This window comes from Natronomonas sp. (assembly GCF_028274965.1).
GTDB lineage: Archaea > Halobacteriota > Halobacteria > Halobacteriales > Haloarculaceae > Natronomonas.
On sequence record NZ_JAQCNO010000048.1, the window covers coordinates 107506 to 162594 of the forward strand.

Genomic DNA, 55089 nt, shown 5'->3' on the forward strand with positions numbered 1-55089 from the left:
GACGATCGTGTCGCTGTCGGTGCTCGGGGTCGTCGTCGGGGCGTTGATGTCGCTCGTTCAGCGGCCGTTCCCGCCCCAGCCGATCTGTATGACCGGCGACGACGCGGCGGTCACCAGTTCCTTTCCCTCCGGGCACGCGGCCGCGGTCACGGTGTACGCGACGGTCGCGCGGTCCTCGGAGCGCCTGCCGTTTGCGGTCGTGAGCGTCCTCGCGGCGGCGATCGCCTTCTCGCGGGTCTATCTCGGGACGCACTACCTCTCCGACACCGTTTTCGGAATCGGGATCGGGATCGCCGCGGCGCTTTTCGCCGAGTGGGCGGTGGGCCGGACCGACGTCGACGCGCTCCTCGCACGAGTGCCGTTCGAGGTGGACCTCTGAGCCGGCTCAGGCCCGGCCGCTCTTGTACACCAGCCCACTGGCGCTCGGCCCGTAGCGGTCCTCGGCGGCGAACGTCCGGCACTCGCGGGTCTCGGTCAGTTCGTCCCAGAGCCGCGGCACCCCCGTCCCGCCGGTCTCGACGTCGTGGAGGCCGATGAGACCGTCGTCGGCGACGAGCGGTTCGTACGCCTCGAAGTCGGCCCGAACGCCCTCGTAGGAGTGGTCGCCGTCGATGTAGAGGAAGTCGATCGCGTCCCCGGAGAGCGCCTCCCGGACCGCTCGTCGGGTCGTTTCGCTCTGGGAGTCGCCCTCGATGCAGCGCAGCGACACGCCCGATCGGCCGGCGACGTACTCCAGGAAGTCCCGCCGCCCCCGGTAGTCGAGGTCGGTGCTGAGCATCGTCCGCACGCCGTCGAGGGCGCGCGCCCAGACGTACAGCGTGCCGCCGTTGGCGCTGCCGATCTCCACGACCGTCTCGGGGTCGTGCCGCCGGACCGCGCGCGCCAGGTCGGTTATCTCGCCGCGGTGCTGGAGCGCCCGAAGCGACCGGTAGGGGCCGTACCCCCGGTAGGCCCCGCGGGGTTCGTAGTACGTGCCGGTCGTATCGAGGACGTCCTCGAGGGTCCGCTCGGAGGCCATCCGGGCGTCTATCTCCCGCTTTGAGTAGACGAAGGCGAGATCGCGGGCGAGCGGGGCCGAGAGAGCGGCGCGTTCGACGTCCCGCGAGACGCTGCTCACCGCCCGTTCGAGGAGGTTCGTGTAGTCCCGGTCCTTCCTGATCCGTCTCGCCCGTTCGAGCATGCCGGGGGTTCGACCCGCGGTCACAAAGCCGTTTTCGAGGGGAGTTAGCGGTAGTGCGAGCAGACCCGCTCGATGCCCTCGGAGAACTCGACCGCGGGCGTCCAGCCGGTCGCCTCGCGCAGCTTCGAGGGGTCCGCGCAGGTGTCGTGGACGTAGACCGCCTCGGGGATCGGGTTCTCAACGTACTCGGGGTCGACGCGCGTGCCCAACTCCTCGTTGATCGCCGCGACGACGGCGTTGAACGAGCGCCGTTCGCCGGTTCCGACGTTGTAGATCCCGTGGAGGCCGGCGTCGGCCGCGAGGACGCTCGCCCGGGCGGCGTCCGAGACGTGCGTGAAGTCCCGCGTCTGTGTCCCGTCGCCGTACAGCACCGGCGACTCGCCGGCGGCGACGGCGTCGGCGAACTGCGCGATCACGTTCGCGTACGCTTCTTTGTGTCGCTCCGCCCCGCCGTAGCCCTGATAGACCGAAAAGAACCGCAGTCCGGCCAGCGAGACGTCGTGGTGGGATCGGAAGTACTCCGCGTACCGCTCGCGGGCCAGTTTCGACGCCTCGTACCCGGTGTGTGCCGTTACCGGCGTCCCCTCCGGGGTGGGCTCCGTCCGGTCGCCGTAGACGGAGGACGTCGAGGCGTAGACGACGGTGTCGCAGCCGTCGGCGCGCGCCTGCTCGACGACGTTGACGAACCCCTCGACGTTGACGCGAGCCCCAGACTGTGGGTCCTCTTCGTGCATCGCGTACGACGAGCGCGCGGCGAAGTGAAACACCGCGTCCACGTCGGTCGGGAGGTCCTCCTCGAGGACGCTCCGCTCGCGGAAGTCGACGGCCTCCTCGAGGTGCGCCGGCGTGCCGAGCGAGCGGTCGTCGAGTGCGATCACGTCGTTTTCGGCGGCGAGGCGGTTGGCGACGTTCGAGCCGATAAACCCCGCGCCGCCGGTGACGAGCACGCGCTCGTTGTCCATACCGGCTTTTGACGCTCGTCCGGGTTGAAAACGTCGATCGCGGACGGATCCGGACCGGGGGCGAACACTGATACCGACCGCCGGCGTAGCGACGCGCATGACGCGTGTCGTCGCCGTCAGGCACGGCGAGACGGACTGGAACCGGAACGGGCGGATGCAGGGGTGGGCGCCCGTTCCCCTGAACGGGACCGGCCGCGAGCAGGCGACCGCCCTCGGCGAGTCGCTGGCCGAGGAGTACGCCTTCGATCGGGTCGTCTCCTCTGACCTGTTGCGGGCCGAGGAGACGACAGAACGGGTGCTCGAGTCGGTCGGTTCGGTCCCCGTCTCCGCCGAGGCCGCCTGGCGCGAGCGGGACCTCGGCGTGTACCAGGGGCTGACCCGCGAGGACGTCGAGGCCCGGTTCCCCGCGTTCGGGCTGGGCGAGACGGCCTACGAGGCGACCGAGGCCGTCCCCGAGGGCGGCGAGTCCTTCCGGGACGTCGAGCGCCGCGTCGTCGGTCGCTTCGAGGAACTCGCGGCGGCGACGGGGACCGTGCTGCTCGTCACGCACGGCGGGCCGCTGTGCATCCTCGCGGGCCACGCGAAGGGACAGGGGCTGACCGACGCGCTGTCGACGCATCACTTCGGGAACTGCTCGGTGACGGAGTTCGACGTCGGCGGCGCCCCCCGCGTCCTCAGGGAGGACGCCTCGGCGTGGCGCGAAACGTAGCCGGCGGCGAGGACGAACGCGAAAAGACGGTTCCGTCGAGCTGCTGAGTACAGAGGGCGTGCGCAGCACGGGCGCGGCGTTCACAGAGAACCGTGAACACCCTGATGTTGTCCCCAACCGTTATTACATTCTATTACATTCTATTAGACGTGCCAATCAGCATCGATCGGTTCGAAGACGGCCCGGACGACGCCCTCGATATACAGGAGGGGACACAGCCTCACCGCATCCTTCGGTTCCTCGCAGAGCACAGCGATGAGGCCTTCACGCAGACGGAACTCCACGAGGCGACCGGGATCAAGCGGGGGAGTGTCGGCGCCGTCCTCTCGCGACTCGAACAGCGACACCTCGTGCGTCATCGTGGACGGTACTGGGCCATCGCGGAGGACGATCGCCTCGCCTCCTACGCCGCGCAGTACGCGGCGAGTTCCGCCTCGACGACGGACGATTACTACGGCGAGGAATGAGTGTCGTCTACACCCGCGGGACGGTGGTGAAGGGACCTGATCTACTCGCCGAGCACAGCCACCGTCCGTACGTGTGTCTGAGCGACGATTCGCACCCGTTTTCCGAAGAGGAAGCGCTGTACGCAGCGGTCACGACGACGCGGAGAGCCGTCGCGATCCTGCTCGGGGACGACGATTTCGTTTCTGGTGGACTCCCGCGTGAAAGCTACGTAAACCCGTGGACGGTCGTGTCGATCCGTCACAGCGACATTCAACGGGAGGAAGGCCGGCTTGACGAGGAAACGGTCAGCAACATCGCAGAGGACGCTGCTGGGTATCTCGGTGTCGAGTAATGGACCCGGGTCGTTAGACATCCGGGGCTGGCAGGGTTCCGAGGGTGACCGATTCGTGCCCTCCATTCAGCATGGCTCCAAACACAGACCATCGATTGAGGATCTCAACAGAGTCAAAAAACGGAAACCAGGTCGCCGACGGGAGGAGATTTACTCCTCGCCCACGCAGGTGGGGTATGCCCGACGAGTCGCCAGACACGCGTCGCCTGGAGGAACAGCGCGACGACGTCCGCCTGCTCAATCAGGTCATGCGACACGACATCCGGAACGACCTCCAGTTGATCGGCGCGTACGCGGAACTCCTCGAGGACCACGTCGACGAGGAGGGCCAAGAGTATCTCGACGTCATCAAAGAGAGCACCGAGAGCGCGGTCGGGTTGACGACGACCGTCCGCGACCTCGCAGAGGTCATGCTCAACGACGGGGGCGAAACCGGGTCGGTCCCGCTGGCGGGGGCGCTCAACCGGCGGATCGAGGAGACCCGAAGCGGGTATCCGCGGGCCGTCGTCGCCGTCGAGGGGACGATCCCGGAGGTCGACGTCGTCGCGAACGACATGCTCGGGTCGGTGTTCCGGAACCTCCTGCAGAACGCGATCCAGCACAACGACAAGACGCCGGCGGAGGTCACCGTGTGGGCCGCCGAGACCGACGCCGGCGTCGAGGTGTACGTCGCCGACAACGGCCCGGGGATCCCGGACGCGCGCAAAGAGGAGATATTCGGCAAGGCCGAGAAGGGCCTCGAGAGCCCCGGGGCCGGCGTCGGGCTGTATCTGGTGCGGTCGCTCGTCGAGAGCTACGGCGGCGCGGTGTGGGTCGAAGACAGAGCCGACCGGACCGTCCCCGGCGCGTCGCAGGGCGACGACGGGGACGACGGGGCGGAGGGGTCCGTGTTCGTCGTTCGGTTGCCGCCGGCCGAGTGAGCGGGCGGCGGCGGGGCCGTGTCAGTCCTCCGTGGTCGGGTACTCCGTCGCGAACACGTCCGCGTCGGTGTCGGCGCCGGCGTCGGCGTCGTCCGGCGAGACGCTCCCCGTCCGGTACCCCGCCAGATCCAGCGTCACGTGGTCGAAGCCGACGTCGCTCAGGCGCGTTCGGGCCGCCTCGGCGAAGGCCGGATCGAGCGCGCGTTCGAGCTCCTCGGCGCCGACCTCGATCCGCGCGAGGCCGTCGTGGTCCCGGACGCGGAACTGGTCGAACCCCCACGTGCGGAGCAGCGCCTCGGCGCGTTCGATCCGCGTCAGCCGGTCCTCGGTGACCTCGAGGCCGGTCGGGATGCGCGAGGAGAGACACGCCATCGAGGGCTTTTCGGCCACCGAGAGGTCGTACTCCCGGGCGAGTTCGCGGACGCCGGACTTGTCGATCCCGTGTTCGAGAAGCGGCGAGTAGGCGTTCAGTTCCTCGACCGCCCGGAGTCCGGGGCGGTGGTCGGCCCCGGCGTCCGAGGCGTTGGTGCCGTCACAGACCGTGTCGATGCCGAGTTCGCGGGCCGTCTCGAACATCTTCCCGAGCCGCATCGACCGGCAGTGATAACAGCGGTCGTCGTCGTTCTCGGCGAAGGCCTCGCTGTCCAGTTCCGAAAACGAGACCGTCTCGTGGCGGATGCCGATCTCGTCTGCGACCCGCGTCGCGTCGCGCAACTCGGCGGCGGGCAGCGTCTCGCTTTTGGCGGTGCAGGCGACGGCGTCCTCGCCGAGGGCCTCGGCCGCGAGCGCGGCGACGACAGAGGAGTCGACGCCGCCCGAAAAGGCGACGAGAGCGCCGTCGAGGTCCGCGAGGTCCTCGAGGGCCGCGTCGCGTTTCGACGTGAGCGTATCCATACCCGCCCGTCGGTCCCGAGGCTCAAAAGACCGGCGGGCGACCGCGGCGGCCTCAGCGATCGAGGTCGTAGAGTTCGCCGAACTTCTCGTCGGCGTACGCGAGGAAGGGGTCGGCGCTGAGGGGGGACCCCGTCGCGCGCTCGATCAGTTCGTCCGTCGGGTACCGACACCCGTGTCGGTGGATCGAGTCGGCGAGGAACGTCCGGAGCGGCTCGAACTCCCCGGAGCGCACCGCCGCCTCGAGGCCGTCTATCTCCTCGTCGGCGGCGGCGTACACCTGCGCCGCGAGCGCGCTGCCGAGCGAGTACGTCGGGAAGTACCCGAAGGCGCCGTGGCTCCAGTGGATGTCCTGCAGGCAGCCCTCGCTGTCCGTGTCGGGGCGGACCCCGAGATACGACTCCATGCGGTCGTTCCAGACGGCCGGGACCTCCGGGACGTCGAGGTCACCGGCCAGCAGGTCCCGCTCGATCTCGAATCTGAGGACGATGTGGAGGTGGTAGGTGAGTTCGTCCGCGTCGACGCGGATCGGGTTGTCCGGGGCGACCCGGTTTGCGGCCTCGTACGCCGCACGCGGGGTGAGGTCGGTGCCGTGCCGGTCGTTGAACGCCGGGGTGAAACCCTCCCAGAAGGCCCGCGAGCGGCCGACGTGGTTCTCGAAGAGCCGCGATTGTGACTCGTGGACCGTCAGGCCGCGGTGCTCGCCGAGCGGCGAGCCGTACGCCTCCCGGGAGAGCCCCTGGGTGTACGTCGCGTGGCCGAACTCGTGGATCGTCGAGCCGAGCGAGTCGAGCGGCGCCGAGGGCTCGAAGCGCGTCGTCACCCGGGCGTCGAACTGCGTTCCCGACGAGAAGGGGTGCGGCGCGGTGTCGAGCCGCCCGCGATCGAAGTCGTACCCGAGCGTCTCGAGGGCCGTCCGGGCGAGCGCCGCTTGGTCCGCCTCGGGGAAGGTCCCCTCGACGTCGTGGAGGTCGACCCCGGAGTCGCGGATCGCGTCGATGAGCGGGACGAGCCCCTCGCGGAGGCGTTCGAGGACCCGTTCGGCGGTCTCGAGGTCGATGTACGGCTCGTAGTCCGCAAAGAGCACGGCGTAGGGGTCGGCGTCGGGGTCGATGTGGGCCGCGTACTCGCGTTTGAGATCGAGGAGTCGCTCGAGCGTCGGCGCGAAGGTCCCGAAGTCGTCGTCCGCCTTGGCCTCCCGCCAGACGGGGTGGGCGTCGGCGGTCGCCTCGCTGATCTCCTCGACGAGGTCCGTCGGGACGTTCGCTTTCCGCTCGTGTTGGCGGCGGATCTCGCGGACGACGGCCGAGCGATCGGCCGACAGCGACCGGTCCTCGAGCGTCGAGAGCCATTCGCCGACGTCGTCCTCGACGAGCAACTCGTGGGCGACCGCGGAGACGGCCCCGCGCTGCTTGGAGCGCGCCGGCGTGCCGCCCTCCGGCATCATCACCTCCTGATCCCAGTTCAACACCCCGTTCGCGTCCGCGAGATACGTCGCTCGCTCGTACTGCGATAGCAACTCGTCGTACGCCGCCGGGGCGGCCTCGCGTTCGCTCGCCATACCCCCCGTCGGCGTTGGCGGAACAAGAACCCTCTGACGGTCGCGGGGGCGAGAGCGAGACCCCCGAAACCGGGGGCACAGAGTGAGCGCGCCGCGGCGTGCGAGCGCCGCGGACCGGGGCTATCACCGTATTTATACCGTTTCGGACCCGACGCTCCGTATGGATGTTCTGCCGGACACGAGCGCGGTCATCGACGGCCGCGTGTCGGAGCGCGTCGACGCCGGCGGCGTGGACGTGGTGTACGTCCCGGAGGCGGTCGTCGGCGAGTTGGAGGCCCAGGCCAACGACGGCCGCGACAGCGGCTGGGACGGGCTGGCCGAGCTACAGCGGCTCGCCGGACTCGCCGACGAGGGCGGGATCGACGTGGAGTACGTCGGCCGCCGTCCGGACGCGATCGAGAAGCGCGACGCCGGCGAGGGCGAGATCGACGCGCTGATCCGGGAGCTCGCGGACGGACACGACGCGACGCTTCTGACGAGCGACGTCGTCCAAAGCGAGGTCGCGAAGGCAAAGGGGATCGCGGTCGAGTACGTCGAGCCGAAGACCGACGACGCGAGCGAGCTCACCCTCGAGCGGTACCTCGACGAGGAGACGATGTCGGTACACCTCAAGACCGGGGTCGAGCCGATGGCCAAACGCGGGACGATCGGCGAGATGCGCTACGAGCGCGTCGGGGACGACCCCCTCTCGGAGGCGGAGATGCGCTCGGTGGCCGACAACGTGCTCAACGTCGCCCGGGCGGCCAGCGACGGGTTCGTCGAGCTCTCGCACCCGGGCATGACGATCGTCCAGATCCGGGACATGCGGATCGCCGTCGCGGAGCCGCCCTTCGCCGACGGGATCGAGGTCACGGCCGTCCGCCCGATCGTCAAGACGGACCTCGACGACTACGAGAAGGCCGACGCGCTCCGGGGTCGCTTCACCGAGCGACAGCGCGGCGTGCTCATCTCCGGCGCGCCGGGGGCCGGGAAGTCGACGTTCGCACAGGCCGTCGCGGAGTTCCTCGACGGGGAGGGGTACGCGGTCAAGACGATGGAAAAGCCCCGGGACCTCCAGGTCGGCCCCGAGATCACGCAGTACACCGAACTCGGCGGCTCGATGGAAAACACCGCCGACTCGCTTCTGATGGTCCGGCCGGACTACACGATCTACGACGAGGTCCGCAAGACGTCAGACTTCGAGACGTTCGCGGACATGCGGCTCGCCGGGGTCGGGATGATCGGCGTCGTCCACGCGACGCGGGCCATCGACGCCCTCCAGCGGCTCGTCGGCCGCGTCGAGTTGGGCATGATCCCCCAGGTCGTCGACACCGTCGTCTACATCGAGGCCGGCGAGGTCCACACCGTCTACGACGTGACGACGGAGGTGAAGGTGCCCCACGGTCTCGTCGAGGAGGACTTGGCGCGGCCTGTCATCGTCATCGAGGACTTCGAGACCGGCGAAGCGGCCTACGAGATATACACGTTCAACCGCCAGGTCGTCACCGTCCCGCTCGAGGGGGCCGCCGACGGGAGCGCCGAGACGGGCGTCGAACGCGTCGCCAAACAGGAGATCGAACGGGAGATCCGCTCGGTCGCCCACGGCCACGTCGACGTCGAGCTCCAGGGCGCGAACACGGCCGTCGTCTGGGTCGACGACGACGACATCTCCTACGTGATCGGCAAGGGCGGCGGCCGGATCAGCGAGATCGAAAACCGCCTCGGGATCGACATCGACGTCCGCTCGCTCTCGGATCGACCCGACGGCGCGGGCGGGGGCGCCGGTGCCGGCGCTGGTGGCGGCACCGACGCCGCGGCGGCCGGCGAGCGGGTCACGCCGGAGGTGACGAACCGCCACGTCGTCATCCCGGTCGGCGCACACGGCGGCGAGACCGTCGAGATCAGGGCCGACGGGGAGTACCTCTTCACAGCGACCGTCTCGCGCGGCGGCGAGATCCAGGTCTCGCGGGGGTCGGCGATCGCGGAGGAACTCGAGGGCGCGATCGACAGAGGGCGGTCGATCACCGTCGTGCCGCAGTAGCGTTCCTCGATCCGTCGCGGCCCGGGCGGGCGATCGGCAACACTATTAATCATGATAGTGTTGCCGACACGTAAGGACACAGATCATGAGACTATCGAACGCCAGAGACCGCTTCGTCGGCGAGTTCACGTTTCCGGTCGAGTGCGAGCGCGTCGTCGACACGCTCGGAGACGTCGAGATAGAGGGCCTGACGAACGACCCCGAAACGGTCGGCGACGTATTGGATCGGACGGACGCCGAGGCGTTTCACTCCGCCGACGACCTCTACGATACGATCATCGGATCGATAAGCAGCGAGTACGTCGGCCGCCGGTTCTACGACGACCGGGGCTCGAACGCCGGGATGGACATCGACGAGGTGTCGTTCTGATGGCGCGAAACGTCGTCGTGAGCGGCGTCCCGGGCGTTGGGGCCTCGGAGGTCTGCGAGGGCGCCCGGCGCGAGCTCGGCGACGAGTACACGCTCGTCAACGTCGGGGACGTCATGCTCCAGGAGGCGCTCGAACACGGCCTCGCCGACGGGCGCGAGGAGCTCGCACAGCTTCGGTTCCGCGACCAGCGGGCGCTCCAGCGGCGCGCGAGCGAGCACATCGCCCGCGAGTCCGATTCAGGGCCGCTGTTGATCAACACCCACCTCGTCGTCGAGACGCCGCTCGGGTACGTCCCCGGGCTGAGCGAGGCGATGCTCGCCGATATCGACCCCGCGGCGCTCGTCGTCGTCGATGCGGACACCGAGACCGTCCGGGAGCGCCGCGAGACGAGCGAGCGGTCCTACGAGCAGTTCAGCCGGTCGGTCGCGTTCCACAGACAGCTACAGAGCTCGGCCGCCTTCGCGTACTCGCTACAGAGCAACGCGTCGGTGTATCACCTCCGCAACGACGACGACGTCGAGGCGGCCGTCGGGCGACTCGCCGCCATCGCCGAGACGTTCTCCGAGCTCTCGGGATAACGGGCCGGTCGGACCGGGGGCGCGGGGCTACCGCAGCGCCGCGTGGAGCTTCTCGATCGGGTGCGGCGGTTTGCCCTCCGTCCGGTCGGTGTCGGCCAGCTGTGACCGACAGGAGGTGCCGGGCGCGGTGACCTCCTCGGCGGGCGAGTCCTCGACGGCGTCGAACAGCATCCGACCGATCGCCTGGCTCATCGAGTAGTGTTCGGCCTCGTAGCCGAACGACCCCGCCATCCCACAGCAGGTCGTATCGAGCACGTCGACGTCGTAGCCCGCCCGCCGGAGCACGCCGACGGCGTGGTGATCCCGGCTCGCCGCGGTCTGGTGGCAGTGGCCGTGGTACGAGACCGTCCCGTCGGCGTCGGTCGGGAGCCGCTCGTCGAGCCGGAAGGTGTCGATGTACTCCATCACGCTGTAGGTGTTCGCCGCGACGCGCTCGACGTCGTCGCCCGCGAGCAGGTCCAGGTAGTCCTCCTGATACATCACCGAGTCGGAGGGCTCGACGCTGACGACGTCCCAGCCCGCCTCGATCCGGGGGGCCAGGGCGTCGACGTTCTCGCGGGCGGTCGCCCGGGAGTGATCGAGGAGGCTCTTCGAGTGCGCCGGTCGGCCGCTGTCGGTCACGTCGTCGGGGACCTCGACGTGAACGCCGGCGGCCTCGAGCGTCCGGACGGCGGCCTTACCGACCTCGGGTTGGGTGTAGTCCGTGTAGGGATCCGCGAGGACGAGCGCCTTGCGGTCGGCGTCGCGTTCGGCGACGGCCGGCGTCCGCGAGGCGGCCCACTCACGGAAGGTGTGTCGCTCGAACGTCGGCAACTCCCGTTCGCGGGCGATCCCGAGGGCCTTCTCCATGAAAAGCCCCGTCCCGGGCAGTTTCATCGCCGCGTTCGACAGCGGCGCAAAGGTGCTGCCGAGGCGGTAGAGCGTCTCGACGTTCGCAAACAGCCGGTCGCGGAGCGGGATCCCCTCGCGCTCGTGGTGTTCGTGTTTGAGTTCGGTCTTGAGCTTCGCCATGTCGACGCCGCTCGGGCAGTCGCGCTTGCAGCCCTTACAGCCGACACAGAGATCCATCACCTCCCCGAGGAACTCCTCGGAGAGGGCGTCCTCGGAGAGTTCGCCGCTCATCGCTTGCCGCAGCATGTTCGCCCGGCCCCGCGTCGAGGTGATCTCCTCGTTTTGGGTCGCCCGGTACGTCGGACACATCACCGACCCGGTCGTGTCCTGGTGGCCGGTACAGCCCGCACAGCCGTGACAGAGCTCGGTCATGCCCTGGAAGCCGTTCTCGTTGTCCCAGTTCAGTTCGGGCTCGAAGCCGGCGTCGAACTCGTATTCGGCGTCGTACCGGAGGTTCTCCGTCGGGTCGAAGTCGCCGCTGACGTTGCCGGGGTTCAACAGCCCCTGGGGGTCGAAGGCGGCCTTCAGCCGCTCGAAGGACGCCCAGATCTCGTCGCCGTAGAGCTTCCGGTTCCAGGTCGTCCGCGCCCGCCCGTCGCCGTGTTCGCCAGAGACCGAGCCGCCGTACTCGATGACCAGGTCCGTGATCGCGTCGGAGATCTCGAACATCCGCTCGACGCCGTCGTCGTCCTTGAGGTTCAACAGCGGGCGGATGTGCAACACCCCGGGACCGGCGTGGGCGTAGTAGGAGGCGAACGTGTCGTACTCGTCGAAAAGCGCCTGGATGTCGGCGACGTACTCCGGGAGGTTCTCGGCGGGGACGGCGGTGTCCTCGACGAACGGCCAGTGCTTCTCGTCGCTGGTCCGCGACAGGAGGATCGGGAGCCCCGCCTTCCGCATCTTCCAGAACTTCGCCTGTCGGTCGTCGTCGTAGGCTTCGAGGGCGTCTGTCGCCTGGATCGCGTCGTCGGTTCGGACCCGGTCCTCGGAGGGGTCGACCGCGGCCTCGTGGTCGGGGAGCCGATCGGCCAGCAGGTCGGCGGCCTTCCGTTTGCCCTCCGCGGTCGAGTCGGCGTAGAACTCGACGAGAAGCGTCGAATCGGTCCCCTCGGGAAGCGTCCCGACCAGCTCCGAGAACTCGGCCGTCTCGCGGGCGAGATCGAGGAACACGTCGTCCATCGCCTCGACGGCCGCGGGGTCGTGTTCGAGGATCGGGGCCACGTCCCGCATCGCCGCGATGACGTCGTCGTACGTGAGCAGGACGACGGACGTCTCCGCCGGGACCGGTTCGAGCGATACCGTCGCCTCGGTGACGATGCCGAGGGTGCCCTCGCTGCCGGCCATCAGCCGCCCGACGTTGACCGCGCCGCGGGCCTCGACGTCCTGTACCAGCCGATCGAGGTTGTACCCCGAGACGTTGCGGGTCAGGTCCGGGTACCGCTCTTTGATCCGCTCGGTGTCGTGTTCGAGGATGTCGGAGACGACGGCGTAGACGCGCTCCTCGATGTCCGCGTCCGCCCCGGCCGCCTCGGCCGCCGCGGCGCGTTCGTGGAGCTCCTCGACGTCCATCCAGCCGAACCGCGTGACGGTCCCGTCGGCGAGGACGACCTCGACCTCCTCGAGGTAGCCGTCGGCCTTCTCGTATTTCAGCGAGTGCGCGCCGGTCGAGTTGTTGCCGATACAGCCGCCGAGAACGCTCTTGTCGCCCCACGCCGGGTCGGGGGCGTACTTGAGGCCGTGCTCCTCGAGGCGGTCGTTCAGCCGCGCCAGGGTGATCCCCGGCTCGGCGGTGACCGTCTCGGCGTCGGGGTCGACGTCCACGACGCCGTCGAGTTCCTTTTTGAAATCGAGGACGACTGCCTCGTTGACCGTCTGGCCCGCAAGCGAGGTGCCGCCGCCGCGGGGGAGCACCGGGATCGAGCGCTCGGCGCAGTACTCCATCACCGCTTGGACGTCGGCCGTCGACGTCGGGACGACGACGCCGATCGGCAGTTGGTGGTACGCGCTCGCGTCCGTCGCATAGAGGCTCCGGCTGTAGCTGTCGAAGCGGACCTCGCCGTCGACGATCGCCTCGAGATCGTCGACCAGCTCCGGTTCGGCGACCTCGGAACTCCGGTAGTCGTAGTCGCTCCGCGGATCCGTGGCCGGGTCGACCGGCGGTTCCGGGCCCGATCGCGTGGTCTTGCTCATGTGTTCGAGGTAAAGGTCGTACGCACCCGACCCAATTAACGCTGCTGGCGCGCCGGCGTCGGCCGCGGCCGGCCGGATCGCCCGCTCACAGGAACTCCCGGACCTCGGAGTACCACATGTCGTGGTGATCGACCGCGTCGATCCGGCGGGCGATCTTCGTCGCGATGACGTGCCAACAGAGCTGCGTCGGGTCCGACGGATCGAGGTTGTACCGGCTGTCCTCACAGTCGCAGCCGCCCTCGATGACGTACTCCTCGGAGTGGCCGACGACGACGGTGAAATCGCGGTACTGCTTGACGCGCTTCTCGCCGACGGCCTCGATCGCGTCGGCCCCGCGGTCGCCGTGGGTGGCGATGACGCTGTCGACGGCCTCGCTCGTGAGTTCGCCGGAGGCCTCGAGCAGCCGTTCCCACTCCTCGACCGGGGTCACAGCACGGTGTTTCGGAGCCGTCGGCAAAACAGGTTCGGTCGGATCGGCCGCCGCGGCGGTGCGGCGGGGGGTCCGGTCGCCGCCCGAACGCGCCGCTCAGTCCTCCTCGCGGAGCAGTCGGGAGACGATCTCGTCGGGGTCGAACCGGACGAGGTCGTCGTAGCCCTGCCCGGTCCCGAGAAACAGGATCGGCTTGCCGGTCACGTGGGCGATCGAGATCGCCGCCCCGCCCTGGGAGTCGGCGTCGGCTTTCGTCAGCACCGCGCCGTCGATCTCGGCGGCGTCGTTGAACTCCACGGCGCGGTTCGTCGCGTCCTGTCCGGCGACGGCCTCGTCGACGAAAAGCGTCATGTCGGGGTCGACGACGCGGTCGATCTTTTCGAGTTGCGCCATCAGGTCGTTCGAGGTGTGCAGCCGACCGGCCGTATCGCCCAAGACGACGTCGACGCCGTTGGCGTCGGCGTACTCGACGGCGTCGTAGATGACCGCCGCGGGGTCGCCGCCCTGTTCGTGGGTGATGATCTTCCGGTCGAGCGTGTCGGCGTGCTCCTCGATCTGCTCGTTCGCGCCGGCGCGGTACGTGTCGCCGTTCGCCAGCACCGAGGAGTAGCCGCGGTCGGCGAGCCACCGCGAGAGCTTGGCGATCGAGGTCGTCTTCCCGACGCCGTTGACGCCGGTGAACACGAGGACGACCGGCTTGTCGGCCTCGGCGATCCGGGCCTCGAAGTCGAACTGGCCGACGCTTATGACGTCTCGGAGCGCGTCGCCGATGGCGCGCTCGACGACCTGCTCGCCGGACTCGACCTGCTTTCGCGTGTCGCCGACGAGCCGCTCGCGGATGCGGTCGGTGATCTCGCGTGCGACCCCCATCTCGACGTCGCCGCCGAGGAGTTCGAGCTCGAGCTGTTCGAGCGGTTCCTCGAGTTCCTCCTCGGTGATGACGGTCCGGCCGGTCGCCGCGAGGGCGGCCTTCTTCGCCAAGCCGGGGCCGTCGTCGTCCCCGTCTCCGCCTTCGTCCCCCGCTGTCGTCTCGGGAGCGGGATCTGGATCAGCCTCGGGGTCGGCGTCAGCCTCGGGGTCAGGGTCGGCGTTCGGGTCCTGTTCCGACTCGACGTCGTCCTTGAACCGGCCGAGTTTGTCCTTCAGTCCGTCGAACATCCCCTACTCGTCGTCCTGCTGTTGCATCTGCTGCATCTGCTGCATCTGCTGTTGTTGTGCCTGCTTGGCCTTGGCCTCAAGATCCTCGGTCTGTTCCTCGACGGTCTCGATCTCGGCTTCGAGCTCCTCGATCCGGTCGTCGAGGGTGTCCTTTTTGTGCTTGAGCGAGTCGATCGCCCCGTCGCTGTCGCGTTCGGCCGCGTAGCCGCCGCCGAGCGTGACGACGACCTCGTCGATGTCCTGGATCTCAGCGCGGACGTAGGCGTCCCCGCCGAGGGGGACCTGCACCGTCGACCCGGTTTCGAGCGTCTCGATGGCCTCGATGGCCTCGTCGATCTCGCTCTGTTCGGTGCGGAGCTCCTGGATCTCGTTTTGGATGGCCTGTTTCTCCTGTTCTAAGGCCTGCATCTGTTCTTGGATCTGCTGCATCGCGCCGCCGCCACCGCCGCCGCCGAGGCTCATGCGTCCACCCCGTCGATGTCGATCTGGGTGCGTTTCAGCCCGTGTTGGGAGCCGAAGTTCGCGTACACGTGTTCGACGGCCACGTCCGCGTTGGGGGCCTCGATCGACTTCTCGAACGCCTGCTCGCCGTAGCGAGCGGGGAAACGACCCCGGACCGTAAACTCACTCATGGGCGAAATACGTCGCGCGAGCGGGAAGTATCTTCCCTTCCGGTGGGAGGCGGCGCGGCGACGCGACGTCCCGCTCAGAGCCGCCGCGCGACCGCCTCGCCGGCGAGGGGGGCCGAGACGACGCCGCAGAGGACGACGAACGCGCCGATAAAGGAGACGTAAGGGGCCACCTCGAGGGCGTAGACGCCGACGAACAGCGCGCCGAAGGCCGCGCCGACGACGGTCGAAACGCCGCCGCCGATCCGGGTCGTCGCCTCGTGGACCACCGCCTCGCCGGCGATGCCCCACGCCATCCGGCCGCCGAGCGCGCCGCCGAGCGCGAACATGGTGTCGGGGCTGTACTCGATCGCCGCCCCGATCAGGGCGGCAAGGAGGGCGAAAAACAGGACCCGACCGGGGTTCGACCCGCGGCCGCAGAGCCGGTAGGAGGCGGCGAGAAACGCCGCGCCGACGGCCGCGCCGGCAGCGATGTCGACGAGGTAGTGCACGCCGAGGACGATCCGGGACAGCGGGATCGACACGCAGAGCGCGGCGGCCGCGTAGTAGCTCCGTCTGGTCCCGATCGAGAGCCCGAGGCCGCCGTAGACGACGAGGGCGGCGATGGCGTGTCCGCTGGGGAAGCCGAACCCGTCGGAGGCGCCGATTTCGGCGTACAGCGGCACGAGCGTCTCGGGGACGAACCCGACCCCGACCGGGACCGACGCGCCGGGGGGCCGCGGCAGCCGGAACAGCTCCTTGAGCGCCGTCGTGATCCCGAACCCGCCGAGCGCGAGCCCGATCACGAAGACCGCCCGCCGTCGGGGAAGCGAGACGGGGCCGGGGAGCGTCGGGCCGAACCAATAGAGGAGACCGAGCAGAAAAAAAATGAACCAGATGTCGCCGACGGCGGTCACAAGCGCGGCGAGAAACGCGACCGACTCGGGGAGACCGGCGACGAACTCGATCTCGCCGATCCCGCGGCTCATCGGCTCTCGAAGCGGTCTCTGAGCCGACCGGGCAGTGTCGCGGCGGTGACCGTCGTCCCGACGACGAGCATCAGCGCGTACAGCCCGAGCGTCGAGAGCCAGACGACGATCATCGCCACCACCGCCCACCCGCCGGGCAGGAGGTAGAACGCGCCGAGCGTCATCGCGGTGCCGTACAGCAAGACGAGATACGGGCCCCAGCCGCGTGCCTTCCCGCGGCGGAGCCGCGCCCGGACGTACCGCTTGAGGTCGTCCTCGATCTCCTCGCGGTGGACCGTCCGCTCGTCGATGCGGTCCTCGAAGCGGTCGAGTTCGTCGTAGAGCTGTTCGATCTCCTCGCGGAGCTCCTCGGCCGATGCATCGTCGTCTGGTCGGTCATGTGTCATGGTTCGTTCGGGTACAGCGGTCGGTTCGGATGTCGGTTCGTCCGGTCGGGTGGGGCCGGCCCCGGACTCGGGGCGGCCGGCGAGGACGGCGTTGAAGACGGCCCCCAAGAGCAACACGAGTCCCCCGAAGTACAGGAAGGTCACGAGGAGCAACAGGCCGCCGAGGACGCCGTATGCCTCGTAGCTGCCGGCGATCGAGGCGTACACGCGAAACCCGGTCTGAAGCGCCGTCCACCCGGCGGCCGCGAGGACCGCCCCGGGCACCGCCTTGCGGACCGACATGTCTGTCCCCGGCAGCACGTAGTACAGGGGCAGAAAGGCGACGGTGAGCGTACAGACGAGCGCGGCGGTCCCGACGAGACCGGCCGCGTCCCGCCCGGCGATCGTCGTGGCGACGCCGAGGCCGGCGATGGCGGCGCCCGCGGCGACGGTCGTGGCGACGCCGATCGCGACGGCCCCGAGCGTGACGGTCGCGTTCCTGAGTTGCGCGAGGACCGAGGCCGGTCCCGGGGTCCCGTAGACGTCGGAGAAGGCGATGTCGAGCCCGCGGAACAGTTTCAGCCCGGACCAAAGCAGGACGCCGAGGCCGAACGCCGTCGCGCCGCCGCGGCCCGCGGCCCCGGTGAGCGCGTCGGCGAGGAGGCCCCCGATGTCCGGGCCGAGCGTGTCGGAGGCCTCGGCGACGATGGTCTCGACGAGCGCGGTGTCGCCGACGACAGACGTCACGGCGAGCGTGAGCAAGAGCAAGGGAACGAGCGAGATGAGCGCGTAGTACGCCAACCCGGCGGCGATAAAGGTGATGCGGTCGGACTGCGCGCCGGCGGCGACGCCGCGGGCCACCGTCACGGTCCGGTCGACGTACCCCTTCACGCCCCGGCATATGAGTGACCGGTACATATAATCGGTGGACCGAAGCGCCCGAACCGTCGGGGGCGCTCCGGGCGTCCGGAGCGTCTCGCCGCCGTCTCGGGCGTCGAACGCTGGCGGTCAGTGGACGGCCGCGTGGATCTCGGCGACGGTCGCGTCGGTTTTGAACGTCGTGCCGCCGTAGTGGGTGCGGGAGGCGTCGTGGCCGGCCGCCCGCAGCGATCCGAGAAACTCGTCCATCGCGGCGTTCGGTTCGCCCCACCGCTTGTACAGGCGGTGTTGGTCGTAGTGCGTCGGCCGGTGGAGTTCACCGGCGATCCGTTCGAGCAGATCCCGGGCGCGCCCGACGGTCCCGGCGTCGTCGGGGATCGAGTCCGCCACCTCGGTGACGAACGCCGCATCGTGGGCGGGGCCGAGCCACAGCGGCCCGGCGGTCCACGTCGATTGGCCGCACTCCGGGCACGTCGCGGTCGGGTCGGCGACGAGCGTCCGCTCGTGGTCGCGCCACAGACACCGCTGGCAGTGATCGACGTACCCCAGCTCCTCGAGGCGGCGGTCGGCGGCGCGCGCGCCGCCCTCAACGCGGAGGTACGTCCGGACGTAGTGGCTCGAAACGTGGCTCAACACGGGCGTCGCGGCGACGTCGTAGCGCGCGGCCGTCCGGACGAGCGCCGAGAGCAACACCCGGAGGCCCATCTCGGGGTGGAACTCGGTGTTGCGCGGGACGGCGCCGTAGCTCCGGACGCCGCTCTCGAAGTGCGCGCCACAGAGCGGCGCGGTGTCGGTCGCCGTCACGCAGACGTACCGCCGCGCGCTCCGGAACGCCGCGTCGGCGAAGGGGATCGGGGTGCCGAAGGGGTCGAGATCGACCACGTCGTGGCGGTGTTCGTGCATGTGCGCGTTTGCGTCGCGGCGGTGGATCTCGCCGTCGAGGCCGTTCTTGTCGAGGTTCCGACGCGCGAGGTCGACGGCGTCGGGGTCGAGGTCACAGCCGGCGGCTTCGTAGCCCGTTCGGGCGGCTCTGACGGCGCGGATCCCGCTCGCCGTCATCGCGTCGAGGTAGGATCCGCACTCGTCGGCGACGGTCCGGAGGACGCCGACGGTCACGTCGCGGTTCAGCTCCTGGACCGGGTTGTAGAACACCCCGTCGCCGGAGCCCTCGCTCGCGCCGTGTCGCTTCTCGGGCACCTCGATCGTGACGGCTCCCTCGCGGACGTCCATACCGCCCGTTCAGCGGCGGGCGCGAAAAGCGACACGCTCGGCGGGCGACTCGCCGAGGCGGCGTCGGGGCGACACCCGTCCGATCGCGGTCGTTCCGGCCCGGAGGCGCGATCAGAAGAACTTAAAAAGGTCGTCGCGCCGCTGTTCGTGGAGGTGGTGTCGGACGGCGTCGTTGAGCGGCCCGATGGAGCCTCGCTTGGCCGAGATCGGCGCGAAGGTCTCGTCGAACTGCTGCCACGGCGGGTAGTACCCGAGCCGTTCGGCGAGGGCGTCGAGGCGGTCGTCGCGGTCGTCGACCTTGTCGATCTTGTTGACCGCGACGACGATCGGGACGTCGAGTTCCTGGAGGAAGCCGAACATCTCGACGTCGTGGGGGATCTCCTCGGGCCCGGAGTGGCGGTCGATGATGTCGACGACGGCGTTGCCGTCGACGACGAGGATCCCGACGAGGATCGTTTCCGCGTTCGCCTCGACGTACCGGACCACGTCGGTTTTGATCCGCTCGCGGACGTCGTCGGGGACGCCGGCCATGAACCCGAACCCCGGGAGGTCGGTGATGAGGAAGTCCTCGGAGGCCCAGTCGTAGTGGTTCGGCTCCGTCGTGACGCCCGGAGCGCCGCCCGTCTCGAAGTTGTGGCCCGTCAGCTCCCGCATGAGCGTCGATTTCCCGACGTTGGAGCGCCCGAGCAGGACCACCTCCGCGTCGCGGTCGGGCCGGCTCTCGAACATACGAACTGTTCGCCGCTGTGACGGATAAGCCGAGCGATCGGACCGTGGCGGTCGGGTCGAGGAAAACGGCCCGACCGAGTGACCCGTCACTCGCCGTTGTGGAGAGCCGTTCGGAACCCCTCGGCGGACCGGGCGACGGCGGCCGCGCAGACGGGGTGTTCGAAGGGCCGATCGTAGAGGTCGGCCGCCATCGCCGCGGGCTCGTCGGCCGCGAGTTCGGTCGGTTCGGGGGCGTCGGCCTCGTAGGTGGCGACGAGCGTCGGTTCCGCGACGGCCTCGACGAGAAGGGCGTCCCGGCGGACGGTCGCGATGTAGCTCTCGTCTCCGACGACGCCGGCGATCCGCGGCGTGTCGTAGTCGTCCTTCTCGTAGTCGAGCGCGAGAAGCGACTCCGCGAGCGCGTCCCGCGGTGGGTACCCGAGTTCGAGTTTCTCGGCGATCGGGTCGACGTGCGTGCCGTTGCCGATGACGGCGCTTTCGCCGTCGTCGGTCGTTCGCAGGCAGTTGTACGAGATGTACGGGTTGTCCGTCTCCGGGGCCGTCGCCGTCGGGACGACCGTGAGCGCGCCGTCGCGTTCGATCACCTTCCGGTTCGGGAACGATCGCGAGGAGACGCGGTAGGCGGCCCGATCCGGCGCGACGACGATGAACCGTCCGACGTACATGCGAGGACGTGCTCCGGCGATCGGTATGTCGGTGTCGGTTCGGACCGGCGGATCGCCCCGAGAGCGGTCCCGCCGCGGCGGAACGAGCCGTCGCCCGCGACGCGGCGGCGGGCGGCGAGGGTCGGGAAACCGACAGCGTTTAGTCCGGCAGCCGTATACGTCGGATCGCAGTCCATTGGGGTAGTGGCCAATCCTGTCAGCTTCTGGGGCTGACGACCCTGGTTCGAATCCAGGATGGACTATCCTCCGTCGGTTCGGACGCCGGGAGCCGAAAGCGGCGGATTTTACCCGCCCACGGCCGAACCGGGGGTATGTCGGATACCGAGCGGCCGGTCGGAGCGATCAATACGGACCTGTTCATCACCGTCTCCGGACCGCCGGGGTGCGGCGTGACGACGCTTTGTGAGTCGCTCGCGGAGCGTCTTGACTGCGGGTACGCCTCCGGGGGGGAGGTGTTCCGGGAGATCGCCGCGGACCGCGGGATGAGCCTCTCACAGCTCACCGCCGAGGCCAGCAGCAGCGACGAACTCGACCGCGAACTCGACCGCCGGCTCCAGCGGATCGCCGAGAAGTGGGGCGAGGCCGACAAGCCGTTCGTCCTCGAATCGCGGCTGGCCGGCTACCTGGCCGCCGGGCACGCCGACCTCCGGATCCGGCTCGACGCCCCCGAGGAGATCCGGATCGCGAGGACCGACGACCGCGAGGAGGTGTCGGCCGAGATGCGGGTCCGCGAGGTGATCGAAAGGAAGCGCTACGCCTCGTACTACGGCGTCGACATCGAGGACCGGTCCTTCTACGATCTCGTCGTCAACACCGCGCGTTGGAGCCCCGAGGCGACCCGCTCGGTCGTGCTCGCCGCGGTGGAGAGCTACGACCCCGAGTCCGACGAGGGAGCCTTCGAGACGCCCGGGTTAGAGCCCTGATCGGGGCGGCGACGGCGGCCACAGCCGTTATGTCCGATAACGACATAACAGGCCGTATGGACCCGCTCGGGGGCGAACGCGTCACCGAACCGACGTCGCGGCACAACCTCCACGTGACGAGCGAGGCGGACCTGATCGACGTCGGCCCGTGGTCGCGCAAGCGGCTGTACGCGGCGCTCGAACGGGCCGACGAGGACGGCGACGTCGTCGTGCTCGACTACGGCCGCGAGCGGCTGTATCTGGCCGGCGAGGCCGACCTCGAGTACATTCCGCCGACCGCGTTCGGACTCGCCGACGCGCCGGGGCTGCGGGTGGAGGAGCCGCGGGTGTACGACTCGGACGGGACCGTCCACCGATCGCGGGTCGGCTCGGTCCTGGTGTCGCCCGAGTTCGACATCCTCGTGGCGGCGTTCGATCGGACCGAACCCGACGACATGTGGGAGCCGCCGGAACCGGAGTACCGCGAGCGGGCGAGCGAGACCGGATCGGGGATCGGAGGGTAGGGCCGCACTCACAGACCGACCGCGGAGCAACGCGGAGCGACCGGGACACATATGCGGGCGGCGGCCCTCGGGCCGGGTGATGTCGGACAGTTCCGATCGATCGGCGGTCACCCGGCGGCGGCTCCTCGGCGGGGTCGCGGCCGCCTCCGTCGGCGGGATCGGGTGGACGAGGCTCCGCGGCGAGTACGACCGGACGCAGGCCGGGTTCGATCCGGCGCTGCGGCCGTACGACGAGACGTACCCCGACGGGGCGGACGCGACGATGTTCAGACGCGGGCTCCGGCGGCTTGGGTACTACCCCGACGCCGTCGTCCCCGACCGCGTCGAAACCGAGTGGTCGATGCCGGTCAACGGGATCGGTCACACGGCCGCGAAATCGAGCCCGCTACCGACGCCGGAGGGCGATCGGGTGTTGATCCCGAGCGACACCGGACGGCTCCACGCGGTGAGGCCGGACGGCGAGCGGCTGTGGAGCGTCGAGACCGGCGCGGCGAGGAGCCTCGGGTTCCACGGAACGCCGCTCGTCATCGACGGGACGGCGTACATCGGGGGCTACGACGGCTCGATGTACGCCTTCGACGTCGAGACGGGACGGCGGGTCTGGAAGACCTCGAACCTGCGGCTCCGCGGCGCGATCGCGATCGGGTCGAGCCCCGCCTACTGGGACGGCGTGATCTACGTCGTCGCCGAGTACAACTACCCCTGGCAGGAGCCCTCGGGGACGGTGTGGGCCCTCGACGCGGCGACCGGACAGCCGCTTTGGCACGACGCCCGCCCGTGGGGGATGCCCCACCCCTCGACGTCGATCGACCCCGCGAGCGAGCGGCTGTTGACGGGGTCCAACGACGGGGTCTGTTACGCCTGGGAGTTCCCCTCCCTGGAGTTCGCGTGGTCGTTTCAGACCGGCGCGCAGATCAAGGGGACGATCCCGACGTACGACGGCGGCGCCTTCGTCGGGTCGTGGGACGGGCACCTCTACCGGCTCGGCCTGGCCGACGGGACCGAGGAGTGGTCCTTCGAGACCGGCGAGGTCGTCATGTCGAACCCCGGGATCGACCCCGAGGCCGGCGTCGTGTACGTCGGCAGCGACGACGACCACGTCCACGCGCTGGATACCGACACCGGCGAGCCGCTGTGGTCGACGGACGTCGGGGGGAACGTCATCGGCTCGCTCTCGGTGACCGCCGAGACGGTGTTGGTCGGCTCCTACGACACCCACCTGTACGCGCTGGACAAGACGACCGGGGAGACGCGCTGGCGGGTCGAGGGGGTCGGCCACGTGACGAGCGAGGCGATCCCGCACGAGGGCCGGATCTTCTTCGCCGAGCGGGGCGACATATCGGGGTACTGGGGCGAGGGCCCCGAGCGGCTGCACGAACGGGGCCGCGCGTACAGTCTCGTGCCGGCGTGACAGGGGTCGTCGTGGCGGCGTGCTCAGGATCGGGCGGTCGATCCGTGAGTGTGTCGAATTTGTCGCCCGAACGGAGGATGCGCGGCGTGTTCTGGCCGGTTTTTGAGGAAGATCACGAACGGCTTTTTATTATCGCAGATTTCTCGTAAAATCCACGCACAGACGTCGGAGCGACCGATCGCGGCCACCTGTACCATCGATAATTATAAATACCGAGTACGTGATGAAATGTTCCATGACAGCGACCAGTTGGCCTGTCATGGATGCACCGACACCGACACCGAACGACGCGTTCGTCCGCTCCGGTGGAGGTGGTCTCCATGGTTAGCGCGGTGGAGTTGGTCCTCGCAGCGGCACCGCTTTTGATCGCCGGCGTGCTCCTCGTCGGGTTCCTCTGGCCCGCGACGCGGGCGATGCCCATCGCGTGGATCGCCGCCGTCGTGATCGGGTTCGCCGTATGGGGGATGCCGGCGGAATGGGTCGTCGCCGCCTCGATAAACGGGGTAATGACGGCGCTGACGATCCTCTGGATCGTCTTCGGGGCGCTGTTGCTCCTCTATACGCTACAGGAGGCCGGGGCCTTCGATCGGATCAACGAGGGGTTCGCGGCGGTCTCGGACGACCGGCGCGTCCAGATCGTTCTCGTCGGCTTTTTCCTTGCGGTGTTCATCGAGGGCGCGGCCGGGTTCGGAACGCCCGCGGCCGTCGTTGCGCCGCTGTTGCTCGCGCTCGGGTTCCCGGCGCTTGCGGCCGTCATCGCGGCGATCATCGGCCACGTCATCGCGGTCACCTACGGCGCGGTCGGCACGCCGATCGTCGTCGGGATCAGGAACCCGCTCTCGTTGGACATCTACCAGCAGGCGATCACAGAAGGCGGCTACGCGAACGTCGCCGAGTTCTCGAATGAGGTCGCCGCCTGGGCGGCGACGTACCACGCCCTCATCGGGTTCGTGATGCCGCTTTTCGCCGTCGGGATGGTCGTCCACTTCTTCGGCGGCGAGGACAGCTCGCTCAGCGACGCCTTCGAGGTCGCGCCGCTTTGTCTGTTCGCCGGGATCTCCTTTGCCGTCCCCTACTGGATCTCGGCGTGGTTCTTCACCGCGGAGTTCCCGTCGCTCATCGGCGCGATGGTCGGCGGCGCGATCACCGTCAGCGTGCTTCGGGCGGGGTACCTTCTACCCGACACCCACTGGGAGTTCCCGGATCGCTCCGAGTGGGAGGACCACTGGGTCGGGACGATAGAGCCCGGTTCGAACAGCTCCGGTAGGGTCGCGACCGACGGCGGCCAGCAGATGTCCCTGGCGAAGGCGTGGGTCCCCTACGTCCTCGTCGTCGTGCTGTTGGTCATCACGCGGGCGGTCGGCCCGATCAGCAACGCGATCTCGAACCCCGACATCGGGGTCCAGATCGGCAGCATCACGCTCGGGATCGTGATCGGCTGGGACAACATCCTCGGGACCGGGATCACCAACGAGATCGCGTGGATGAGCGTCCCCGGCTTCTGGCTCATCGTGCCGGCGCTGCTTTCGGTCCCGATCTTCGGGATGTCCGGCAGCGAGTTCGGCTCGGCGCTCGGCGAGACGGCCCGGAAGCTCGCCTCTCCGTTCGTCGCGCTGATATTCGTCATCGCGATGGTGCAGGTGATGCTGCAGTCCGCGTCGGCGCCGACGAGCATCGATCTCGGGATGATCCAGGCGCTCGCACAGGCGACCGCTGACCTCCTCGGGCCGGTGTACCCGTTCGTCGCCGCGCTCATCGGCGCGCTCGGCGCGGCGATGGCCGGGTCGAACACCGTCTCGAACATCACGTTCAGCGGCTTCCAGTTCGAGGCGGCCCAACAGCTCGGGCTCCCGACGCAGATCATCGTCGGAGCCCAGGCCGTCGGCGGGGCGATCGGAAACCTCATCGCCATCCACAACCTCGTCGCCGCCCTCGCGACCGTGGGGCTCGTCGGCCAAGAGGGCCGCGTCATGCGGCTCAACCTCATTCCGCTCGTCTACTACGCCCTCGGCGTGGGCGTCTTGGCGATGCTGTTCAGCTACGTCCTCTTCCCGACGCTGTTCTGAGGCGCGGAGCGCGGCGCGGTTCGGCGTTTTTTGCTCGGAAACCGTCCGCCGGGAGCGACCCACACGTTTCAAAACCCTCCCGCTCACAGGAGAAGACATGTCCGCCTCGGACCTCGTGACGGAGATCGAAGCGACGCTGGATGTCGACACCGAGGCGTTCGAATCGCGGGTCCGAGCGGAGGCCGAGACGCTGCGCGGGGAGATCGCCGACGGGACGTTCGACAACCCCCAGGCGATCGTCGGCCTGGAGTACGAGTTCTACGCCGTCGACGACGAGACGGACGCGTTGATGCGCGTCCCGCGGCGGCTGCTCGAACACATCGGGTTCGAGAAGGAACTCGGCCTGCACAACGCCGAGCTCTCGACGACGCCGCAGCCGCTGTCGCAGTACGGGCTCAAGGCCCAACAGACGGAGGTGCAGGCGAAACTCGACGCGGCGCGGCGGGAGGTCTCCAGGGAGGGGATGGCGCTCATAAGCGACGGGATGTGGACGGTGCCGCCGATCGGGGAGACGGTCTCAGAGTATCTCACCGACAGCATCGAGCAGGGCGGGGTCCGGATGGCGACGAACATGTCGCGTGCGGTCCGGTACCACGCGATGGCGAACACCGACTACGCCGCCGACCTCCAACTGGAGGCGCCGCACGTCTCGCTCGCGGCCGACACCGTGATGCCCGAGAGCCTCATCACGTCGATCCAGCCGCACTACCAGGTCGCCCACGCCCACGACCTGCCCGACAACTTCCGGTACGCGCTCCGGATCGCCGGGCCGCTGTTGGCGCTCGCCGTCAACTCGCCGTTCTTCCCGCCGGATCTGTACGACGCGGACGGCGAGACGGTGGTGGCCGAGTGCTGGATGGAGAACCGCGTGCCGGTCTTCGAGTCGGTGCTCAACCCCGAGGGCGAAAAGAAGGTCACGTTCCCGGCCGATATCGGGAGCACCGACGAGGCGATCGACCGGATCGCCGGGGACGCGACGGTCGTCCCCGCCGAGATCGATCCACAGGGGCGGTTCGACGACGCCTTTGCCCACTTCAGGCACAAACACGGGAGCTTCTGGCGGTGGGTGCGGCCCGTCTTCGACGGACCGACGAGAAAGAGCGCGAACGCCCGCATCGAGTTCCGGCCGCTGCCGGGGCAGCCGACGGTCCGGGGAACCATCGCGCTGTTGGCCGTCTTCGCCGGGCTCTTAGAGAGCCTGCCGCGCCGGGAGCACCCGATCGGCACGCAGCCCTGGGAGACGGCGCGGGAGAACTTCTATCGGGCGGTCAGGGACGGCATCGAGGCCGACCTGCGGTGGGTCACCGCCGACGGGACGGAGACGGAGGACACCGACGAGTTGTACGCCGAACTGTTCGAGTTGGCCCGCGACGGCCTCGAGTTGCGCGGGTTCGACGCGGCGGCGGCGAACGGGTACATCCAGCCGCTTCGAGAGCGCGTCGACCGCCGGATGACGCCGGCGCGGTGGAAGCGAAACCGCGTCGAGACGCGGATGGCAGCCGGCGAACCGTTCGGACAGGCCATCTGGGGGATGCAGTCGGACTACATCGACCGGCAGTCCGAGACGCTCGTCGAGGGGACGTTCGTCGAGTGGCTGGAGTGATCTTCTCGTCGCGGCGGGGCGACCCCGATCGTCGGGTCTGACGGCGGGGTCGGGCCGTCGGCTCGGGCGGGGGGATCAGACCATCACGTCGACCTCGTATCCGGCCGCATCGAGGGCCTCAAGAAGCGTTGCGACGTGGTCGTGGCCGCGCGTTTCGAGGTCCAGTTCCACCTCGGCGGCGTTCATCGCGATGTCCTTCGAGGCCCGGTCGTGCTCGATGGCGTAGATGTTCGTCCGGTGTTCGGTGAGCAGGCCGACGAGCTCCTCGAGCGCCCCCGGCCGGTCTTTCAGCACGGTCTTGATGCGCAGAAAGCGGCCGCGCTCGACGAGGCCCCGCGTGATCACCGTCGTGAGGACGTTCAGGTCGATGTTGCCGCCGCAGAGGGCGGGGACGATCGTCTCGCCGTCGTCGTACGCGAAGCGCTCTTCGGAGACCGCCGCGAGCGCGACCGCGCCGGCGCCCTCGACGAGCGTCTTCGAGCGCTCCAGAAGCGACGTCAGCGCGTTCGCGATCTCGGGGTCCGACACCGTGACGACCTCGTCGACGCGCTCGCGCAGCACCTCGAAGGTCGACTCGCCGATCTTTCTGGTCGCGATCCCGTCGGCGATGGTGTCGACCGAGTCGCGCTCGACGACCTCGCCCCGCTCGAGCGACGCGGCGGCGCTCGCCGCGCCCGCCGCCTGGACGCCGACGACCCGGGCGTCGGTCAGTTCGGTGATCGCCGTTGCGACCCCGGCGATCAGCCCGCCGCCGCCGATCGGCACGACGACGGTCTCGACCGCGGGGCACTGCTCGGCGATCTCGAGGCCGATCGTCCCCTGGCCCGCCATCACAGCCGGGTCGTCGAAGGCGTGGACGTACGTCCGGCCCTCGTCGCGTTCGATCTCGCGGGCCCGCTCGGCCGCCGCGTCGTAATCGACGCCGTGGAGGACGACCTCGGCCCCGTACGAGCGGGTCGCGTCGATCTTCGAGATCGGGGCGTGTTGGGGCATGACGATCGTCGAGTCGACGCCCGCCTGCGTCGCCGCCAGGGCGACGCCCTGGGCGTGGTTGCCCGCGCTCGCCGCGACGACGCCGGCGTCGCGTTCGGCCTCGCTCAGCAGGGCGATCCGGTTCGTCGCGCCGCGGATCTTGAACGACCCGGTTCGCTGGAGGTGTTCCAGTTTGAGCCGGACGTCGGCGCCGGTCCGCTCGGAGAACGTCCTCGATCGTTCCAAGGGGGTCTGACGCGCCGTCTCGGCGACGCGTTCGCGGGCCGCCGTCACGTCGGCGAACTCAATCATACCCGGGGTACCGGCCGGGCGGTGGTATGCCTTCCGGCGCGCCGCTTTCGGGATCGAAACGGCAGAAGGGAAAGAGCGTGTGCACCCGAAACGAACGCCGGATGGAACATAAAACCAGCGCATGCGGGGCGGAAGTGAAATCGCAGGACGAAAGCGGGGTGAAACCGGTGTCGGACGGTCGTTAGACGGGCGACAGACGACCGCTTCGGATGCAGTCGGACCGGGGGCCGGAAGCGCTCACAGGTCGACGGCCTCGAAACGGAGGTAGCCGACGGCGAGCGGGACGGCGATCCAGACGGCCAGTATCACGAACCCGAACCAGTCCTGGAGGTAAAACGCCGCGTCGGCGGCCGATTGGGCCTCCTCGCTGTCGGCGATGCGGCGAACGACCCAGACGGTCGCCTGGCTGTAGGCGGACGTGGGATCGAGAATCGAGAGGAACTGGAACAGCTGAAACAGGACGTCGCCCTCCTCGATCCCCTCGAAGGAGAACCCGTTGAGCACGTACACGAGCCCCCGAGCGAGGAGCGACCAGAGGAACTGAAAGACGGCGAAGAGCCCGAAGGCGGCGTATGCCGCCCGCGACGTCGAGGCGGTGAACGCCGAGATGCCGACGGTGATGGCGACGAAGACGAACGCGAACAGCAGCGAGATGAACACGAACGTGAGATACTCGAGCGGCGAGAACGCGTCGGCGAGGGCGGCGGTGACGACAAGCCCGATCGAAAAGCCGACCAACAGCGCGGCCGCGACGACGCCGGAGCGGCCGAGGAACTTCCCGAAGACGATGTCGCGCCGGCTGTTCGGCAGCGAGAGGAGCAGTTTCAGGCTCCCGCTCTCGCGCTCGCCGGCGAGCGCCCGGTATGCGACCGCGATGGCGACGATCGGGATGAAGACGGCGGTCGCCTGCACCAGCCCGACGATGAGGAGGACGGTGGTCACCTCGCCGGTGAACTGCGCCTGTTGGGGCGGGTCGATCTCGGTGACGACGTAGGCCGCCCCCGCCGCGAACAGCGCGAACAGCGCGGTCAGCACGACGAGCAGCCGCGAGCGGATCGCGTCCCGGAAGTCCTTTTCTGCGACCGCCTGCCAGCTCATCGCTCGCCCTCCGTGTAGGCGGCAAAGAGGTCCTCGAGCGGCGCCTCCTCGGTCGTGAAATCCGAGACGTCGGCGCCGGCCGACTCCAGCTCCTGGACGGCGTCCATCTTGACGTCGTCCTCACAGGAGATCCGAAGCGTCGTTCCGTCGCCCTCGGTGGCGACCTCCGAGACGCCCTCGAGGCGCTGTAGGCGCTCGACGGCGCCCTCGGGGACCGCGTCGACCTCGACAACGAGCGTCGACCCGCCGGCGACGTTCGATCTGAGCCCCTCGATCGTGTCGACGGCGACGAGTTCCCCCTCGCGGATGATCCCGACGCGGTCGCAGACGGACTCGACCTGTCCGAGGATGTGACTCGAAAAAAAGACCGTCGTCCCCTCGGCGGCCTCCTGTGTGACGATCTCCCGGAGTTCGCGCGCGCCGTTTGGGTCCAGCCCCGAGGAGGGCTCGTCGAGGACGAGCAGGTCCGGATCGCCGACGAGCGCCATCGCCAGCGCGAGGCGCTGTCGCATCCCCGTCGAGAAGCCCCCGGCCTTCCGCCCGGCGTCGTCGGCGAGCCCGACGCGTTCGAGCACCGGGTAGGGGTCGCCGCCGGTCCCCTTCGAGTCGATGGCGAAGGCGACGTGTTCGCGCGCCGTCAGGCGGTCGTACACGTCGAACCCCTCGGGGAGGACGCCGGTCCGCTTCCGGACGGCGACGCTGTCTCCGGCGGCGTCGTGACCGAGGACGCGGACCGAGCCGGCGTCGGGGCGGACGAAATCGAGGAGGATGTTGATCGTCGTCGACTTCCCGGCCCCGTTCGGTCCGAGAAAGCCGAAGACCTCGCCCTCGGGGACGGTGAGATCGACGCCGCGGAGCGCGCGCACGTCGCCGAAGGACTTCTCGACGCTGTCGAGTTCGATGGCGGCCATATCGAGTACGGCTTCCGCCCGACGGATTATAGGCCTTGAGTCTCGGAGCGCGATCAGACCGGATCGTCGGGGTCGTGCGTCTCTCTGAGGCGGTCGACCTCCGCGGCGTACTCCCGGCGGAGCGCCTCGGAGCCGACCGGTTCGGCCGCCTCGGGGTCGGCGTCGATGGCGGCGGTGACCGTCGTGGATCGGAGCAGGTGGGCGCTGAGGTTCTTTATCAGGCGGCGGGACCCGTCGGGGGAGGCGTACACGAGTTCGACGAGCGACTCGTCGCCGTACTCGCGGCGCGCGAGCCAGAGCCGTTCGGTGTCGGGCATCGCACCGAGATCGACCGGGACGGACATACCTCTTGTCCCGGACCCGGCATCGGCCGGACGCGTCACGCTGATACTTTCCCGGAGCGAACAGCTGGTATGGACGCCGCGGCGATCGCCGAGCGGGCCACGGAGCTCCCGACGGAGCCGGGGGTCTACCAGTTCGAGGCCGGCGATCGGGTGCTGTACGTCGGGAAGGCGGTCGACGTCCGCGATCGGGTGCGGTCCTACACCGAGCCGCGCAGCGAGCGGATCCGTCGGATGACCGAGCGCGCCGAGCGCATCGACGCCGCCGTCACCGAGACGGAGACGCAGGCGCTTTTGTTGGAGGCGAACCTGATAAAGCGCCACCAGCCGCGGTACAACGTCCGGCTGAAGGACGACAAGTCCTACCCGCTCGTCGCGATCACCGACCACGACGCCCCGCGGTTGGAGGTGACGCGGGACCCCGACGACGGCGCGGTCGTCTTCGGCCCCTTCACCGACAAGGGGCGGGTCGAGACCGTCCGCAAGGCCCTCCGGTCGGTCTACGGGCTCCGGGGCTGTTCGGACCACAAGTACGAGGGGCGCGACCGGCCGTGTCTCGATCACGAGATGGGGCTGTGCAGCGCCCCCTGTACCGGCGAGGTGTCACTCGAGGAGTACGCCGAGGACGTCGAGTCCGCAGTCCGGTTTCTCGAGGGCGAAACGGGCGCTCTCGCGGAGCCGCTGCGCCGGGAGATGGAGGCGGCGGCGGAGGCGCAGTCCTTCGAGCGGGCGGCCGCGCTCCGGGACAGACTCGAGGCCGTCGAGTCGTTCCACGGCGGCGGCGGCGAGGCCGTCTCCGGGCGGCGCGAGGACGTCGTCGACGTGCTCGGCGTGTCCGTCGAGGGCGGCGACGCGACCGTCGCCAGGCTCCACAGCGAGGGCGGAAAGCTCGTCGACCGCGAGCGCCACCGCGTCGACGCCCCCGAGGGCGAAGACCGGATCGCCGCGGTGCTCGCCGCCTTCGTGCCGCAGTTCTACGCCGACAGGTCCCTGCCGGACGCGCTGTTGGTCCCCGAGCGGTACGACGACCCCGAGTTGGATCGCTGGCTCGAAAGCGAGGGCGTTTCCGTCCGGGTTCCGGGGGCCGGACGGGAGGCGACGCTCGTCGATCTCGCTTTGAAGAACGCGCGGCGGACGGGCGGCGAGGGCGACGCGGCGAGGGTCCTCGGCCGCCGGTTGGGGATCGACGCCCCCGAGCGGATCGAGGGCTTCGACGTGAGCCACACCGGCGGGACGGCGGTCGTCGGCAGCGACGTCGTCTTCGTCGGGGGATCGCCCGAAAAGTCGGGCTACCGGCGGAAGAAACTCGCGGAGACGAACGACGACTACGCGAACATGCGGGCGCTCCTCCGGTGGCGGGCCGAGCGGGCAATCGAGGACCGCGACGACCGCCCCGACCCCGACCTGCTGTTGATCGACGGCGGCGAGGGGCAGTTGGGCGCGGCGCGGGACGCCCTCGCGGAGACCGGGTGGTCGGTGCCAGCCGTCGCGCTCGCAAAGGCCGAGGAGCTGGTCGTCACCGCCGAGGGCGTCCGCGAGTGGGACGACGACGATCCGGCGCTGCATCTCCTCCAGCGCGTCCGCGACGAGGCCCACCGCTTCGCCGTTCAGTACCACCAGACCGTCCGGGACGCGGTCTCGACGCCGCTGGATTCCGTCGACGGCGTCGGGCCCGAACTCCGGGGACGGCTCCTCCGGCGGTTCGGCAGCGTCGAGGGGATACGGGCCGCCTCCAGGGCGGAACTGCGAAGCGTCGACGGCGTCGGAAGCGAGACCGCGTCGGCGATCGACGGGGCGCTGTGACCGACCGCGGCGGCGGGGCGCGACCGAAAACGGCGGTCGGTATCGACGCTCGAATCCGGTCCGGGGTATATACGTCGTTCGGCCGGAACGATTGATAATGCAGCCCCAGTCTCGCGGGGAGCGCTCGTCGGGCGATCGACGGGCCGGTCGGCTCCTGTCCGTCGCACTGGAAGACGACATCGAAGACGCCTTGCGAGATCGGTATCGGGTCGAGACGGCCGACTCGTCCGCCGAACTCGGGACGATCGATCCGGACGCCGACTGTCTCGTCGTCGACGCCGAAACGTTTCGCGCCCTCTGTGCCGACGACGCGGTCCCCTCAGCGCCGGTGGTCGTGTTCAGCGACACCGCCGACCCGGCGCTGATGCGGGCGATCGCAAGACGCGAAGGGTGCGACATCGTGTACCGGGACGGCCTCGCGGGAGCGCCGAGGGAAGCGCCCGAACTCGAGCGACTCGGCGAGCGCATCGAGGCCGCCCGCGGCGGCCAACGCGCCGGTGCGGACCGAGACGGCACCGACGACCCCTCGCCCGACCTGCGCGATACCGTCCTCGAGACCGCAAGAAACCTCATGGGCGCGGCCCCCGACGAGGTCGACACGAAGATCGAGTGGGGCCTGGGCTCGGTCGCCGAGGCGCTCGGGGGGACCCGCGGCGTCGTCTACGCGTACGACGACGACCGGCTCCGCGTGACCCACGAGTGGCACGCAGCGGGACGCGACCCGGTCGGCCACGAGGCGGTCCGGGCCGAGGAGTTTCCGGGCTTCGCCGCGGCGCTCTCGCAGTTCGAGACGTTCCGGACGGCCGCGGGCGAGGAGGACAGAGAGGAGGGGTCCGCTGCGGCGTCCCTCGAGCGGTTCGGGTACGGTTCCGAGGGCGTCTTCGTCGCGGTGCCGGTCGTCATCGACTGGGCGCTCAGCCGCGTGCTCGTCGTCGACGGCGCTCCGGCCGGCCGGCTCTCGGAGCGGACGGAGACCAGACTCCGGACCGCCGGCGAGTTGATCGGGCGGACGCTGCGGCGCAACGACCGCCGCCGGGAGATCGAGCGGCAAAACGAGCGCCTCGAGCGGTTCGCGTCGGTGATCAGCCACGACCTCCAGAACCCGCTCAACGTCATCACCGGCTTCGCGGAACTGGCCCGCGAGTCGGACGATCCCGCGGCGATCGACCGGATCGAGGCGGCGGCCGAACGGATGGAGACGATCCTCGAGGACCTCCGGACGCTCACGCGGGAGGCCGAGGACCTCGGGGAACTCGAAGAGGTGCCCGTCTCGGCGGTCGCAAAGCGCGCGAACCGGGCGGTCGAAACGCCGGGGGCGACAGTCGAGATCGGCGAGATCGGGCGCGTCGAGACGGACCCGAGCCGGCTCCGGCAGGCGTTCGAGAACCTGCTCCGGAACGCGGTCGAACACGGCGGCTCCGACGTCACCGTGCGCGTCGAGCGGATCGAGGGCGGGTTCGCGTTCGTCGACGACGGCGCCGGGTTCTCTCCCGAGGACCGCGGACAGGTGTTCAACGACGGGTACACCGGCGGCGACGGCACCGGCTTGGGGCTGGCGATCGTCCGGACCGTAATCGAGGCCCACGGCTGGGCGATCGCGGCGACGGAGGCCGAGGGCGGCGGCGCGCGCTTCGAGATCACGGGCGTGGGGTTCGAGGGCGGCGGCGCCGGAAACGAGAGCGGGGGCGAACGCGGGGACGCCGACGAAACCGCCGACGGCGGGTGATCCTCGCGGACGAAGCGGACCGAAGAACGGACGCAGAGGCGGGGGCCGGCATAGGGGCGAGTGGGGATTGGTCCGATCACCACTCCATGCCGCCGTTGACGCCGAGGACCTGTCCCGTCATGTAGCCCGCGTCGTCGCTGGCGACGAACCTGACGAGTCCGGCGACGTCCTCCGGCGTCGCAAACCGGCCGAGCGGGATCCGACGGAGTATCTTCTCCTTGACGCGGCCGGGGACGACCTCGAGCATTCCGGTGTCGACGAACCCCGGCGCGACGCAGTTCGCGGTCGAGCCCGATTCGGCCAACTCCAAGGCGAGCGTTCGCGTGAAGCCGAACAGCCCGGATTTCGTCGTCGCGTAGTTCGCCTGCCCGTAGTTGCCCTGCTGGCCGACGACGCTCGAGATGTTTATGAGTCGGCCGTCGTCGGCGGATCTGATGTCCTCGAAAAAGCAGTGCGTGCAGTTGAACGTGCCGCCCAGGTTGACGTCGACGACGCGGTCCCAGTCGTCGCGGGTCATGTTCTCGAACTTCTTGTCGGCGGTGACCCCGGCGTTGTTGATCAGGACGTCGAGGCCGCCGAAGCGGTCCCGGACCGTCTCCCGCATCGACTCGACCTGCTCGTAGTCGGCCACGTCCGCCCGGACCGCCACCGCATCGCCGCCCGACTCGGCGATGGTCTCGGCGACCGCCTCGGCCGCCGCCGCCGAGGAGCGGTAGTTGACGGCGACGTTCGCGCCGTGTCGGCCGAGTTCCGCGGCGATGGCGCGGCCGATACCGCGCGATCCGCCGGTGACGAGACAGGTCTTTCCGTCGAGCATACGCCTACTGTCGATGGGAGCGACAAAAGGGTTCCTGACCCTACTCGAGGGCGTCGTCGATCTGCGATTGGAACTCCTCGAGCCATTCGGTGTCCGAGAGCTCCTCCATCCGCTCGCGGAGGTGCGGCTTGCAGAGGCCGACCTTGATGTGGTTCTTCTCGACTGCGACAGCGGCCTCCTCGTCACAGTAGTGACACTGCATGTACGGCCGTATGGGACCGGGGGGTTTGAACCCAGCGCTCGCGTCATCGCGCCGTCGGACGGTCGGCGGACACGACGGATCGGGCCGTCGGACGGTCGGGCTCAAAGCGCCGCCCGGAACCGGCGGTAGTCGTCGTCGTCCAGCCCGGCGACGCCGAGGGTGTCGTCGTGCGCGTCGCTTCCGCCGGTCGCGACGAGATCCCACCGCTCGAGTGCCCGATCGACCGGCGCGGGGTCCGTCTCGCGGCCGTAGGAGTAGTGTCGCTCGACGGCGTCGAGCGCCGCGCAGCGTTCGAGCGCCGACGCCGGGTCGTCGTACCGAAGCGGGTGCGCGAGCGAAACGAGCCCGCAGGCCCCCGCGAGGACGTCGAGGCCCTCCTCGAACGACGGCACGTCCCGGGGCACATAACAGGGACAGCCGTCGCCGATCAGCTCCGCGAAGGCCTCGCCGTAGCCGTACGACGACGCCGAGGCGATCGCCTCGGCGATGTGGGGGCGACCGAGACCGGGGCGCGGTTCGATCGGCAGTTCGGTGCCGAGCCGCTCCTCGACGCGGTCGATGATCCGCCGGCCGCGCTCGAGGCGGTCGGTCTGGAGCCGGTCGATCATCGATTCGAGGGCGGCCGTCCGTTCGGCGCCGTACCCGAGGAGGTCGAGCCGCTGGTCGCCGGCGTCGACCCGGAGCTCGATCCCGTGGATCACGGTGAGCTCGCCGATCGCCGAAACGGGGGTAGAGAGCTCGGGGTGGAGCCGGTCGTGGTCGGTGATCGCAACGGTGTCGACCGCCGCCCGCTCGGCGGCGGCCGGGAGGGTCTCGAGGGTCAACGCGCCGTCGGAGTTGGTCGTGTGAACGTGGAGATCCGCAACTGGCATGGGTCGTCTTCGGGCGGGGCGGACAAAGACGCGGCGCTTCGGACCGAAGCGGTCTCGTCGCGGGCTCAGACCCCGGGGACGCCGAACGCGCCGATGCCGAGTCCGAGCACGGTGTTCACGATCGCGAGGATCACGAGCGCCGCCAGCCACGCGACGATCCCGATGACCGCCGCGTTCTTCCAGCCGCCCGGGTACCGCCAGTTGATAACGCCGACCCAGACGACGAGCGCCAGGATCGTCCCGATGAGCGGGATCCACGAGAACAGCGCCCACCCGATCGCACCGAAAAGCGCCGTCACGACGGCGTGGCCGTAGTCGTCGGCGTCGGCGATGACGCTCGCGCTGACGTAGATCGCCAGGCCGCCGACGAGCAGTGCGACCACGAAGGCGACGAGCGAGCCGACGAGCGGAGCGATCATTTCGTCCCCCCTACGACAGGGGGTAGTAAACCGTTGGTGGCCGGCGGCGCGGGGGCGTTGGGGGCCTCAGGCCTCCGAGAGCCGGCGCAGCACGTCCGGAGCCGCCTCGAGCGCGTCCTCGAGCGCGTCGGCGTCGGGGCCGCCGCCCTGTGCGAAGTCCGGCGGGCCGCCGCCGCCCCCGCCGACCCTGGCGGCGAGGTCGTCGACAACCGCGCCCGCGTTGATGTCGACGCCGTCGGGGACGGCGACGACGAACGTCGCGCCGTCGAGGCCGCTGCCGAGCACCGCGACCGAGCCCTCCTCGACGAGGGCGTTCGCCGTCGCCCGGAGTTCGTCCATGTCGGCGTCGACGCGCTGGACGACCGCCGTCGCGTCGCCGATCTCGACGCTTCGACCGCCCGCCTCGCCGCTCGCGCGGACCGCGGCGAGTTGCTCGGTGAGGTCGTCGATGCGCTTGCCCCGCTGTTTCCACTCCTCGAAGAACCGTTCGGCGGTCTCCGGGACCTCCGGCGGCGAGACGTCGAACGTGTCGGCGGTCGCGTACAGCGCGTCCTCGGTGCGCTGTGTGGCCGCGATGGCGGCGTCGCCGGCGGCGAAGACCAGCCGTTCGACGCCGTCCTGGATCCGTTCGGTTGAGAGGAGCTTGATCGCGCCCACGTCGCCGGTCCGCGTGACGTGCGTTCCCGCACACGCCTGTACGTCGTCGCCGACGTGGATCAGGCGCAGCGTTTCGCCGGGCGGGATGCCGCCTTGGTACAGATCGAACCCGTGTTTGTCCTCGGCGTCGCGGCGGTCGGGCCACTCCTGTTCGACGGCGACGTTGTCGGTCACGATGCCGTTGGCCACGCGCTCGATCCGCCTGACGTCCTCGCGGGAGATCCGGTCGTAGTGGCGGATATCGAACCGCGAGGACTCGGTGCCCTTCTGTGCGCCCGCCTGTCGGACGTGATCGCCGAGGACCTCCCTGGCCGCGTGCCCGATGATGTGGGTCGCCGTGTGGTGTTGCATGAGGCGGCGGCGGCGGGTGCCGTCGATCTGCCCCCGGACGAAATCGCCCTTTCCGGGGTCCCCGTCCGTCCGGTGTAACACGACGCCGTCGGCCTCCCGGACGTGGCGCACCTCGACGGTCACGTCCCCGCCCGAGAGCGTGCCGGTGTCGGACGGCTGGCCGCCGCCCTCGGGGTAGAACATCGTCTGATCGAGGACGACGTCGTAGGCGGCCCCGTCGTCCGTCTCGCGTTCGAGCACGTCGAGGACGACCGCCTCGAACTCGGTCCGCTCGGGTTCCTCGTAGTAGAGCTTCTCCGTCTTGGGCAGCTCTCTCGCCCGGTCGTCGGCGGGCGGTCCGTCCCCGCCCTCGCCGCCGCCCCCGTCGTCCGCCGGGTCGCTGTGGCGGGCGGCGACGAGCGAGTAGAAGTCGTCGGGGACCTCGACATCGACGCCGCGGTCGGCGGCGATGTCCTCGACCATGTCCGGCTGGATCCCCCGGCTGTCGTACAGCTCGATGACCTCCTCGAGCGGGATCGCCGCGCCGCGCTCGGCGTACTCCTCGGCGAGGCGCTCGACGACCCGGCCCCCGCGTTCGAGCGTCTCGCGGTACTTCTCGAGTTCCGTGCGGACGATGTCCCGGATCGTATCGCGGTTCCGGTACCCGAGCCGCTCGGCCTGCATGTCGACCAGCTCGTCGAGGGGCGCGTCGACGCCGACGCGGTCGACGAGCCGTTTCGTCCGCCGGAGGACCATCCTGGCGAGATACCCCGTTCCGACGTTCGATGGGACGATCCCGTCGCCGAGCATGTACGCGAGCGTCCGGCAGTGGTCGGCGATCGCGTAGACGGTTTCGAGCGGCTCGACGAGCGCCCGGAGCCGCTCGGTCGGCACGCCGAGTTCGGCGGCGATGTCGTCGCGGGCGGCCTCGACGTCGTCCACGTCGTCGATGTCGAGCTGTCCGGAGAGCCGCGCCGCCCGGTTGACGAGTTCGGTCTCCTCGTCGGTGTACCCGAGGCCGGCGTTGTCCTTCAGGAACTCGATCGCCTCCGGGTAGATCGCCTCGTACACCGTCGCCGTGCCCTGGGACATCCACGTCCAGCGCTCGAGGCCGTACCCGGTGTCGACGATGTACGTGTCCATAAACGAGTACGTGTTGCCGTCCTTGAGCTCGTACTCGCCGTCGGGGTCGCGCTCCATGCACATGAACACGAGCGTCGCGAGTTCGAGCCCCCGGTAGATCACCTCGATTGCGGGGCCGGCGTTGCCGCCGCCGACCCAGGGGTCCTCGATGTACGTGACGTCCTCGATGTCGGCCCCGAGCGACGCGAGGAGTTCGTCGCAGTACCGGACGGTCTCGCTCTTCCAGTACACCTCCCCCTCGTAGGCGTACTCGTCGGAGCGCTCGACGTCCTCGCGGGCATTAAAGGCGTGGTGGGCCATCATCTCGAAGGCCATCGTGTGCCGTCCGGTCTTGCCGACGTTGTCGATGTCCTGCATCCGGATGCAGGGCTGTGAGACGCACAGCGGGTTGGCCGGCGGCGGCGTCTTGCCGGAGGTGACGAGCGGCTGGAAGTCGTAGATCGACGCCTGCGTCAACAGGACGTCGTCGCGCCAGCGGTTCGCGGCGACCGGGTAGGGGTCGATCCGTTCGTGGTCGTGGTCCTCGAAAAAGGAGAGAAACGCCTCGCGCATCTCCTCGAGCGTGTACGCCTCGTCGAAGCCCGGGCTGTCGATGAACTCGTAGTCGGCACACGGCGGTTCCCCGCACAGCGTTCTGTCGGGGTCGCGCGTCCAGAAGTGCGCCCCACACGACGAGCACTCCGTCCGTTCGAAGCCCTCTTCGCGGAAGTATTCGAGTTGGTATTCCTCGGCGAGGTCACTCATTACGCTCCGTTTGGCCCGTGATCGGCTAAAGGGTTTTCGAGTGCCGAGAGCGGCACAAATACGGCGTATCGAGCGTTCTATGGCCTGTTTTTGCCGTTTAGACCCGAGAGGCCCCGCGGCGGCCGTTCACCGACGCCCGAGTTCGGCGACGTCGTCGCCGGTGGGCGCTTCGGGCAGGTCATCGATGCACTCGAAACAGAGGAAGTGTTCGGTGCCGTCGGGCAACTCCAGGGTCATCCCGCCGGTGCCCTCGGGGTCGGCGGACCAAAAGCCCGAGATGCCGCCCCCGATGGGGACGTCCTCGTCGCAGGCGTCACACCGGTCGCTCGTCATAGGCGGCGTACGGTCCGCGGCGTCAAAAGCGACCGGATCGGGTCAGGCGGGCGGGTTGATCGCCAGGCCGTCGAGCAACACCGGAACCGCCAAAAGTGCGCCGGCGGCGACGGCCGCGTACAGCGGGAGCGTTGAGACGTGGCCGACGACCACGGCACAGAGCATCAACAGCCCGATGGCCGCGAGCACGAGGTCGTATCTGGTGAGCGCGCGGAGCGATCGGGGGTCGCTTCCGGCGGGTTGGCGGGCGCTGCGGGAGATATCGCTAGAGGGGTGTTTCTCCGGCATCTGTACCACCGTCAAGAGTATATACCCGAACCGATATAATAAATTTTCCGCTGGTACGTTACTGATAACATACGAGAATAATTTTCCGAACGTTTCGGTGAAACACGTGCGGCTTCGGCGTGACGTTTCGGTGCTTTACCCGCGGATCGGGAAGCGGGCGGGACGGCGCCGAGGGGGCGTCTGCGTGGCCGGTGGGCCAAGCGTTATGCGGACGGGACGGCGACTAGCGGTGATGGCGGATATCGCCTGGGACGATGAGGACCCCTTCGAGGAGCAGCGCGACAACGCCGAGGACCCGATGCGGCGGCTCTTTTCGGTGTACGGCCGCCCGAACGTCGGGACGATGGTCGTCGGCGTCGTCGCGAGCGTCGCGGCCCGGCTGCTCGATCTCATCCCGCCGATCGTTCTCGGGGTCGCGATCGACGCCGTCTTCCGGGACGAGCCTTTCTCGCTTTGGCTCGTCCCCGGGGCGTGGATCCCGGCCGACGAGACGGCCCAGTTTTGGGTTCTCATCGGGATCATCGCCGGGGCGTTCACCCTCGGGGCCGCGTTCCACTGGATCCGGAACTGGGGGTTTAACGCCTTCGCGCAGAACATCCAACACAGCGTCCGGACCGACACCTACGACACGATGCAGCGGCTCAACATGGGGTTTTTCGCCGACAAGCAGACCGGCGAGTTGATGTCGGTCCTCTCGAACGACGTCAACCAACTCGAGCAGTTCCTCAACGAGGGGCTGAACTCGGTGTTCCGCCTCGGCGTGATGGTCCTCGGGATCGGCGGCGTGCTCGTGTACTACAACTGGCAACTCGCCCTCATCGCGCTGCTGCCGGTGCCCGTCATCGCGGGCTTTACGTACCTCTTCATCAGGGTGATCCAGCCGAAGTACGCCCGGGTTCGCTCCTCCGTCGGGACGGTCAACTCGCGGCTCGAGAACAACCTCGGCGGGATTCAGGTCATCAAGTCCTCGAACACCGAGGCCTACGAGTCCGACCGCGTCGAGGACGTCTCGACGGAGTACCTCGACGCGAACTGGAGCGCGATCAGGACCCGGATCAAGTTCTTCCCCGGGCTCCGACTGCTCGCCGGCTTCGGCTTCGTCGTCACGTTCATTGTCGGCGGGCTGTGGGTCTTCACCGGCACCGGACCGGGGCCGCTCACCGGGGAGTTGAGCGTCGGGACCTTCGTCGTCTTCGTCCTGTTCACACAGCGGTTCATCTGGCCGATGGCGCAGTTCGGGCAGATAATCAACATGTACCAGCGCGCGTACGCCTCGGCGGAGCGGATCTTCGGGCTGATGGACGAGCCCGATCGGTTGGGCGTCGACGCCGACGCCGACGCCCTCGCCGTCGAGGAGGGCCGCGTCGAGTACGACGGCGTCACCTTCGGGTACGACGAGGGCGAACGCATCGTCGAGGACGTCGATTTCACCGTCGAGGGCGGCGACACGCTCGCGCTCGTCGGTCCCACGGGGGCCGGGAAGTCGACGGTGCTGAAGCTCCTGTTGCGGCTCTACGACGTCGACGAGGGCTCGATCCGGATCGACGGCCAGGACGTCAGGGACGTGACGCTGCGGTCGCTTCGGAGCAACGTCGGCTACGTCGGACAGGACGCGTTCTTGTTCCACGGGACGGTCCGCGAGAACATCACCTACGGCGCCTTCGACGCCGACGAGGAGTCGATCGTCGAGGCCGCCAAGGCCGCCGAGGCCCACGAGTTCATTACGAACCTCCCGGAGGGCTACGACACGATGGTCGGCGAGCGCGGGGTCAAACTCTCCGGGGGGCAACGACAGCGGGTGTCGATCGCCCGGGCGGTGCTGAAAGACCCCGCGATACTCGTCCTCGACGAGGCGACCTCCGACGTTGACACCGAGACCGAGATGCTCATTCAGCGGTCCTTGGACCGCCTCACGGCCGACCGGACGACCTTCGCGATCGCCCACCGGCTCTCGACGATCAAAGACGCCGACACGATCGTCGTCCTCGAGGACGGCCGGATCGTCGAGCGCGGGAGCCACGCCGAGTTGATCGAGGCGGGCGGCCTCTATGCGCATTTGTGGGGCGTCCAGGCCGGCGAGATCGACGAACTACCGGAGGAGTTCGTCCGGCGGGCGGCGAAGCGGCGGGCCCGGACGGAGGCGGACGACGACTGACCCGACCGGGGGCGACGACCGGCGTATTCAAGGGTCTCGCCGCCGCCGGTTCGGTATGCTCCGTCTCGCCGTCGCAACGGACGCCGAAACGCTCGAGCGGATCGCGGACCCGCTCGCCGAGCGCGGGATCGAGGCGACGCACGTTCCGACGACGAAGCGCGCACAGCCGCTTTCGGAGCCGTTCGTCGAGGGGACCTTCGACGCCGGGTTCGTCTATCCGGCCCGTCCGATGGAGGGCGGCGTCGCCGACGCGCTCCTCGGGGTGCCCTGGGTCAACGACAGGCAGGCGGTGCTCCGGAGCCGGAACAAGGCCGGGACGCTGGCGCGGCTCGATCGCGCGGGCGTGCCGACGCTCGAGAGCGTCTACGTGTCGAACCCGGTCGGGGGCTCGGAGCTCCGGGCGGCCTTCGAGCGGCTCGACCCGCCGGTCGTCGTCAAGCCGAACTCGACGACCCGGGGCATCGGCATCGCGAAGGCCCACGACCTGGACTCGTTTCTCGGCATCTGCGATTACCTCTCGTTGATCCACGACTACCGCGCCGCCGACGACCGCTCGTTTCTCGTCCAGGAGTTCCTCCCCGACGCGCGGGACTTCCGGGTGATGGTCGTCGACGGCGAGTACGCGGGGGCCGTCGAGCGGCGGCTCGGCGCCGCCGACCGCGAGGCGGGGCGCTGGAAGCACAACGTCCACCGCGGCGCGACGGCCGACGGCGTCGAGCTATCGGACGAGCGGCGTCGGCTGGCCGAGCGGGCCGCCCGCGAACTCGGGATCGACTGGCTCGGCGTCGATCTCCTCGTGTCGGGCGATCGGGTCGTCGTCAACGAGACGAACGCCCGCCCGACCGTCGACGACGCGTCGAAGTACGAGCCGGAGTTTTACGACCGCCTCGCGGGGCTGATACGTCGGACCGCGGAGGGCGGATAGCGGCCTCCCGGGGGTGAGAGCTTCGGTGCGCTCGTCGGAGAGCGGGCAACAAGGGCCGGAAACGGGCGGCGAGAACGCGACGCGGGTCCGGTTACGAGAGGTCGATGTCGGCGGAGCTGTCGGTCCGCTCGAGCGTGATCTCGAGGACGCCGTTGTTGAACGACGCCGACGCCGAGTGCTCGTCGACCCGGCCGGGGAGTTCGATCCGCTCTTCGTACTCGCTCGTCTCGGTGGAGGCGGCGATGGTGACGTGTCTGCCGTCGCATTTGATCCGGATGGACTCCTTGTCGACGCCAGGGAGGTCCGCGACGACGCGGATCCGCCCGTCGGTCTCGTAGACGGAGACGTGGGCGTCGCCGCCGAAGCCGGCGTCGCCGGCGTCGAAGCCGCCGGCCATCCCTTCCATCATCCGCTCTATCTCGCTGAAGATGTCGTCGAACGGGTCGTCGCGGTCATCGCGTCGCATGTCCTCCGGTACGGGAGAGCGGTGCAAAAGCCTTCTGTCGGTGTCGGCGCGTCCGGAGGCCGCCGGTCGCGATCGGAGGGGGTGCGGGGCGGGTGCAGGGCGGGTGCGGGGCGGTCTCAGAGCCCGATCCCGAGCGCCTCGTCCGTGGTCGCCATCGACTCGGCGGCGTCGGCGGCCCCCGAGACCGCGCGGATCGCGTCGACGTTCTCGGGGACGACGTCGGACTCCTGGTGGATCGCCTGAAACAGGTACAGGTCCCTGCCCTCCATCGACACCGACTCCCGCCAGACGCAGTTCTCCCAGACGTCACCGCGGGGGCGTCCCCGGTCCATCGCGTACTCCTTGATCGCGCCGGCGCCGTCGATGCCGCTCGCGGCCGGGATCAGAAACGTCCGGCGCTGGTCGTCGAGCAGCGCGGCGACCGCCTCGGCGTCGGGGGCGGCGTCGAGCGTGACGTTGACCGAGTGGGTGTGCATGAGCGTCGCCGGGACCTTCAGCCCGAGCGTGTCGATGTCGAGCTCCGGGAAGATCGTGTTCACGTCCGGGCCGTGGTGCGACGGGAGCTCCACCGGGTCCGGGAGGACGTCGTTGATCGGGCCGCGGCCGCTCTGTGCGGGGTCGCCGCCCCGGCGGACGAGGGTGACGCGCGCCTTCTCGACGCCGTAGGCCTCCTCGAGGGGGGCCAAGAGCCGCGACAGCCCCGTCGTGTTACACGAGACGACGCGGACGTGGTCGGCGCCGATCGCGCGCTCGAAGTTGCTCCGGGCGTTAAACGAGACGTCGACGACCCCGGCGTCCTCGCCGCCCTGATACAGCGCCGGCGTGTCGTGCTCGTCGTACATCGGCTTGTTCTGTGCGCCGATCCCGGAGGGACAGGCGTCGACGACGACGTCGGCCGCGGCGACGAGCTCCTCGACGCCGCCGGCGATGTCGATCCCCGCCTCGGCGAAGGCGTCGATCCGGTCTGCGACGGCCGCGTAGAGGGGGTACCCCTTCGAGACGGCCAGCGTCGCCTCGTGGTTCGGGCGCGTCTTCGCAACGCCGACCAGTTCCATGTCGGGCTGCAGCGTCACGGCGTCGGCGACCCGCTTACCGATGGTTCCGTAGCCGTTGACCGCGACCTGGATTGCCATACGGGTCGATCGAGAGCCCACGGGAATAACCGTTTCTCTCCGCGTCGAAGGGCTCGAACAGGAACGTCTTTGCGGCCGCCGTCCTAACCCCGGACATGGACGGAAACGACCACGACGCGGTCACGATCACCGACGGCGAGGCGGTCGCGGCGGCCGCCGAGACGGCGATCGAGCAGTGTCTAGGGGTCGGGGCCGACGAGGGCTGCGTCGTCGTCACCGACGACAAGCGCGAACCGATCGGCGAGGCGCTGCACCGGGCCGCCCTCGAGGCGACCGAGGACGCCGCGATCGTCCGGTACCCGCCGGGGCCCCAACACGGCGCGGAGCCCCCCGAGCCCGTCGCGGCGGCGCTCCGGGGCGCCGACGTCTTTCTCGCCCCGACGACAAAGAGCCTGAGCCACACCAGGGCGCGCTCGGAGGCGACGGAGGGGGGCGCCCGCGGGGCAACGCTCCCAGGGATCACCGAGGAGGTGTTCACCGTCGGACTCGACGCCGACTACGGGACGATCGAGGCCGAGTGCGCGGCGATGGCCGAGCGCGTCGAGGGCGCCGAGGAGATCCGGATCACCTCGCCGCAGGGCACCGACATCACCGTCCGGCCGGGCGATCGCCCCTGGATGCGCGATACGGGCGTCGTGCGCGACCCCGGGTCGTTCTCGAACCTGCCGGCCGGCGAGGTCTTCGTCAGCCCCGAGTCGGCCGACGGGAGGTACGTCGTCGACGGAACGATCGGACCGCACGGGCTGCTCGAGGCGGGCGAAACCGTCGCCTTCGAGGTCGAAGAGGGGGTCGTCACGTCGGTCTCGGACCCCGACGTCCGGTCGGACATCGAGGCCGCCGCCGAGGAGGTGGGCCGAGACGCCTACAACCTCGCGGAACTCGGGATCGGGACGAACATCGGCGTCGCCGATCTCGTCGGGAGCGTCCTCCTCGACGAGAAGGCCGGCGGGACGGTCCACATCGCGGTCGGGGACGACGCCGGGATCGGCGGCGACACCGACGCGCCGATCCACATGGACGGGATCCTCAGGGAGCCGACGGTGCTCGTCGACGGCGAGGCGATCGAACTGCCGACGGCCGGGGGCGGCTGAGGGCGGGCGGCGCGGGGACCCCGAGGACGGAGCCACGCGTTTATACGTCCAGGCGGACTGGTACGACCAATGAGCCACCAGCGCGTCGCGGTCCGCTGTCCGTCCTGTTCACCGGGCGCGGAGACGGCCCACGAGGTCCTCAACCGGGGCGGACAGGCGACCGTCCGCTGCGGGGAGTGCGGCCACGTCCACAAGAGTACCCTCGAGGAGGAGACGACCGTCGAGCGGCGGGTCATCGTCTCGCAGGACGGTGAATCGATCGAGGCCCGGATCGACGTCCCGCCCGACGAGACGCTCGCGGCCGGCGACGAGTTTCTCGTCGAGACCGCCGAGGCGATCCTGACCGTCCGGATCACGTCGATCGAGTCCGTCGACGGCGCGCGCCTCGAGGCGGCCGACGCCACGGACGTGCGGACGCTCTGGACGCGGGCCGTCGGGAACGTCTCTGTGAACCTGACGCTGCATCCCAAGGACGGCCGGTACGACGAGACCGAGAGCGTCCGCATCCGCGTCCCCGGCGACGAGGAGTTCGTCGTCGGCCGGACCCACAAGTACGGCGACGAGGAGTTCGAGGTCGAGCGGATCCTCGTCCGCGACGACGCGAGCGGCTACGACCGGGAGGGGTACGACTTCGCCGGCGACACCGTCCTCGCGAAGGACGTCAAGCGGCTGTACGCCCGCAACGAGGACGCCCGGACCCGGGCGTGGTCGGGCTGGTAGGGATGGTCGGGGGCGGTCCGAGCGGCGACGGCGATTTCGAAGCGGCCCGCGAGCGGCTCGTCGATAGGCTCCTCGAGGCCGGCCGGATCGAGCGCCCGTCGACGGAGCGGGCGCTCCGGTGTGTCCCGCGCCACGAGTTCGTCCCCGAGACGCACCGCGGGGAGGCCTACGTCGACCGGCCGCTGCCCATCGGAGCCGGGCAGACGGTTTCGGCGCCGCACATGGTCGGGATCGTCTGCGACAGGCTGGCGCTGACGGAGGGGGACGCGGTCCTCGAGGTCGGGACCGGGTGCGGGTATCACGCCGCCGTCACCGCCGAGATCGTCGGCGACGGGAACGTCTACAGCGTCGAGTACGTGCCGTCGCTCGCCGAGGACGCCCGGGCGCGGCTCGATCGGCTCGGCTACGGCGGCGTGAGCGTCCGCGTCGGCGACGGCGCCGAGGGGTGGGCCGAGCACGCGCCCTACGACGCCGCGTACCTCGCGTGTGCCGCCCCCGAGTTCCCCGATCCGATCCTCGGACAGCTCCGGGTCGGCGGGCGGGTCCTCGCGCCGATCGGGCGGGACCGACAGACGCTCCTCGAGGCGGTCGTGACCGAGGACGGACTCGAGCGCAGCGAGCACGGGGCCGTCCGGTTCGTCGAGATGCAGGGCGAAGCCGGCAAATAAAGGCGGGGCGGCCCACTCCGCGCGATTCAATAGGATGGGGGTCCGAGACAGGGTATGGACCCCGTGGTGCTCCGGGACGACATGGTCGACAGCCTCGAACACGAGGCCAAGGCCGTCGTCCGCTCCGAACGGCTCGGCGTCGCGATGCGGTCGGTGCCCCGCGAGCCCTTCGTCGAGGACGAGTCCGTCGCCTACGCCGATCGGTCCTTCGAGCGGCTCGGGACCCGCGTGCTCTCGCCGAGCGCGGCCGGGCGGCTGCTCGAGGCCCTCGGGGCGCGCCCGGACGACACCGTCCTCGTCGTCGGCGCGGGCGTCGGGTACACCGCCGCCGTGCTGGCTGAGCTGACCGACGAGGCGAGCGTCCACGCGGTCGACATCTCCAGGCGGATGGTACACGAGGCCCGCTCGAACCTCGCGAGCGCGGGGTACCCCGGCGTGCTCGTCGACCGCCGCGACGGGGCCCGCGGGCTGGCCGAGTACGCGCCCTACGACCGGATCCTCCTCGAGGCGGCCGCGATCGAGCCGCCGCGGGCGCTCCTCGAGCAGCTGACGCCGGAGGGGCGGCTCGTCATGCCGATCGGCGGCGGCGGCCAGGAGCTCGTCGCGATCGAGGGCGGCGACCGGGTCGCCGAGTACGGCACCGTCGCGTTTCACCCGATGCTCGTCGAGGGCGAACAGGCCGAGACGGTCGAGCGAAACCGGACACAACGCGAGGACCGCGAGCACGCCCGCCGGGACGCCGAGCGCCGGAAGGGCTGGGAGCAGACCTGGATCGACTGGGACCGGCGGGCGTAGCCAAACATCCCGAACGTATAATCCGCTGTCCCCCGATCGGGGGGTATGCGACCCCTCGAAGGCGTTACGGTTATCGACGCGACGCAGGCGCTCGTCGGGCCCATGGCGAGTCAGACGTTCGGCGACCTCGGCGCGGACGTCATCAAGATCGAGCGCCCGGAGCACGGCGACCTCACGCGGACCTACCAGCCCGAGTACGGCGGGCTGTCGGCGTACTTCGTCAGCCTGAACCGCAACAAGCGGAGCGTCACGCTCGATCTGACGTCGGCGGAGGGGCAGGCGATCCTCCACGAGTTGATCGAGGACGCCGACGTGTTCCTCCAGAACTTCGCGCCCGGCAACGACGCCGTCTTCGGCGCGGAGTACGGGACGCTCCGGGGGCTGAACGAGGGGCTGATCTACTGTGACGTGTCGGGGTACGGCCCCGGAAGCCCCTACAGCGACCGGAAGGCATTCGACATCGTGCTCCAGGGCGAGACGGGGATGATGAGCATCACCGGGTCGCCGGAGGAGCCGGCCCGCGTCGGCGTTTCGATCTCCGACGTCTCCTGTGCGATGACGGCGACGTACGCGGTGTTGGCCGCGCTGTTTCACCGCGAGCGGACGGGCGAGGGCCAACACATCGACCTCTCGCTTTTCGACACCAGCTTCCAGTGGCTGTTGTACCACGTCACCGGGTACTTCGCGAGCGGGGAGGTGCCGGAGCGGATGGGGACCAAACACCCCAGTCTCGCCCCCTATCAGGCCGTCGAGACGGCGGACTCACACGTCATCGTCGGCGTCGTCAGCGAGGGGATCTGGCCGAACCTCTGTCGGGCGCTCGATCGCGAGGAGTGGATCGGCTCCGAGCGCTTCGAGACGTTCGCCGAGCGCGTCGCGAACCGCGCGGAACTCGACGCCGAACTTGAGGCGATATTCGCAGGACGGTCGACCGACGAGTGGATCGAGCACCTCCGCGAGTACGACGTTCCCTGCGCGCCGATCAACGACGTCGCGGAGGTCATCGACGACCCCCACATCGAGGCGCGGGGGATGATAGCCGAGATGGAACACCCCGAGGAAGGGACGTTCAAGGCCCCGGCGAACCCGGTCAACTTCTCCTCGCTCGAGGTGACACACGAGCGGGCACCGCCGACGCTCGGCGAGCACACCGTCGAGGTCCTCGAGGAACTGGGGTACTCACCGGAGGAGATCGTCGAACTCGAATCCAGCGGGATCGTCTGAGCCCCCGCCCACAAGAGCGGGTCGGCGCGTCGGCGCCGGGTTCGGCCGGGTCACCACCCGAGCGAGAGCAGTCTGTTCAGCGCGATGACGCAAAGCACCGTTGCGGTCACCCCCGAGAGGAGGCCGAAGGCGACCCCCCACCCGAAGAGGTCCGCGGCCGTCCCGACGACGACGCTGCCGAGCGCGCCGATCAGCATGTACGCCGTCCGGACGAGGCCGAACCCGAGTCCGCGCTCGTCCTCGCCGAGGACGTCCATGAACCGCGACTGCAGCGGCGCGCCCCACGTCATCGAGAGCCCGACGCACCCGACGCCGACGACGGCGATCGCGTCGCCGTCGCCGACCACGAGGAGGCCGAACCCGACGACACCGGCGGCCATCGTGATCGACGCGGCGGCGTCCCGCGAGAGCCGGTCCGACACCGTTCCCATCACCGGCTGGGCGACCCCGTTCGTCAGGAAGTACAGCGAAAAGAGGAGTCCGGCGGCGGTCTGTGAGAGCCCGTAGCCCTGCTGGAGGAACGCGGGGAGAAACGACGCCGTCGCCTGCCAGGCGAACGCGCCGAGCCCCGAGAGGGCGGTCGTGTACGCGATCGACGGCCGCGCCAACAGCTCCGAGAGCGCGCCGAGTCGGACCCGATCGCGGATCCGGGCGTCGGGGGCCCGCGGTTCGATCGGCCGGACCCGCAGCCAAAAGGCGGCGGCGACCGGGATCCCCGCGGCGGTTCCGAGAAGTACCGCCGGCCGCCAGCCGTACCGCGCGCCGATGGCCGCCGCCGCGGGCGGCATGAGGAGGCCGGCGATCGGCGCCCCCGAGACGTGGATCCCGATCGCCCGGCCCGTCCGGTCGTGTTGGCGGGCGACAAGCGTCGTGGCGACGCTGTAGTGGAGGCCGGCCGCGCCGCCCAGGACGACCGCGAAGAGCCCGAAGGAGACGAACGTCGGGGACAGCGCCAACAGCGCGCTCGCGGCGGCGGTTCCGCCGACCGCGGCGAGGATGATCCGTGTTTCGCCGTAGCGGTCCCCGAGGACGCCGCTCGGGAACTGCGAGAGGGCGTACATCGCCCACATGCCGGACAGCGCCAGGCCGACTGTCCCCGTGTTCACCCCGAAGGTCGCCTCAACGTCAGAGACGACGGGGCTTATGACCAGCCGCGCGGTGACCGTGACGAAAAACGCCGCCGTACACAGCACGAGGACCGTACTCCGGTACGACCACTTCACCGGTAGTCGTTCAGATAGCGTCGGAAAGACCCTTTTGATGTCGCGCCGGGGCGACCGGTTCAACAGAGCCGCGGGGCGGTGTCGGCGCAAGACAGGCGGAGGACCGTGGAGAGCCGGCGGAGGCGATCCGCCGCGTTCGGACGCGCACATCTATATACTGCCGGCGGTCCACGGGCACCCATGCGAGACGCATACCTCGTCGGCGCGGGGCAGTCGGACTACGGGGCGTTCCCGGAGGAGAGCTACCGGTCGCTGTTCCGGACGGCCTTCGAGGCCGCCGCCGACAGCGTTCCGGACGGGATCGACCGCGAGGACATCGATGAGGCGTTCGTCGGAACGCTCGGCGTCGGCGGCCGACAGCTCGGCCTCCCGGGGCCGGCGGTCACGGAACACGTCGGCCTCGGCGGCGTCCCGTGCACGCGGGTCGAAAACGCCTGCGCGGCGGGTGGGTTCGCCGTCCGGCAGGCCGTCCAGGCCGTCGGCTCCGGGATGGCCAACGTCGTTCTCGCGGGCGGCTTCGAGGTGATGTCGGACACCAGTTCGGACGCCGCGAAGTACTGGCTCGGCGTCTCCGGGGAGACCGAGTGGGAGCGGCTCTCGGGGACCACGTTTTCGGGCGTGTACGCACAGATGGCGAGCGCCCACATGGAGCGGTTCGGAACCACCGAGGAGCAGCTCTCGCAGGTGGCCGTCAAGAACCACTCGAACGGGGCGAAAAACGACCACGCGCAGTTGGGGTTCGAGTGCACCCTCGAGGAGGCCAACTCGGCCCCGGTCGTCGCCGAGCCGCTGAACCTCTATCACTGCTGTCCGACCTCCGACGGCGCGGCCTGTGCGGTGATCGTAAGCGAGGATGTCGTCGGCGAGTACACCGACGATCCGATCCGAATCGCCGGCGTCGGGGCGGGCAGCGACGCCGTGGGGCTCTTCGAGCGGGACACCTACACCGGCGTGCCGGCGAGCCGGCGGGCCGCCGAGTCGGCGTACGAGATGGCCGACGTCGGTCCCGGAGACGTCGACTTCGCCGAGGTCCACGACTGTTTCGCCATCGCGGAACTGCTCGCCTACGAGGACCTCGGGTTCTGCGAGCGGGGCGAGGCGGGGGCGCTCGTCGAGTCCGGCCGGACCGACCTCGGCGGGGAACTGCCGGTCAACACCTCCGGCGGGCTCAAATCGAAGGGCCACCCGATCGGCGCGACGGGCGTCGGCCAGATCGTCGAGGCGTACGAACAGCTCGCGGGGCGGGCCGGCGAACGGCAGGTCGAGGGCCCGGTTCGGGGGCTCACGCACAACGTCGGCGGCAGCGGCGGCGCGTCGGTCGTACACGTCCTCGAGAGAGAACGGGGGGTCGGCGCGTGACGGCGATCACCGGGGTCGGCGCGTACGCGCCGCGGTTCCGCATCAGCGCCGACGCCTTCGAGAAGGCGTGGGGTCACTTCGACGCCGACGGCGTCGAGACGAAGGCGGTCCCCGCGGCCGACGAGGACGCGTTGACGATGGCCTACGAGGCGGCGACGCGGGGGATCGAGGCCGCGGGGACCGATCCCGGGGCCGTCGGGTGGATCGGCTTCGCGTCCTCGCGGCCGCCGCTTGCCGAGGAGGACCTGACCGCCCGCCTCGGGGCGATGCTCGGGGTCTCCGAGTCCGCGACGCGGCACGTCTTCACCGGGAGCACGCGGGCCGGAACGCGCGCGCTTCGGGCCGGCGGCGACGCGCTCGAAGCCGGCCGCGAGATCGGACTCGTCGTCGCGGCCGACGCGCCGGCGGGGGCGACGGACGGATCGATCGACCACGCCGCCGGCGCGGGGGCGGCGGCGTTCGTTCTCGAAGGCGAGGGCCCGGCGGAGATACGGGACCACGCCGAGTACGCGGCCCCGTATCCGGGGACGCGCTTTCGGGTCACCGGCGAGGACGAGACCCGCGGGCTCGGCGTGACGCAGTACGACCGGCGGGCGTTCACCGAGTCGATCGCCGGGGCGGTGGACGGTCTCGACGCCGATCCGGACGCCGAGGCCGCGGCGATCCAGGCCCCGGACGGGAAACTGCCCTACCGGGCCGCCGACGCGGCGGGCGTCGGCACGGGCGACATCCGGGCCGCGGCGACCGTTCACGCGCTGGGCGATCTCGGCGCGGCGAGCGTACCGGTGTCGCTGGCGGCCGCGCTCGAGGCGGGCCACCGGCGGGTGCTCGCGGTCTCGCAGGGCGGCGGCGCGGTCGCCGACGCGTTCGTCGTCAAGGCGAGCGGCGAAACGCCGGCGCGAACGGCGCTCGACGGCGACGGGTCGCTCTCGTACGCCGAGTACCTCCGGCAGCGCGGCGTGGTCACGAACGGGCCGCCCTCCGGCGGCGGCGCGTACGTCAGCGTCCCCTCTTGGCGGCGCTCGGTGCCCCAGCGGTACAACCTCGAGGCCGGGCGCTGTCCCGCTTGCGGGGCGTTTTCGTTCCCGCCGGAGGGCGCGTGTACCGGCTGTGGCGCGCTCTGTGAGTACGAGCGCGTGCGCCTGCCGGGGACGGGGACGATCGAGGCGGTCACGACGGTCTCGCAGGGCGGCGCGCCGCCCGAGTTCGCCGAACAGCAGGCGCGGGCGGGCGAGTACGCGACCGCAATCGTCGCGCTCGATGCCGGCGTCGACGACGCGTCGGTGAGCGTCGCGGCGATGGGGACCGACGCGGCGCCCGAGGCCTTCGGGATCGGTGATCGGGTCGAGACGACGATCCGGCGGATCTACACCCAGGAGGGCGTGACCCGCTATGGCTTCAAGATCCGCCCCGCGGGGGCCCGGGACTGACCGGGGGGTCGGCGGGCGCGGGCGCTCACTCGGAGACGATCAAAAGCGCCGTGTTCCCGCGTCGGTCGGCGTAATCGTCGCCCGCGGGCGGCTTGATGTCGAACTCGACGGTCCCGTCGCGCTGGTTCGGGCCGAGGGCCGTCGAGAGTTCCATCGTTGCGACGCCGTCGGCGTCGGTCGTCGCCGTCTCGACGCCGTCCAGGCGCGCCGATCCGCCGCGGGCGATGACCGTCGCGTCCGAGACCCTCTGGCCATCGGGATCGACGACGGCGACCTCAACGGTGTGCTCGCCGGGCGTGGCGACCTCGGGTTCGGGCTGGACGTCCAACTCGGCCACAGCGAGCCCCGAGATGCCCGAGATCATGTTCATCATCACCGAGAGGCTGGCGACGCCGACGACCAAGGCGATGACCAGTCTAACCGGAAGGCCTTCGATCCCTCGCGTGTCGTTGTGGAACCGCCGTCGCTCCGACATACGCCGTCTGGCCGCGTTCGGACATATAAACCGTCGCCCGGACACCGAAACGCCCCTGTGCGTCCGGCGAGACCCGGCGGGCATGGACCGACGGGCCGCGGCCTTGGTCGCGATCGGCGGGGCGGCCGGCGCCGTGAGCCGACACGCGGTCGCGGTCGTCTTTCCGGCCTCGTTCCCGTGGGGGACGCTTTTCGTCAACGTCGTCGGCTCGTTTCTGCTCGGGATCCTCGTGTACGGAGCGGACCGAAACGGCGCGCTCACGGAGCGGACGCGGCTCGTCGTGTCGACGGGGTTCGTGTCCTCGTTCACGACATACAGCGCGTTCGCCGCCGAGACGGCCGGACTCGACCCGCGGGTGGCGGCGCTGAACGTCGTCGGGACGTACGCGCTCGGGCTGTCCGCCGTCGTCGCCGCGGCGGGGGTGGTCCGGTGGCGCTTGTGAGCGCGCTCGCGGTCGGGATCGGCGGCGGGCTCGGGGCCGTCTCGCGGTACGCCGTCGGGACGGTCGTCGGCCGTCGCGGACTCGATACGCTCCTCGTCAACGCCGGGGGCTCGTTTCTTTTCGGCGTCGTTCTAAGCGCCGAGCTCGGGAGCACGGCGGCGCTGGCGCTCGGCGTCGGGTTCTGTGGCGCGTTCACCACGTTCTCGTCGTTCGCGGTCGAGACCGTCCGGTTCGCAGAGGAGGAGCCGGCGGTCGCGCTTGCGAACGCCGTCGGGACCCTCGTCGTTGCGCTCCTCGCGGTGATCGCCGGTGGCGCCGTCGGCTCGCTCGCCGGCTGAGGCGGCCCCGGAAACGGACCCGTCCCGGTCGGTAGAGCTAGAACGCGCCGCCGGTCCGACGCGGCGGCTCAGTCGTCGCCCACGGCCGGGGACAGCTTGCGCATCTCGGCCTCGAAATCGCGGGGGCGGAGCCGATCGGCGGTCCGCTGTAGCTCGGCTCGCATCCGCTCGAACTCGGCGGTCAGCTCCGCGTACGCCTCGCTCGCCCGGAGTTCCTCCTCGTTTTTGCGCGCCTGCAGCGCCGCGCGCTTCGAGGCCACCGAAAAGAACTCCTGGACCCGTTCGTCGTACTCCGAGCGGGTCGTAAGCGCCTCGAGGACCTCCCGGAGTTCCGCGCGCTGGACCGGCTTGACGAGGTACTCGTCGAACCCCATCTCGATGATGTCAAAATCGGGTTCGACGGCCGTCACGATCGACACGCGGCAGTCGTACCCCGCAGACCGGACGTGCGAGAGCAGCTCGTCGCCCGCCATCCGTGGCATCAGCCGGTCGATGAGCGCGACGTCGATGTCGCTGTCGAAGGCGTCGATCGCCTCCTCACCCCCGTAGGCCGTGCGCACGTCGTACGATTCACGCAGCCAGACCCCGTAGAGATCGGCGAGTTCGGGCTCGTCGTCGACGACGAGCACGGTCGGTTCGTCGCTCACACGAGACACCCCATTCGTCTGTGTGAACGAGCGTCGCACACATATCGACCACATCGGTTTCATCGCTCGAAACGGGCGCCGAGAGAGCCGATCGGTAGCCGTCGGGTCAGGCCTCGATCGCGACGACCCGCCGGTCGGTGATCGGTCGCAGCGGGAGTTCGGGAAAGGCGACCTCGAGTTCGTAGACGAGCTCCTCCGCGTCGCCGCCGAAGACGCCGACCGGGAGCGTCGTTTCGCCGAGATACCGGGTCTCGGCGGTCATCTCGATCCCGTTGACGGTGATCCGGACGCCGGCCGGTTCGCCGTCGCCCTCGTTTCGCACCGTGACCTCGCCCATCGCGTTCTCGCCGGCGCCGACGGCCTCGGGGACGCCGCGCCACTCGATCGAGAGCGCCGGCAG

At 69.8% G+C, this 55089-nt stretch carries 57 protein-coding genes and 1 tRNA gene (2 of these 58 cut by a window edge); 27 read left to right on the forward strand and 31 right to left on the reverse strand.

Features of this window, described 5'->3' with window-relative positions; translation table 11 throughout:
• Window positions 1-379, forward strand: partial view of a phosphatase PAP2 family protein gene (locus Q0916_RS06710; protein WP_299235978.1) — the 3' portion only. The gene continues 197 nt to the left of window position 1, outside the view; 379 of the gene's 576 nt are visible here — the last part of the coding sequence; the start codon falls outside the window, past its left edge; it ends in the stop codon at window positions 377-379.
• Between the two features lie 6 nt (window positions 380-385).
• Here Q0916_RS06710 and Q0916_RS06715 read toward each other — a convergent pair whose 3' ends face one another.
• Both Q0916_RS06715 and Q0916_RS06720 read right to left on the reverse strand, forming a co-directional pair.
• Complete coding sequence (locus Q0916_RS06715; RefSeq protein ID WP_299235980.1) at window positions 386-1180, reverse strand: class I SAM-dependent methyltransferase; 795 nt, start codon at window positions 1178-1180, stop codon at window positions 386-388.
• Window positions 1181-1224: 44 nt separating this feature from the next.
• Window positions 1225-2142, reverse strand: coding sequence for an NAD-dependent epimerase/dehydratase family protein (locus Q0916_RS06720; protein WP_299235982.1), 918 nt, complete (start codon window positions 2140-2142; stop codon window positions 1225-1227).
• A gap of 97 nt (window positions 2143-2239) precedes the next feature.
• Here Q0916_RS06720 and Q0916_RS06725 point away from each other — a divergent pair, with 97 nt between their 5' ends.
• The 4 genes from Q0916_RS06725 (at window position 2240) to Q0916_RS06740 (ending at window position 4570) form a co-directional block, all read left to right on the forward strand.
• A complete protein-coding gene (locus tag Q0916_RS06725; RefSeq protein ID WP_299235984.1) occupies window positions 2240-2851 on the forward strand; it encodes a histidine phosphatase family protein in 612 nt (203 codons plus the stop codon).
• A gap of 149 nt (window positions 2852-3000) precedes the next feature.
• Window positions 3001-3318 (forward strand): MarR family transcriptional regulator, encoded by a 318-nt coding sequence (locus tag Q0916_RS06730; RefSeq protein WP_299235986.1) that lies wholly within the window; start codon window positions 3001-3003, stop codon window positions 3316-3318.
• Complete coding sequence (locus Q0916_RS06735) at window positions 3315-3650, forward strand: hypothetical protein (RefSeq protein ID WP_299235988.1); 336 nt, start codon at window positions 3315-3317, stop codon at window positions 3648-3650. Before Q0916_RS06730 ends, Q0916_RS06735 begins: the two co-directional genes overlap by 4 nt.
• A gap of 176 nt (window positions 3651-3826) precedes the next feature.
• On the forward strand, window positions 3827-4570 hold the full coding sequence (locus Q0916_RS06740) for a sensor histidine kinase (protein ID WP_299235990.1): 744 nt from the start codon (window positions 3827-3829) through the stop codon (window positions 4568-4570).
• Window positions 4571-4591: 21 nt separating this feature from the next.
• Here Q0916_RS06740 and larE read toward each other — a convergent pair whose 3' ends face one another.
• The gene (larE, locus tag Q0916_RS06745) at window positions 4592-5464 is read right to left on the reverse strand and encodes an ATP-dependent sacrificial sulfur transferase LarE (protein ID WP_299235992.1); all 873 of its coding nucleotides are present in this window, start codon (window positions 5462-5464) and stop codon (window positions 4592-4594) included.
• A gap of 52 nt (window positions 5465-5516) precedes the next feature.
• A complete protein-coding gene (locus Q0916_RS06750) occupies window positions 5517-7022 on the reverse strand; it encodes a carboxypeptidase M32 (protein WP_299235994.1) in 1506 nt (501 codons plus the stop codon).
• Window positions 7023-7182: 160 nt separating this feature from the next.
• Between Q0916_RS06750 and Q0916_RS06755 the strand changes: the two genes are divergently transcribed.
• The 3 genes from Q0916_RS06755 (at window position 7183) to Q0916_RS06765 (ending at window position 9990) form a co-directional block, all read left to right on the forward strand.
• On the forward strand, window positions 7183-9042 hold the full coding sequence (locus Q0916_RS06755) for a PINc/VapC family ATPase (RefSeq protein ID WP_299235995.1): 1860 nt from the start codon (window positions 7183-7185) through the stop codon (window positions 9040-9042).
• 85 nt (window positions 9043-9127) lie between these two features.
• Window positions 9128-9412 carry a DUF5789 family protein gene (locus Q0916_RS06760; protein ID WP_299235996.1) on the forward strand — a complete coding sequence of 95 codons (285 nt, stop codon included), beginning with the start codon at window positions 9128-9130 and terminating at the stop codon, window positions 9410-9412.
• Entirely contained in the window at window positions 9412-9990 is a 579-nt protein-coding gene (locus Q0916_RS06765; RefSeq protein WP_299235997.1) for an AAA family ATPase, read from the forward strand. The genes Q0916_RS06760 and Q0916_RS06765 overlap by 1 nt, the downstream gene beginning before the upstream one ends.
• 27 nt (window positions 9991-10017) lie before the next feature.
• Here the strand turns inward: Q0916_RS06765 and Q0916_RS06770 are convergent, their stop codons facing one another.
• The 10 genes from Q0916_RS06770 to Q0916_RS06815 form a co-directional block, all read right to left on the reverse strand.
• Window positions 10018-13071 (reverse strand): FAD-binding and (Fe-S)-binding domain-containing protein, encoded by a 3054-nt coding sequence (locus Q0916_RS06770; RefSeq protein WP_299235998.1) that lies wholly within the window; start codon window positions 13069-13071, stop codon window positions 10018-10020.
• A gap of 85 nt (window positions 13072-13156) precedes the next feature.
• Window positions 13157-13501: a hypothetical protein gene (locus Q0916_RS06775; RefSeq protein WP_299235999.1), complete on the reverse strand. Its 345-nt coding sequence runs from the start codon at window positions 13499-13501 to the stop codon at window positions 13157-13159.
• 96 nt (window positions 13502-13597) lie between these two features.
• Window positions 13598-14659 carry a signal recognition particle-docking protein FtsY gene (gene ftsY / locus Q0916_RS06780; RefSeq protein WP_299236000.1) on the reverse strand — a complete coding sequence of 354 codons (1062 nt, stop codon included), beginning with the start codon at window positions 14657-14659 and terminating at the stop codon, window positions 13598-13600.
• Between the two features lie 3 nt (window positions 14660-14662).
• Window positions 14663-15121, reverse strand: a complete 459-nt coding sequence (gene pfdA, locus Q0916_RS06785) for a prefoldin subunit alpha (protein ID WP_299236001.1) — start codon at window positions 15119-15121, stop codon at window positions 14663-14665.
• Window positions 15118-15291 (reverse strand): 50S ribosomal protein L18Ae, encoded by a 174-nt coding sequence (gene rpl18a / locus Q0916_RS06790; protein ID WP_299236002.1) that lies wholly within the window; start codon window positions 15289-15291, stop codon window positions 15118-15120. Before rpl18a ends, pfdA begins: the two co-directional genes overlap by 4 nt.
• A gap of 74 nt (window positions 15292-15365) precedes the next feature.
• Complete coding sequence (locus Q0916_RS06795) at window positions 15366-16256, reverse strand: phosphatase PAP2 family protein (RefSeq protein ID WP_299236003.1); 891 nt, start codon at window positions 16254-16256, stop codon at window positions 15366-15368.
• Entirely contained in the window at window positions 16253-17512 is a 1260-nt protein-coding gene (locus Q0916_RS06800; RefSeq protein WP_299236004.1) for a YihY/virulence factor BrkB family protein, read from the reverse strand. Before Q0916_RS06800 ends, Q0916_RS06795 begins: the two co-directional genes overlap by 4 nt.
• A 117-nt stretch (window positions 17513-17629) precedes the next feature.
• On the reverse strand, window positions 17630-18730 hold the full coding sequence (locus Q0916_RS06805; protein WP_299236005.1) for a tRNA (guanine(26)-N(2))-dimethyltransferase: 1101 nt from the start codon (window positions 18728-18730) through the stop codon (window positions 17630-17632).
• A 111-nt stretch (window positions 18731-18841) separates the two neighbouring features.
• Complete coding sequence (gene engB, locus Q0916_RS06810) at window positions 18842-19459, reverse strand: GTP-binding protein EngB (protein WP_299236006.1); 618 nt, start codon at window positions 19457-19459, stop codon at window positions 18842-18844.
• Window positions 19460-19545: 86 nt separating this feature from the next.
• The gene (locus tag Q0916_RS06815) at window positions 19546-20124 is read right to left on the reverse strand and encodes an IMP cyclohydrolase (RefSeq protein WP_299236007.1); all 579 of its coding nucleotides are present in this window, start codon (window positions 20122-20124) and stop codon (window positions 19546-19548) included.
• A gap of 169 nt (window positions 20125-20293) precedes the next feature.
• Here Q0916_RS06815 and Q0916_RS06820 point away from each other — a divergent pair.
• From Q0916_RS06820 to Q0916_RS06845, 6 genes are all read left to right on the forward strand, one after another.
• Window positions 20294-20366 (forward strand) — tRNA-Gln (locus tag Q0916_RS06820).
• 69 nt (window positions 20367-20435) lie between these two features.
• A complete protein-coding gene (gene cmk, locus Q0916_RS06825) occupies window positions 20436-21047 on the forward strand; it encodes a (d)CMP kinase (RefSeq protein ID WP_299236008.1) in 612 nt (203 codons plus the stop codon).
• Window positions 21048-21103: 56 nt separating this feature from the next.
• On the forward strand, window positions 21104-21550 hold the full coding sequence (locus Q0916_RS06830) for a hypothetical protein (RefSeq protein WP_299236010.1): 447 nt from the start codon (window positions 21104-21106) through the stop codon (window positions 21548-21550).
• A gap of 79 nt (window positions 21551-21629) precedes the next feature.
• The gene (locus Q0916_RS06835; protein ID WP_299236012.1) at window positions 21630-22961 is read left to right on the forward strand and encodes a PQQ-binding-like beta-propeller repeat protein; all 1332 of its coding nucleotides are present in this window, start codon (window positions 21630-21632) and stop codon (window positions 22959-22961) included.
• 320 nt (window positions 22962-23281) lie between these two features.
• Window positions 23282-25027, forward strand: coding sequence for an L-lactate permease (locus tag Q0916_RS06840; protein WP_299236015.1), 1746 nt, complete (start codon window positions 23282-23284; stop codon window positions 25025-25027).
• Window positions 25028-25124: 97 nt separating this feature from the next.
• Entirely contained in the window at window positions 25125-26630 is a 1506-nt protein-coding gene (locus tag Q0916_RS06845; RefSeq protein WP_299236017.1) for a hypothetical protein, read from the forward strand.
• Between the two features lie 75 nt (window positions 26631-26705).
• On the opposite strand, the gene ilvA is transcribed toward Q0916_RS06845, so the two are convergent.
• From ilvA to Q0916_RS06865, 4 genes are all read right to left on the reverse strand, one after another.
• Window positions 26706-27914 (reverse strand): threonine ammonia-lyase, encoded by a 1209-nt coding sequence (gene ilvA, locus Q0916_RS06850; protein WP_299236019.1) that lies wholly within the window; start codon window positions 27912-27914, stop codon window positions 26706-26708.
• A gap of 237 nt (window positions 27915-28151) precedes the next feature.
• Window positions 28152-29012 carry an ABC transporter permease gene (locus Q0916_RS06855; RefSeq protein ID WP_299236021.1) on the reverse strand — a complete coding sequence of 287 codons (861 nt, stop codon included), beginning with the start codon at window positions 29010-29012 and terminating at the stop codon, window positions 28152-28154.
• Complete coding sequence (locus tag Q0916_RS06860; RefSeq protein WP_299236023.1) at window positions 29009-29923, reverse strand: ABC transporter ATP-binding protein; 915 nt, start codon at window positions 29921-29923, stop codon at window positions 29009-29011. The genes Q0916_RS06855 and Q0916_RS06860 overlap by 4 nt, the downstream gene beginning before the upstream one ends.
• A gap of 53 nt (window positions 29924-29976) precedes the next feature.
• Entirely contained in the window at window positions 29977-30240 is a 264-nt protein-coding gene (locus Q0916_RS06865) for a hypothetical protein (RefSeq protein ID WP_299236025.1), read from the reverse strand.
• A gap of 96 nt (window positions 30241-30336) precedes the next feature.
• On the opposite strand from Q0916_RS06865, the gene Q0916_RS06870 reads away from it, so the two are divergent.
• Both Q0916_RS06870 and Q0916_RS06875 read left to right on the forward strand, forming a co-directional pair.
• The gene (locus Q0916_RS06870) at window positions 30337-32067 is read left to right on the forward strand and encodes an excinuclease ABC subunit C (RefSeq protein WP_299236027.1); all 1731 of its coding nucleotides are present in this window, start codon (window positions 30337-30339) and stop codon (window positions 32065-32067) included.
• A gap of 97 nt (window positions 32068-32164) precedes the next feature.
• A complete protein-coding gene (locus Q0916_RS06875; RefSeq protein WP_299236029.1) occupies window positions 32165-33793 on the forward strand; it encodes a sensor histidine kinase in 1629 nt (542 codons plus the stop codon).
• Window positions 33794-33869: 76 nt separating this feature from the next.
• On the opposite strand, the gene Q0916_RS06880 is transcribed toward Q0916_RS06875, so the two are convergent.
• From Q0916_RS06880 to Q0916_RS06910, 7 genes are all read right to left on the reverse strand, one after another.
• Window positions 33870-34610 (reverse strand): beta-ketoacyl-ACP reductase, encoded by a 741-nt coding sequence (locus Q0916_RS06880; protein ID WP_299236031.1) that lies wholly within the window; start codon window positions 34608-34610, stop codon window positions 33870-33872.
• Between the two features lie 40 nt (window positions 34611-34650).
• Window positions 34651-34812, reverse strand: a complete 162-nt coding sequence (locus Q0916_RS06885) for a DUF6757 family protein (RefSeq protein WP_299236033.1) — start codon at window positions 34810-34812, stop codon at window positions 34651-34653.
• Window positions 34813-34913: 101 nt separating this feature from the next.
• Window positions 34914-35684 carry a PHP domain-containing protein gene (locus Q0916_RS06890; protein WP_299236035.1) on the reverse strand — a complete coding sequence of 257 codons (771 nt, stop codon included), beginning with the start codon at window positions 35682-35684 and terminating at the stop codon, window positions 34914-34916.
• A 65-nt stretch (window positions 35685-35749) separates the two neighbouring features.
• Window positions 35750-36100 carry a hypothetical protein gene (locus tag Q0916_RS06895; RefSeq protein ID WP_414689316.1) on the reverse strand — a complete coding sequence of 117 codons (351 nt, stop codon included), beginning with the start codon at window positions 36098-36100 and terminating at the stop codon, window positions 35750-35752.
• A gap of 69 nt (window positions 36101-36169) precedes the next feature.
• Complete coding sequence (alaS, locus tag Q0916_RS06900; protein ID WP_299236039.1) at window positions 36170-38977, reverse strand: alanine--tRNA ligase; 2808 nt, start codon at window positions 38975-38977, stop codon at window positions 36170-36172.
• Between the two features lie 126 nt (window positions 38978-39103).
• Window positions 39104-39310: a DUF7561 family protein gene (locus Q0916_RS06905; RefSeq protein ID WP_299236040.1), complete on the reverse strand. Its 207-nt coding sequence runs from the start codon at window positions 39308-39310 to the stop codon at window positions 39104-39106.
• Window positions 39311-39352: 42 nt separating this feature from the next.
• Window positions 39353-39607, reverse strand: a complete 255-nt coding sequence (locus Q0916_RS06910) for a hypothetical protein (protein WP_299236041.1) — start codon at window positions 39605-39607, stop codon at window positions 39353-39355.
• 223 nt (window positions 39608-39830) lie between these two features.
• On the opposite strand from Q0916_RS06910, the gene Q0916_RS06915 reads away from it, so the two are divergent.
• Both Q0916_RS06915 and Q0916_RS06920 read left to right on the forward strand, forming a co-directional pair.
• Complete coding sequence (locus Q0916_RS06915; RefSeq protein WP_299236043.1) at window positions 39831-41753, forward strand: ABC transporter ATP-binding protein; 1923 nt, start codon at window positions 39831-39833, stop codon at window positions 41751-41753.
• Between the two features lie 55 nt (window positions 41754-41808).
• Window positions 41809-42678: an ATP-grasp domain-containing protein gene (locus tag Q0916_RS06920; RefSeq protein ID WP_299236045.1), complete on the forward strand. Its 870-nt coding sequence runs from the start codon at window positions 41809-41811 to the stop codon at window positions 42676-42678.
• A gap of 91 nt (window positions 42679-42769) precedes the next feature.
• Here Q0916_RS06920 and Q0916_RS06925 read toward each other — a convergent pair whose 3' ends face one another.
• Together Q0916_RS06925 and Q0916_RS06930 are read right to left on the reverse strand one after the other, a co-directional pair.
• Window positions 42770-43144 (reverse strand): Hsp20/alpha crystallin family protein, encoded by a 375-nt coding sequence (locus Q0916_RS06925; protein ID WP_299236047.1) that lies wholly within the window; start codon window positions 43142-43144, stop codon window positions 42770-42772.
• Window positions 43145-43260: 116 nt separating this feature from the next.
• On the reverse strand, window positions 43261-44277 hold the full coding sequence (locus tag Q0916_RS06930) for a type II glyceraldehyde-3-phosphate dehydrogenase (RefSeq protein WP_299236049.1): 1017 nt from the start codon (window positions 44275-44277) through the stop codon (window positions 43261-43263).
• Window positions 44278-44372: 95 nt separating this feature from the next.
• Here Q0916_RS06930 and Q0916_RS06935 point away from each other — a divergent pair, with 95 nt between their 5' ends.
• From Q0916_RS06935 to Q0916_RS06955, 5 genes are all read left to right on the forward strand, one after another.
• Window positions 44373-45368 carry an aminopeptidase gene (locus Q0916_RS06935; RefSeq protein ID WP_299236051.1) on the forward strand — a complete coding sequence of 332 codons (996 nt, stop codon included), beginning with the start codon at window positions 44373-44375 and terminating at the stop codon, window positions 45366-45368.
• 69 nt (window positions 45369-45437) lie between these two features.
• Window positions 45438-46088: an HVO_0476 family zinc finger protein gene (locus Q0916_RS06940; protein ID WP_299236053.1), complete on the forward strand. Its 651-nt coding sequence runs from the start codon at window positions 45438-45440 to the stop codon at window positions 46086-46088.
• A 2-nt stretch (window positions 46089-46090) separates the two neighbouring features.
• The gene (locus Q0916_RS06945; RefSeq protein WP_299236097.1) at window positions 46091-46756 is read left to right on the forward strand and encodes a protein-L-isoaspartate(D-aspartate) O-methyltransferase; all 666 of its coding nucleotides are present in this window, start codon (window positions 46091-46093) and stop codon (window positions 46754-46756) included.
• A gap of 54 nt (window positions 46757-46810) precedes the next feature.
• A complete protein-coding gene (locus Q0916_RS06950) occupies window positions 46811-47551 on the forward strand; it encodes a protein-L-isoaspartate O-methyltransferase family protein (RefSeq protein ID WP_299236055.1) in 741 nt (246 codons plus the stop codon).
• Between the two features lie 45 nt (window positions 47552-47596).
• Entirely contained in the window at window positions 47597-48775 is a 1179-nt protein-coding gene (locus tag Q0916_RS06955) for a CaiB/BaiF CoA transferase family protein (RefSeq protein WP_299236057.1), read from the forward strand.
• A gap of 50 nt (window positions 48776-48825) precedes the next feature.
• Here Q0916_RS06955 and Q0916_RS06960 read toward each other — a convergent pair whose 3' ends face one another.
• Window positions 48826-49998, reverse strand: a complete 1173-nt coding sequence (locus Q0916_RS06960) for an MFS transporter (protein ID WP_299236059.1) — start codon at window positions 49996-49998, stop codon at window positions 48826-48828.
• Between the two features lie 180 nt (window positions 49999-50178).
• On the opposite strand from Q0916_RS06960, the gene Q0916_RS06965 reads away from it, so the two are divergent.
• On the forward strand, window positions 50179-51357 hold the full coding sequence (locus Q0916_RS06965) for a thiolase domain-containing protein (RefSeq protein WP_299236061.1): 1179 nt from the start codon (window positions 50179-50181) through the stop codon (window positions 51355-51357).
• Window positions 51354-52787 (forward strand): zinc ribbon domain-containing protein, encoded by a 1434-nt coding sequence (locus Q0916_RS06970; protein ID WP_299236063.1) that lies wholly within the window; start codon window positions 51354-51356, stop codon window positions 52785-52787. Before Q0916_RS06965 ends, Q0916_RS06970 begins: the two co-directional genes overlap by 4 nt.
• 25 nt (window positions 52788-52812) lie before the next feature.
• Here Q0916_RS06970 and Q0916_RS06975 read toward each other — a convergent pair whose 3' ends face one another.
• Window positions 52813-53262: a DUF7382 domain-containing protein gene (locus Q0916_RS06975; RefSeq protein WP_299236064.1), complete on the reverse strand. Its 450-nt coding sequence runs from the start codon at window positions 53260-53262 to the stop codon at window positions 52813-52815.
• Window positions 53263-53344: 82 nt separating this feature from the next.
• Between Q0916_RS06975 and Q0916_RS06980 the strand changes: the two genes are divergently transcribed.
• Both Q0916_RS06980 and Q0916_RS06985 read left to right on the forward strand, forming a co-directional pair.
• Window positions 53345-53704: a fluoride efflux transporter FluC gene (locus tag Q0916_RS06980; protein ID WP_299236065.1), complete on the forward strand. Its 360-nt coding sequence runs from the start codon at window positions 53345-53347 to the stop codon at window positions 53702-53704.
• A complete protein-coding gene (locus Q0916_RS06985; protein WP_299236066.1) occupies window positions 53692-54042 on the forward strand; it encodes a fluoride efflux transporter FluC in 351 nt (116 codons plus the stop codon). Before Q0916_RS06980 ends, Q0916_RS06985 begins: the two co-directional genes overlap by 13 nt.
• Window positions 54043-54110: 68 nt before the next feature.
• Here the strand turns inward: Q0916_RS06985 and Q0916_RS06990 are convergent, their stop codons facing one another.
• Window positions 54111-54689, reverse strand: coding sequence for a response regulator transcription factor (locus tag Q0916_RS06990; RefSeq protein ID WP_299236068.1), 579 nt, complete (start codon window positions 54687-54689; stop codon window positions 54111-54113).
• A 106-nt stretch (window positions 54690-54795) separates the two neighbouring features.
• Window positions 54796-55089, reverse strand: the 3' end of a protein-coding gene (locus Q0916_RS06995; protein ID WP_299236099.1) for a DEAD/DEAH box helicase. 2061 nt of this gene lie beyond the right edge of the window; only the last 294 of its 2355 coding nucleotides appear in the window; the start codon falls outside the window, past its right edge; the stop codon is at window positions 54796-54798.

Excerpts from the sequence above, each read along its gene's own strand:
- larE (WP_299235992.1), bottom strand. The coding sequence starts at position 5,464 with ATGGATACGCTCACGTCGAAACGCGACGCGGCCCTCGAGGACCTCGCG.
- engB (WP_299236006.1), bottom strand. The coding sequence starts at position 19,459 with ATGTTCGAGAGCCGGCCCGACCGCGACGCGGAGGTGGTCCTGCTCGGG.
- Q0916_RS06875 (WP_299236029.1), top strand. The coding sequence starts at position 32,165 with ATGCAGCCCCAGTCTCGCGGGGAGCGCTCGTCGGGCGATCGACGGGCC.
- ftsY (WP_299236000.1), bottom strand. The coding sequence starts at position 14,659 with ATGTTCGACGGACTGAAGGACAAACTCGGCCGGTTCAAGGACGACGTC.
- Q0916_RS06940 (WP_299236053.1), top strand. The coding sequence starts at position 45,438 with ATGAGCCACCAGCGCGTCGCGGTCCGCTGTCCGTCCTGTTCACCGGGC.
- rpl18a (WP_299236002.1), bottom strand. The coding sequence starts at position 15,291 with ATGAGTGAGTTTACGGTCCGGGGTCGTTTCCCCGCTCGCTACGGCGAG.
- cmk (WP_299236008.1), top strand. The coding sequence starts at position 20,436 with ATGTCGGATACCGAGCGGCCGGTCGGAGCGATCAATACGGACCTGTTC.
- ilvA (WP_299236019.1), bottom strand. The coding sequence starts at position 27,914 with ATGATTGAGTTCGCCGACGTGACGGCGGCCCGCGAACGCGTCGCCGAG.
- Q0916_RS06770 (WP_299235998.1), bottom strand. The coding sequence starts at position 13,071 with ATGAGCAAGACCACGCGATCGGGCCCGGAACCGCCGGTCGACCCGGCC.
- Q0916_RS06735 (WP_299235988.1), top strand. The coding sequence starts at position 3,315 with ATGAGTGTCGTCTACACCCGCGGGACGGTGGTGAAGGGACCTGATCTA.
- Q0916_RS06860 (WP_299236023.1), bottom strand. The coding sequence starts at position 29,923 with ATGGCCGCCATCGAACTCGACAGCGTCGAGAAGTCCTTCGGCGACGTG.
- Q0916_RS06815 (WP_299236007.1), bottom strand. The coding sequence starts at position 20,124 with ATGTACGTCGGACGGTTCATCGTCGTCGCGCCGGATCGGGCCGCCTAC.
- Q0916_RS06935 (WP_299236051.1), top strand. The coding sequence starts at position 44,373 with ATGGACGGAAACGACCACGACGCGGTCACGATCACCGACGGCGAGGCG.
- Q0916_RS06915 (WP_299236043.1), top strand. The coding sequence starts at position 39,831 with ATGGCGGATATCGCCTGGGACGATGAGGACCCCTTCGAGGAGCAGCGC.
- Q0916_RS06845 (WP_299236017.1), top strand. The coding sequence starts at position 25,125 with ATGTCCGCCTCGGACCTCGTGACGGAGATCGAAGCGACGCTGGATGTC.
- Q0916_RS06715 (WP_299235980.1), bottom strand. The coding sequence starts at position 1,180 with ATGCTCGAACGGGCGAGACGGATCAGGAAGGACCGGGACTACACGAAC.
- Q0916_RS06830 (WP_299236010.1), top strand. The coding sequence starts at position 21,104 with ATGGACCCGCTCGGGGGCGAACGCGTCACCGAACCGACGTCGCGGCAC.
- Q0916_RS06870 (WP_299236027.1), top strand. The coding sequence starts at position 30,337 with ATGGACGCCGCGGCGATCGCCGAGCGGGCCACGGAGCTCCCGACGGAG.
- alaS (WP_299236039.1), bottom strand. The coding sequence starts at position 38,977 with ATGAGTGACCTCGCCGAGGAATACCAACTCGAATACTTCCGCGAAGAG.
- Q0916_RS06835 (WP_299236012.1), top strand. The coding sequence starts at position 21,630 with ATGTCGGACAGTTCCGATCGATCGGCGGTCACCCGGCGGCGGCTCCTC.
- Q0916_RS06945 (WP_299236097.1), top strand. The coding sequence starts at position 46,091 with ATGGTCGGGGGCGGTCCGAGCGGCGACGGCGATTTCGAAGCGGCCCGC.
- Q0916_RS06805 (WP_299236005.1), bottom strand. The coding sequence starts at position 18,730 with ATGGACGTCCGCGAGGGAGCCGTCACGATCGAGGTGCCCGAGAAGCGA.
- Q0916_RS06865 (WP_299236025.1), bottom strand. The coding sequence starts at position 30,240 with ATGCCCGACACCGAACGGCTCTGGCTCGCGCGCCGCGAGTACGGCGAC.
- Q0916_RS06920 (WP_299236045.1), top strand. The coding sequence starts at position 41,809 with ATGCTCCGTCTCGCCGTCGCAACGGACGCCGAAACGCTCGAGCGGATC.
- Q0916_RS06755 (WP_299235995.1), top strand. The coding sequence starts at position 7,183 with ATGGATGTTCTGCCGGACACGAGCGCGGTCATCGACGGCCGCGTGTCG.
- Q0916_RS06750 (WP_299235994.1), bottom strand. The coding sequence starts at position 7,022 with ATGGCGAGCGAACGCGAGGCCGCCCCGGCGGCGTACGACGAGTTGCTA.
- Q0916_RS06795 (WP_299236003.1), bottom strand. The coding sequence starts at position 16,256 with ATGAGCCGCGGGATCGGCGAGATCGAGTTCGTCGCCGGTCTCCCCGAG.
- Q0916_RS06765 (WP_299235997.1), top strand. The coding sequence starts at position 9,412 with ATGGCGCGAAACGTCGTCGTGAGCGGCGTCCCGGGCGTTGGGGCCTCG.
- Q0916_RS06950 (WP_299236055.1), top strand. The coding sequence starts at position 46,811 with ATGGACCCCGTGGTGCTCCGGGACGACATGGTCGACAGCCTCGAACAC.
- Q0916_RS06930 (WP_299236049.1), bottom strand. The coding sequence starts at position 44,277 with ATGGCAATCCAGGTCGCGGTCAACGGCTACGGAACCATCGGTAAGCGG.
- Q0916_RS06880 (WP_299236031.1), bottom strand. The coding sequence starts at position 34,610 with ATGCTCGACGGAAAGACCTGTCTCGTCACCGGCGGATCGCGCGGTATC.
- Q0916_RS06980 (WP_299236065.1), top strand. The coding sequence starts at position 53,345 with ATGGACCGACGGGCCGCGGCCTTGGTCGCGATCGGCGGGGCGGCCGGC.
- Q0916_RS06740 (WP_299235990.1), top strand. The coding sequence starts at position 3,827 with ATGCCCGACGAGTCGCCAGACACGCGTCGCCTGGAGGAACAGCGCGAC.
- pfdA (WP_299236001.1), bottom strand. The coding sequence starts at position 15,121 with ATGAGCCTCGGCGGCGGCGGTGGCGGCGGCGCGATGCAGCAGATCCAA.
- Q0916_RS06925 (WP_299236047.1), bottom strand. The coding sequence starts at position 43,144 with ATGCGACGCGATGACCGCGACGACCCGTTCGACGACATCTTCAGCGAG.
- Q0916_RS06905 (WP_299236040.1), bottom strand. The coding sequence starts at position 39,310 with ATGACGAGCGACCGGTGTGACGCCTGCGACGAGGACGTCCCCATCGGG.
- Q0916_RS06720 (WP_299235982.1), bottom strand. The coding sequence starts at position 2,142 with ATGGACAACGAGCGCGTGCTCGTCACCGGCGGCGCGGGGTTTATCGGC.
- Q0916_RS06885 (WP_299236033.1), bottom strand. The coding sequence starts at position 34,812 with ATGCAGTGTCACTACTGTGACGAGGAGGCCGCTGTCGCAGTCGAGAAG.
- Q0916_RS06975 (WP_299236064.1), bottom strand. The coding sequence starts at position 53,262 with ATGTCGGAGCGACGGCGGTTCCACAACGACACGCGAGGGATCGAAGGC.
- Q0916_RS06725 (WP_299235984.1), top strand. The coding sequence starts at position 2,240 with ATGACGCGTGTCGTCGCCGTCAGGCACGGCGAGACGGACTGGAACCGG.
- Q0916_RS06760 (WP_299235996.1), top strand. The coding sequence starts at position 9,128 with ATGAGACTATCGAACGCCAGAGACCGCTTCGTCGGCGAGTTCACGTTT.
- Q0916_RS06855 (WP_299236021.1), bottom strand. The coding sequence starts at position 29,012 with ATGAGCTGGCAGGCGGTCGCAGAAAAGGACTTCCGGGACGCGATCCGC.
- Q0916_RS06965 (WP_299236061.1), top strand. The coding sequence starts at position 50,179 with ATGCGAGACGCATACCTCGTCGGCGCGGGGCAGTCGGACTACGGGGCG.
- Q0916_RS06840 (WP_299236015.1), top strand. The coding sequence starts at position 23,282 with ATGGTTAGCGCGGTGGAGTTGGTCCTCGCAGCGGCACCGCTTTTGATC.
- Q0916_RS06890 (WP_299236035.1), bottom strand. The coding sequence starts at position 35,684 with ATGCCAGTTGCGGATCTCCACGTTCACACGACCAACTCCGACGGCGCG.
- Q0916_RS06955 (WP_299236057.1), top strand. The coding sequence starts at position 47,597 with ATGCGACCCCTCGAAGGCGTTACGGTTATCGACGCGACGCAGGCGCTC.